Below are 48,603 nucleotides of genomic sequence, written 5' to 3' on the forward strand. Positions count from 1 at the left end.
CTCAACATCCCGGCCGGCCCGCAGGTGGGCAAGGCATGGACGTTCCTCAAGGAACTACGTCTGGATCGCGGCCCGCTCGAGCGTGACGAGGCCGAAGCTGAACTGCTGAAATGGTGGGCTACCCAGCAGGGCTAGTTTCTCGTTTCTTGCGGTTGATCAGCACCGCTGACAATCCGGCGGCATAGACACCCGCGCCGGCAAGGGCCAGGCCGACGCTCTTGCCGTCGGGTGCGATCACCGTCGACGCTGCCGCGATCGCACCGATGAACGCGACGTTGAACACGGTGTCCTGCAAGGCGAATACCTGGCCACGACGGTCGTCGTCGATGTCGATCTGCATGGCCGCGTCGCCGCTGAGTTTCACGGACTGCCCGGCGATGCCGAGCAGGAAGGCGGCGATCAGCAGCGATCCCTGCGTCAGGGTGGTTACGAAGACGAGCTGGACGGCCACCGCGCACACCAGGGCGTACGTGATCGTCCGTGAGCGACCGATCCGCGGGATGAGGAACGGTGTGATCAATGCCGCGATCAGCATTCCGATGGCCGTTGCACCGACGGCGACGCCGAATCCGGCCATCCCTCCAGGTAATTGGGAGCCGTTCGAGGTGTCGCGTAGGACCAGCACCATGATGAGGGTGTTGATGCCGAAGCAGATGCGGTGCGCTCCGATCCCGATCATTGTCGTGGTGACGCCAGGCGCCTCCCAGACAGCGGTTGCCCCGGTGCGCAGTCCGGCCGTTACCGAACGGACGGCGCTGGCACGAATCACTTCGTCGGCCACTGGACCAAGTGAGCGGGCGGTGAACCTGGCCGCGGCGAGGGCTGCGATCACCGATCCCAGTGCTGCGATGGCCACGGCGGCGCCTGACGCTCGATCCCCCGCGCCGATCACGCCGATGATCGCCACCGCTGCCGAAGCACCAAGAGCGGCTACCACCGAACCAGCCGTTGTGAGAACGGAATTGGTTGCCACCAGCCACGATTGTCGAACGACCTTCGGCAGGGCTGCGGATACGCCTGCCCCGACAAAGCGGCTGACCCCGATCGCAGCAAGCGCACACGTCAACAACAGAGTGTCACCGCCGCCGGCGACCAGCAGCACCGCGGTGGTCAGGATGAAGAGCCCGCGGAGCACGCTCGCCCACAGGAGCACCAGGCGGCGGTCCCAACGATCCAGCAGAGCGCCGGCAAAGGGGCCGATCACCGAATAGGGAAGGAGCAGTACGGCAAAGCCGGCCGCTATCGCCACCGGATCGGTTTCACGTTCCGGGTTGAAGAGGATTGCGCCGCCGAGCGCGGCCTGGAACATTCCGTCGCCGAACTGGCTGGAAAAGCGGACGAGCGCCAGCCTTCCCAGGCCGGGTGATTCACGCAGGGTGTGCAGTACGCGCTGCCAGGCCTCGCGGCGGTTCGAGGCTCGGTTCATAAGCGGAAACTGTAGTGGGTGGGTCAGGCGCCGATCTTGACGGTGGCCCGCTCGAGGATCGGCGCGATGTCGATCCCCCTCGGCAGGGTCCCGAACACGCTCCCCCAGCTATCTCCGAGCCGACTCGCGCAGAATGCGTCCGCCACCGCGGGGTGCCCGTAGCGGAGCAGCAGCGAGGCTTGCAGTGCGAGTGCCATGTCACCGACGATCTTTCGCGCCCGGTATTCGATGTCGTCGAAATCGCCGAATGCCGCCTCGAGATCCCGCACTTCCTGATCGAAGCGGGCGTCCACGCCACTCGCTTGTTTCAGTTCGTCGAAGAACACCTGCAGCGTTTCGGGTTGCTTCGCCATCGCCCGCAGAGTGTCGAGAGCCGCGACGTTGCCCGACCCTTCCCACACCGAGAGCAGCGGAGCCTCGCGATAGAGGCGCGGCATCCGGGATTCCTCCACGTATCCGTTTCCGCCCAGACACTCGAGTGCCTCGGCAGCGTGGATCGGTCCGCGCTTGCAGACGAAGTACTTGCTCACGGCCAATGAAATGCGTCGTAGTGCGCTCGCGTGGGCATCGCCCGACGTTGCGCGGTCGGTCAGCGCGGCCAGCCACATCGCGACGGTAGTCGACGCTTCCGATTCCACAGCCAGATCTGCGAGAACATTGCGCATCAAAGGTTGGTCGATCAGGTTGGCGCCGAACGCACTTCGATGATTCGCATGGTGAACTGCCTGCAGCGTGCCGACGCGCATGCCAGTGGCCGTTCCGATCGTGCAGTCCAACCTGGTCATGTTGACCATCTCGATGATGGTGCGCACGCCCCGGCCTTCCTCGCCCACCATCCACGCGAGAGCGTCGCGGTACTCGACCTCGCTGCTCGCGTTGGAATGATTTCCCAACTTGTCCTTCAGACGCTGCAGGTACATGTTGTTGAGCGAGCCGTCCGGCAGGACCCGAGGAAGGAAGAAGCACGACAGACCGCCCGGCGCCTGGGCGAGGACGAGGAACACGTCCGACATCGGTGCGGAGGTGAACCACTTGTGGCCTGTCAGGAGATAGCTACCGTCGGATTGTGGCACTGCCCTTGTGGTTCCGGCACGCACGTCCGAACCGCCCTGTTTTTCCGTCATCGACATTCCGGCGATCAATCCGGGTTTGGTGAGGGGAGCTTTCAGCGCCGAATCGTAGTGGCGGGTGGTCAGGAGGGGTTCGTACTGAGCGGCAAGATCCGCGTTGTGCCGCAGCGCTGGGATCACGGCGTACGTCATGGAGATGGGGCAGCCGTGGCCGGCGTCGGTTTGACCCCACACGGCCATCTTCGCGGCGCGGACGAGGTGTGCGTGTGGATTCGGGTCAACCCACGGAGCGCCGTGCAGTCCCAATTCCACTGCGGTGCTCATGAGTTGGTGATAGGCAGGGTCGTAGCGGACCTCGTCGATGCGGTTGCCGTAGCGGTCGTGGGTTCTCAGGACAGGTGGGTGCTCCTCGGCCAGGTCGCCCCACTCCTGAGCTTGCGCGCTGCCGGCGCGGACCCCGACGCGATGAACCTCTTCGGCTGCGTCCGAAGCTCCCTCGCGGTGTAGTGCCTCGAGGATCGGCGCGTATTCGGCTGCGTCGTAATCGATCAGGGGCGGTACCTGATTGGTGACTTCATGCGTGGGTGTCATCGAAACTCCCTAACGATCGAAGGGTGAAGGCGAGGATGGCATCGATCGCAGCGGGATCCATGGTGCCGCCGCGCAACGGAAGGATCAGGGCCTCGCCGATTGCCCCGACGATGCACGCTGCCGTCAGAGTGGCGTCCTGCGAAGGTATCTCACCGGTGTCGACTGCCGAGCGAATTGCGGTGGCCAGGCAATCGCGGAACGATTCGCGAAACATGAGTCGCTGTTCGTCGACGAGTGGATCCACCGGCTCCACCAGCAGTGCATAGGCGAGAACCGGTGCACACATGGCACGTTCGGCGAAGGTGCGAACCGACGCCGATACCGCGGAGCGGTGGTTGCCTTCCAGACTTCGGGCATTGTCTCCGGCGTCCCGGGCCGCGGATACCTCACGGCTGCAGACTGATTGGAACACCTCGGCGAACAATTCACCCTTGCCGTCGAAATGTCGATACAGCGTCCCGGTGGCGACGCCGGCGTTCTTGGCCACCGCGGCGATGGAACACCCCGCATAACCGTGGGTTGCCACTGCCGTCGTGGCCGCGTCGAGCAGTCGGGCGCGTTGGGCGTCCAGTCTTTCTTGTACTGCCGGAGTGCGGCGATAGGCCATGTGAAGAAGTGAACACCCGTTCCGTTCTTGGGTCAAGAGTTGACTGCTGGAGAATGACGACATGGCTACCACGGCGAAAGTCGATTTCGAAGTTCCGGTTCTGGTTCTCGGTCCGCGACCTCGTGAGCCGTATGTCCACACTTACGGCAAGGTCATCGGTTTGAGTCCCGTTGTCGCTCGCTTGGCGTTGAGTTCGACCGAAGGCCCGGTCCGGATCACCGTCGACACGCTGGATGTGGACCCGGGAATTCCCGCTCTCGATGATTGGGAGACGATCGAAGAAGGCACGCTCGAGAGCGTTGTTGCTGGTCTGCCACCACTTCGATTGACAGGCGAACGGGTCCACGAGTTCGGATTCCTCGAGCGCCTACCGATTGGCCTCTACCGCATCCGAGCCTCGGTGCGCGGCCGGGACTTTGATCAAGCCGACCCTGAAGCTTTCATCCAGATCTGGCCCGTCGCGGAATTCGAGCCGATTCATCTCTTCAAGTCAGGCGACAAGGTCGAAGTACGGGACGTCTACAGCGATGACAGGCACCTCACGATCCCCCCACGACCAGGAGGCGTGCAACAGAAAGCGACTGAGGGTATCCACGCTCACAGCGTGACCGAACCAACATCAGTGCGCCGGCAATGGGAACGGATCGCCGCCTGGTTTTCCGAGAACGGATTTCCGCAAGCACTGGATGCGTTCGCGCCCGGCGCCGCGCAATCGGAAATCGACCGGGTCGAGGCACTGAGCGGAATCGCGTGGCCAACCGAATTGAAAGACCTCTACTCGGTCCAGAACGGCTTCGCCCCCGGCGCCTGGATGCAGTTCCTTCCCCAACACGACATGCTCAATCTGGACGAGCTGTTGGCCAATCACCGCAGAGCCCCGGCGGTGTACGAGCTGCCAGATGTCCCGGAGAGTGTTCCCTCATTGTCGGACCGTACTCAGCCGGCAGGAACCTCGATCGGAAAGTTTCTTCCGGACTACATAACCTTCGCCTGCCGCGACGGATACGAATTATTCTGCGACACAAGGCAAGGGGAGCTGACAGGCTGTGTGACCGAGTATGCCCGTGAGAACGCGGACGCCGCCGAACCTCAGTGGACTTCGATCAGCGCGTTGCTCGCCGATCTCGTAGATTCCCTGGAAACGGGTCGGCCTTTCGGTGGTGGCTGGGTAGCGGGACTCGGTGATGGCGGACTTTCCTGGCGGTACGCACCCGCGTAGCGTGTGCGGCCACTTCAGGCAGCAGCGGTGCGAGCCTGTTCCGCGCGCCACCACGCTACGGTCTCTTCGGCGGCCTGATCGAGCGGCGTCGGCGAGAGTCCGAGCAGCACTTCGCTGGCGCTCGAGTCCATGACAAACGGCTTGGTGAACTGGTAGTTCATCTCCGCGAGTTCGCGGCTGTCGGTGTTGATCTTGCCGACGGCGTCGAGCACCCAGGCGGGCAGGACACCCACCTTGGCGGGGGACGCCCCGGCGGCTCGAGCGAAGGCCTCGGCGATCTTGCGCTGAGTGAGCGCGGGGCCGGTGGGTGCGTGGATGACGGAGTTCCAGAGTTCGGGGTTGTGTGCTGCTGCGATCATCGCCGCCGCGAGATCGGGGATGTAGGTGAAGGAGTGCGGCTGGTCTGCGGAACCGATGACACGAATCTTCTTACCTGCCATGACCTTCGGAACCATGCGCTCGCCGGCGTGGGCGGTGCGGACGCGGGGACCGAAGAAGTCCGAGGCCACGACGCTGACGGTGGGTGTTGCGGAGGCCTCGCGGGCACGCAGCAGCGCGGTGCGCACTCCGCGCTTGCCGCCGGTGGCGTTGCGTCGATCGGATTCGGTCATCAGGGTGTCGGAGTTGTAGGCGTAGAGGCTTTCGGGGAAGACCACGACGGCTCCGATGGATGCGGCTGCGTCGAGCACAACCTTCTCGGCCGCCGGGAGTTCCCGCTCCCAATCGGCTGCGTTGTAGGCGGCGTGGATGCAGTGGTAGATGGCCGTGGCGCCCGCGCTGACCGAGCGCAGGGCCTCGGAATCCGAGACGTCGACGCGTCGGCGGTCGATCAGCGGGTGCTCGGGCCCGCTGCCGGACCTGGTCAGGAGCCGGACGTTGATTCCCTGCTCGGCGAGCTGTAGCGCGACGGCGGATCCGACGGGTCCTGCTCCGGTGACGATTTCGAGGTTCGACATGGTGTGCTCCTTCTCGTTTCGGGTGAACTGAGAGCACTGCTCTCGTTTTCAAGAATGCACCCGCGCCTCAGTGCTGTCAAGAGCGGTGCTCTCTTTTGTTGATAGTGCTCTCGGTCATGGGGCAAGATGGACTCATGGTTGGGACTCCCCGAGAGCGGGCGCGCGAACAGACGCTGCAGGACATCACCCGGATCGGGCGCGAGCATCTTGCTGCCGTCGGCGCCGCCGCGTTGTCCTTGAGGGCCGTCGCGCGTGATCTGGGAGTCGTGTCCTCAGCGGTGTACCGCTACGTCGCCAGTCGTGACGAACTGCTGACCTTGCTGGTGGTGGACGGGTACACGGAACTGGGCGCGGAAGTGGACTCCGCCGTGAATGCCGTTGCAGCAGAAGATTTTCGCGGACAGTTCATTGCTCTCGGACGTGCCGTCCGGAGTTGGGCGATCCGGGAGCCGGCTCGATACGGTCTGCTGTTCGGCAGCCCCGTCCCCGGTTACGACGCTCCGGGCGAGCAGACCACCGGCCCTGGCACCCTCGTCGTGACCCGGCTGATCAGGATCATCGACGCCGCCCATCGCGCAGGTGCACTCACGGTGCGAGAGGGCCCGGACCTGAGTGACACGCTGGCAACGGACCTCGAGGGGGTGCGGAAAGAACTGGGCACCGACCTGCCGCCGGATGCTGCGGTGCGCGCAACTCTCGTCTGGGTATCGCTGTTCGGTTCGGTGAACTTCGAGGTGTTCGGGCAGTACGGAAGCGATACCTTCACCGATGCGAGTGAGATTTTCGAGCGGCATCTGGCACTACTTGCCGATGTGGCGGGTCTGACCTGAACACGCCTGTGTCTCGTTCCCCCGCACGCAGTTGTCGGTGAGATGATGTCTTTGTGGCGCACGCAGAAGAACCCGAGGATCGAATGGCCTGGATAGAACCGGAGGTTCGTCCGGGCAGTTTGTTGGTGTCGTCGACCGACCTCACGGAACCTGCATTTCGCCGCACCGTCATCTACATGATCGAGCACAACGACGCCGGGAGCCTGGGCGTCATCGTCAATCGGCCGAGTGAGACGGCCGTGCAGAACGTGTTGCCGCAGTGGTCGCCGCTGACCGCGCATCCTTCGGCCCTGTACATCGGTGGACCCGTCAAGCGTGACTCGGCGCTCTGCCTGGGTATCGCTCGCAACGGTGCACGAATCGACGGCGTCGCCGGCCTGCGGCGGGTGGACGGCAAAGTTGTCATGGTGGATCTGGACTCGGACCCGGAGGTCATCGCTCCTCTGGTCGAAGGGATCCGCATTTTTGCCGGTTACTCGGGTTGGACTCTGGGGCAGCTGGATTCGGAACTCGAGCGTGAAGACTGGATGGTGATCAGCTCACTGCCGTCCGATGTGCTGACGCCGCCCCGAGTCGATGTCTGGGCACGGGTGCTACGACGCCAACCGCTCCCCGTGGCAATGCTGGCCAGCCATCCCATCGAGGTTGAACGGAACTGAGAGGTCGAACGAACTGATCTGTCGGAGGTCGATGATATTCCTGTGTCATCGTTTTCGAGAGAGGTGGCAGTAATGATCGCTGAGCGTCAGATCCAGTGCGCGGATTGTGTTTCGGATGTCGATCACTGCCACGATTCTTTGCTGCGACATGCCGACGGATCGCTCGAATGCACCGGGGTGAACTGCGTCGACCTGGCATCGAGTCGCCATGCGTTGTCCATCGATTGTGCTGAACTGCAGGGCGGTTGTGGCTGCGTCGAGGCGACCCGAGGCGAGTTGCTCGCTAGCTGACGCTCACCGGATCCCGATTCGCGAAGCGTTGCGCCATCGCAGCACAGACGATCAGTTGGATCTGATGGAAGATCATCAGCGGCAACACGATCAGGCCGACGGGCTGGCCCGCGAACAGTACAGCCGCCATCGGTAGGCCTGTCGCCAAGGACTTCTTCGACCCGCAGAAGATGATGACGATCTGATCGGGAAGGTCGAACCCGAGCTTGCGCCCCGCGAGAGTGGTCACGCCGAGAACCAGCGCGAGGATCAGGCAGCACACGATTGTGAGGATCACGATCTGCCAGATCGTGATGGTGCTCCAGATCCCCTCTTTCATGCTCTCGCTGAAGGCGGCGAAGACAACGAGGAGGATCGATCCGCGATCGACGTACTTGGTGGGCTCGGCATACTTCTGCAGCCATCCGATCACCAGCGGGCGGATCAGCTGGCCCACGATGAACGGGATCAGCAGCTGCACGACGATGTCGAGGATCGACGAGAAGTCGACCGTCGCCTGGCCCGTTGTATTCATCAGCAGAACCACCAGCAACGGGGTGACGAAGACGCCGATCAGGTTGGAGAACGACGCACTGACAATCGCGCCGGCGACGTTTCCCTTTGCGATCGAAGTGAACGCGATCGACGACTGAACCGTCGACGGAACGAGGCACATGTAGAGGATGCCGGTGTAGAGCTCGTCGCTGATCAGGGTCGGCGACAGGAATCGCAGCGCAAGGCCGATGAGCGGGAAGAGCACAAACGTCGCGGCAAGGACGACAGTGTGCAGTCGCCAGTGCTTGACGCCCTTCCAGGCTTCCTGCGGCGAGAGCCGTGCACCGTAGAGCAGGAACAGGAAGCCGATGGCGATCTTGGTGGCCCAGTTCAGAATGCTCTCCGCGGTACCCGATACCGGGAACACACTTCCGAGCACGCCGGCGATGATGATGCCGAGGATGAACCCGTCGATGTAGAACCTACTGAGAAACTTCACCTGGCTAAGGATAACGGCGTGCGTCGACGGGCTCTCGAGCCCCACGAAGGTTGAAGCCCATCACGGCCAGGCACAGCAGCGTCCCGACGATCGACAGTTCGATGATGGCCGTCTGCATTCCCTGGATGGTGATGGCGATACCCGCGATGATCGACGGGATCGCCAGTCCCGCGTAGCTGACGGTGAAGAATGCCGCCAGGACTCCGCCGTGGCTCTCGCGGGCGTGGATTCGGGCGGCGGCGTTGACGCGTTTCATGCCGCCGGCAAACGCCAGACCGTGCCCGGCGCCGACCACCACGGTGATGACGCCCAGCAGCGCAAGGCTGGGGACGAGGTCGACCACGAGTAGGCCGATCATTCCTAGAGCGAGGATTCCCAGGCCGGCGGTGACGGACGTCCGCGGGTCCATACGACTCCCGCCGAGCTGCGCGATCACCGAGCAGATCATGACCAGTGCAGCTGCTCCGCCGCCGAGTAGGAGGTTGTCGATGTTCAGCAGGCTGGTCATCCACGACGGGACCACCGACTGGAAGAGTCCGACTGCGCCCCACGACAGCGCGACGGCGAGCGAGCTGAGCCAGAACGTCTCTCGAATGGTGGCGGGAACATGTGGCATCTGGAAGAACCGCTTCGGGCGTGTGATGTCCCCGATCCGCGGCAGTAGTAGCAACACGATCAGTGCCGGGATGAACGCGACGAGGAAGATCAGATACGGCAACCGCAGCGGTTGCGGAAGGTACTGGGCGATCGCACCGGACACGAGTGGTCCGAGTGCACCGCCCAACGCGCCCGTCACCGTCGATACGAGCGCTGCCCGTCGATGATCGAACTTCGGTTCCTGCTCCACCAACGCGGCGCTGCCCGCCGCACTGGCCGCGCCCACCGCGATTCCCTGAGCAACGCGTCCGACGAACAACCACACCGTCGCGTCGGCGAATGCCAGAACGAGCGTGCCGACGACGCTCAGCGCGAGTGCAGTCAGAAGCACGGTGCGTCGGCCGAGGGCGTCGGACAGCGGTCCGAAGAACAGCAACGCCGGAACGAGGCCGGCGACGTAGACGCCGTAGATGAGCGTCTGGATGGTTGGCGTGAATCCGAACTCGGTCCGGTACAGCCCGTAGACGGAGGTGGGCATGTTCGCGCCCAGAAGGATCACGGTGAGGACGTAGCCCACGCCGTAGAAGTGTCGATTGGTGCGGCGTGTGCGTTCTTCGGTGGCGACAGCTGTGGCGGACGTGGGAAGCCCCTCCTGATGACAGAGTTCGAAAATACATGGGTCGTCCTACGTATCGTAGGTGAGTGGAATGATCGTCGCGAATGCTGTGAGGATGAGTAGATGACCGTTGTTCGCAAGGAGTCCGCGTACGAGCAATCCCTCGATTGGATGCGCGCGCAGATCTCCGACGGCGCCTGGACCGTCGGGAACCGTGTTCCCACCGAGCCGGAACTGATGAGTGTTCTCGGCGTGGGCCGGAACACCGTGCGCGAAGCGATCAAGACATTGACCTCGACGGGAGTCCTGGAGATCCGTCGCGGATCAGGGACCTTCGTGCGCGCTCGGACCGACATCGGCGGACTGCTCGGCAAACACGCGTCCGTGGACGAGATGAAATACGTCTTCGAAGTGCGTCGTGCGCTCGAGATGGAAGCGGTCCGGTTGGCGTGTGAGCGTCGTAGCGACGACGACGTTCGGATACTTCGTGAGCTGGCCGCCAAGCGTGACGTCCCGGCTGAGAACTTCGTCGACGTCGATCTGGCGTTTCACATTGCCGTCGTCGATGCCGCTCACAATCCGGTTCTGACCGATCTGTTTGCCGGAATCCTCGAAACGGTCCGCGCCACCTACGAGGTGACCGAAGGCGTTCATCCGCCGTCGCTGACGTCTTCGCATCATCAGGGAGTTGCCGAAGCCATCGCCGAGCGCGATGTCACCAAAGCCAGGGCGGCGGCATGCGGGTATCTCGAGAAGACTCAGGAAGCGATCGGTTCAGGTTCGGCGGTTACCGAGTCCGGGCGTCTGCCAATCGGTTGAGGGACCCGGCGATGTCTTCGGCCTTCGGTGTCGTGATCGTGAGGCGGTCGCCACCGGCGAACGTGATGACCACCGCTGGCCCGGTGCGGGTGACGACGCCGTAGTTTCGACGACCCTTGGTCTTGAGTCCCCAGCCGCCGAAATCCGCGAACGGTTTGATCTCCGCGACGTCGGCTCCGACAACTTCGTCGATGCCGTAGGTCATCGCAGCCATCCCCATGTTGATGACCCGAATTTCCCGTTCGTCGACGATCACCCGGAAGCGAACCAGGCTGACGACGAGCAGTCCGAGTGCCCCGAAGATGAACAGCGGCCAGAGTGACCGGGTCGCCAACGCCATGATGACTCCGGGCGCCAGAGTGATCGCAGTGAGTATCACCGAGCCTTTGGTGCTGAATCCGACGTCGTCGGAGATGGGGAGAGGGCAGCTGCTTCGTGGCAACCCGGCCGAGGGTTCGATCGTGGCAAGAGTGCGGACGCGGTAGTCACGCAGGAACGAGGCGCCGATCCACCCCAGCACCCCGCCGACTGCAAAGCCGACACCGATAGACCACAACGGGAGTGACGTCGTGGACGGATCGGCGACATCGAGTTGGGTGTAGAGCAAAGCGAAGTTCACTGTCGTGATGAGCCCGACCACGCTCAGCCCGACAACCAACATGAAGCGACGCATCATCAACATCGCGGGAGCAAGAGCAGCAATCGCGCTGAGACCGCCACCGAAGAGCAGTGTCAAAAGTGCAATGGTCCACGCGTTGGAAGACGGGGTGGAGAAACCATCCGGCGAGGTGGTGGTCCAGTGAGTCGCGATCTGTTCCGGGAGGCGAGGCTCCCAAATTTTTGTCAGGACGAAGCCGAAGACCGCACACAACAGCGGAACCACTAGTCCGAATACGACCCCGGCCGGGTCGACCACGCGATGTTTCACGTGAATCAATGAGCCGGCTGGCAAGCATCCTTGAGCGCGCAGGCACCGCAGGAAGCGGTGCCGCAAGCGGCAGCGTTCGCCTTGGCCTCGGGGGTCTCTGCCACCGGCTCGTCTGCGGCAGGCTCGGAGTGGCCGCCGCAGTTGCAGTCGTTACCGCATCCGCTCTGCTGTGGGAGCGCGGCGGCCGCGCGGGTGCCGATGCCTCCACCGAAACCGGCAGTGAGGACGGCGACGACGACGGCGATGATCGCGACGGCAATGCCGAAGACTCCGCCGATGGTCAGTGCTGCGACTCCGCCGATGACCAACATTCCAGCGGCCGCGAGCATGGTCGGACCGGCCACCTTGTTGGCGAGGGCGAACGACTCCTCGCTCCGCAGGGAATCCTCGGTGCGGACACCGGCCCAGCGGTTGCGCGGGAGTTTGCCGATCAGCCCGGCGACACCAACTCCACCGACGGCGACAGCGAGCACGAATAGCACCACAGCGACAACGATCACCCATACAGGATAGGCGCGAGTGGAGTTGATGGTATGCCCGGGTCGCACAGGCTCTACCCTGGTTATCGGTATTTCCGTCAGCCAAGTAGATAGCGACCACAGTGACCGAGTCTCCGCAGTCCCCCGATTCACCAGCCGACGCAACTCCGCAGCACCGCTACACCGCGGAGCTCGCCGGCCAGATCGAGCAGCACTGGCAGGACCGCTGGAGTGAGGACGGCACGTTCAACGCGCCCAATCCGGTCGGTCCGCTCTCCTCGCCCGACGGTGTTCCCGCCGACAAGCTCTTCGTTCAGGACATGTTCCCGTACCCCTCGGGTTCGGGCCTGCACGTCGGTCACCCGCTCGGATACATCGCTACGGACGTCTTCGCACGCTTCCATCGCATGCAGGGGCGCAATGTCCTGCACACCCTCGGCTACGACGCGTTCGGTCTCCCGGCCGAGCAGTACGCCGTGCAGACGGGTACCCACCCGCGGACGACCACCGAGTCCAACATCGCCAACATGAAGCGCCAGCTGCGACGCCTGGGTCTGGGGCACGACGAGCGTCGTAGCCTCGCGACGACGGACGTCGACTTCTACCACTGGACGCAGTGGATCTTCCTGCAGATCCACGGCGCGTGGTACGACAAGGCGGCCGGCAAGGCCCGTCGTATCTCCGAGCTGGAAGCCGAGTTCGATTCCGGTGAGCGCGCTCTGGAAGACGGACGCGAGTGGGCGTCGCTGACAGTCGCCGAGAAGGCAAAGGTCGTCGACTCGTACCGCCTTGTCTACCAGTCGGATTCGATGGTCAACTGGTGCCCCGGTTTGGGTACCGTGCTGGCCAACGAGGAAGTCACCGCCGACGGTCGTAGTGACCGCGGAAACTTCCCCGTGTTCCGTAAGCACCTCCAGCAGTGGATGATGCGCATCACCGCGTACTCCGATCGCCTGGTCGACGATCTCGAGTACCTGGATTGGCCGGACAAGGTCAAGGCCATGCAGCGCAACTGGATCGGACGCTCCTATGGCGCCGAAGTTACCTTTGCCGCAGGCCAGTACGGCGTCGATGTGTTCACGACGCGCCCCGACACGCTGTTCGGCGCCACCTATGTGACGCTGGCTCCTGAGCACGACTTGGTGGACAAGCTCGTCGCGGACGAGTGGCCCGAAGGTGTCGACGCACGCTGGACTGGCGGTGCCACGACGCCGGCGGAAGCTGTTGCTGCATACCGTAAGTCGATTGCCGCCAAGACCGACTTGGAGCGTCAGGAAAACAAGGAGAAGACGGGCGTCTTCCTCGGTTCCTACGCCGTCAATCCGGTCAACGGCCACAAGGTCCCGATCTTCATCGCCGACTACGTGCTGACGGGCTACGGCACCGGCGCGATCATGGCAGTTCCGGGACACGATCACCGTGACTGGGAGTTCGCGAACGCGTTCGGACTGGAAATTCTCGAAGTTATTGCCGGTGGCGATGTTTCGGAGGCTGCGTACTCCGGTGACGGCCCGCTGGTGAACTCCGACTACCTCGACGGTTTGGACGTGGCCGAGGCCAAGGCGACCGTCATCAGCCGCCTCGAGGAGAGCGGCCAGGGCAAGGGCACTATCCAGTACAAGCTGCGCGACTGGCTCTTCGCGCGTCAGCGTTACTGGGGCGAGCCTTTCCCGATCGTCTACGACGCGGACGGCAACGCACACGCCCTGCCGGATTCGGCTCTGCCCGTTGTGCTTCCGGAGGTCGAGGACTACGCACCGGTGTCCTTCGATCCGGACGACGCCAACTCCGAGCCCTCTCCCCCGCTGAACAAGGCGACCGACTGGGTCAACGTCGAGCTCGATCTCGGCGACGGTCTGCAGACCTACCACCGCGACACCAACGTCATGCCGCAGTGGGCAGGTAGCTCGTGGTACCAGCTGCGCTACATCGATCCCACCAACCAGGACGCCTTCTGCGACCCGCAGAACGAGGCGTACTGGACGGGTCCGCGTCCGGAACTGCACGGCCCCAACGATCCCGGTGGAGTCGACCTGTACGTCGGCGGCGTCGAGCATGCGGTGCTGCACCTGCTGTACTCGCGCTTCTGGCACAAGGTTCTGTTCGACCTGGGCTACGTGTCCTCGAGCGAGCCGTACCGTCGCCTCTACAACCAGGGCTACATCCAGGCATTCGCGTACACCGATGCCCGCGGCGTCTACGTGCCGGCAGAAGAGGTCGTCGAGCGTGACGGCAAGTTCTTCTACGAGGGCGCCGAGGTCAACCGCGAGTACGGCAAGATGGGCAAGAGCCTCAAGAATGCCGTTGCGCCGGACGAGATCTGCGCCGAGTTCGGTGCAGACACCTTGCGTGTGTACGAGATGTCGATGGGTCCGCTGGACACCTCGCGTCCGTGGGCGACCAAGGATGTCGTCGGCGCTGCGCGATTCCTGCAGCGAGTGTGGCGCGTCGTCATCGACGAGGAGACCGGCAAGCCCCGTGTCACCGACGAAGCGCCCGGTGAGGAAACGCTGCGTGCGCTCAACAAGGCGATTTCCGGTGTCATCGAGGATTACACCGCGCTGCGCGACAACACGGCCGCTGCGAAGCTGATCGAGTACAACAACCACCTCACCAAGGCGTTCCCGGGTGGCGCGCCCCGTGCTGCCGTCGAGCCGTTGGTGTTGATGCTCGCTCCCCTGGCGCCGCACCTCGCGGAAGAGCTGTGGTCGCGTCTTGGACACACGGAATCTCTTGCACACGGCCCCTTCCCCGCTGTCGAGGAGAAGTGGCTTGTCGAGGACACCGTCGAGTACCCGATCCAGGTCAACGGCAAGGTTCGTAGCCGCATCAGCGTGCCGGCGGATGCCGATCGCAAGGCTGTCGAGGAGATCGCCCTTGCCGACGAGAAGATCGTCGCTCTGCTCGAGGGCAACGCACCGCGCAAGGTGATCGTTGTGCCGGGCAAGATGGTGAACATAGTTCTGTAGGCGCTTCGCGCACGTGCGCCGTTTTGGTAGTTACCGCTACCGAAACGGCGCACAGTCGTATCTGGGGCTGTATCCGGGGTGCCAATCAGTCGTTGTCCTGATTGTCCCGCTCCGCGGAACATTCTGTAGCGCGCGTTCGACGCGAGGGCTGTGATGCAGGTAACACGTTGCCGTGAGTGGTAGCTGTCGTTCCACTGCACTTCCCCACAAGGCCCCGGCCGACGGTATTCGGCAGGGGGTCAATCGAATTCGCAGGTGTCCCGAAAGGATTCTTCAGCCATGGCGTCTCATGTCCACAGCGACGGTTCGTCTCCCAGTCTGCCCGAATCGACGTCGATACCGGAGCGGTGGACTCCGCGACTGGTGTTCTCGCTGGCGTCGATCGTTCTTCTTCTCGAAATGCTCGCGGTGAGCTACATGATGATTTCCACGGCACTGCCCGCCATCTCGGTGCATTATCAAACAACGCAGGGCGCTTGGCTGCTCACGTCGTTCCTGCTGCTGGGGGCGGTCGCGTCTCCGCTGCTCGGCAAGCTCGCGGACATGTACGGCAAACGAAAAGTCCTGCTCTTTGCGGTCGCCGGCGCAGCGGTCGGTTCCTTCATTTCGGCGATTGCGCCGAGCTATGCCGTCTTGATTCTGGGCCGGTCCCTGACTGGTCTGCTCGTTCCCTGCCTCTTCCTGAGCTACTCCCTCATTCGAGATGTCTTTCCGCCGAAAACCGTTGCGCTGGCTGTCAGTATTGCAACCTCCGGGATGGGCCTGATCGCTATTCCGGCGCCGTTCCTCACCGGTTGGTTGATCGACAACCACGGGTTTCGGAGCATCTTCTGGTTCTTCGTCATCGGTTTGGTTCTGCTCGGCGTCATGATCTTCGCTTCGACGTCGGAATCAGCTGTGCGACTGCGTTCTTCGCTGGATCTGATCGGTGCAGTACTGCTCGGATCGGGCATCGCCGGAATTCTGATCGGCGTCAGCTTCGGACCGACCTGGGGCTGGAAGAACGGCTCGACACTGGCCTATCTGATCGGTGGCGTCGCACTGCTGGCGGCTTGGGTTGCCTCTGCCCGAGCCATCCGTGAGCCCTTGATCGACCTGCGCTACTTCGGCAAGCGTTCGGTGATGCTCACCGCCGTCGGTGCCGGGTTCTGCTACGGCGCGTCGGGAGTCTTCACGATTTTGCTGCCGATGATGGTGATGACGCCAGCAGTTCTCGGCCTGGGATACGGATTCGGCGTGACAGCAGAGGGATTCGCGATCTTCCAGGCGCCCCTTGGCGGCATGGTGGTGGTCGGCGGCTTGATCGTGGGCTTCCTGGTCGGCCGCAACATTCGACCCCGTCTGCTGATGATCATCGGAATGATACTCATGGCAGTCGGATTCACCTTGACGGCCACCATTCACGACAACAAGCCGCTGCTCATCATCTTTGCCGGAATCTTCGGTGTCGGTATGGGTATGGGTTACGCCTCCATTCCGAACCTGCTCATCGAGGCAGTGCCGCCGCAGTTGCAGGCAACCACGGCGAGCATGGTTGCGGTCTTCCAGAGCATCTTCCCCGCAGTGCTTCCCGTCATCGCCTTCACGGTCTTGAACTCGCACATCGCGATGGCGATGGAGGGCGCTGTGTTCTACACCGACGAGGGCATGCGTATCGCGTTCCTGATCGGTGCTGCTGCAGCAGTTCTCGGTGCGATCGCAGCCGTGTTCCTGCCGCGAAACATCGTCCAGATCGGCGCAGAAGACGGCGCGGCGCAGGAGACGTCCCTCCTACCGGCTCACTGATCGGAAATGCTGCGCGTGTAGATCCGGGCTGACAGGATTGGGTGTACTGAGGAAAGGACGCCCATGACATTCGCGGATCTGGACGGCGATGAACTGTGGAGTTATCTGCAGGAGCGTTCAGGATTGCCCGGCCCGCGCGCGAACCTCGCGCTCATGCTCGAGTTCGCGCGCGGCGCCGATAACGAGGACATCCTGCAGGCGGTGGAGTCCGAAGACGAATACATCCGCTGTTGTGGGATCGTCGGGCTCGGATTCATTCTCGTTCGTTCGCGCGACGAGGCTGTTCTGGACAGTCTGACGGAGGCAACCACCAGTGCGACGTGGCGTGCACGTGAAGCTGCCGCGATGGCCGTTCAAGCGATAGGCGACACGGATCCGGAATTGTTCCGGGCGATCATCGAGCAGTGGGCACGCTCGGCCCATCCTTTGACGCTGCGCGCAGCGGCTGCCGGGATCTGCGAGCCACGGTTGCTGAAGGACAGGACCAACGCTGCGCTGGCCGTCCAGGTGTGCCGAGACGCTACCGAGTGGATCGTCTCGCAACCAGCTGATGCCCGTCGTGACGCCGACACACGTACTCTCCGGCAGGCGCTCGGATACTGCTGGAGCGTCGCGGTCGCGGCTGATCCGGAGAATGCCCTGCCGGCATTCGTCTCCCTGGAGGCGTCGGACGACGCCGATGTCGTCTGGATCGTCCGGGAGAACCGGAAGAAGGCTCGCCTGCGCAAGGTGCTCGAAACCTGACTCGCGGACGGGAGACGTAGGTTATCCTCAGAATTAGAACCTGTTCTAACTACGAGGGGTAGACCATGGCACCGTCCGCAGAGGTAATCCGCAAGACCGTCGACGCCTACATCGAGACAGTTGCCACGGGCACTGCCGCCCAGGTTGTGGCCCTGTATGCCGAGGGTGCAACCGTTGAAGACCCGGTTGGTACCGACGTTCGCACCACCCGCGAGTCCATTCTCGAGTTCTACTCCGTGATCGAGAATTTCGACCAGGAAGCTCACCTTCAGACCCTCCGCATCGCCGGAAACGAAGCGGCATTCCACTTCTCGCTGATCACCAAGCTCGGCGAGCAGACTCTGACCATCGCACCCATCGACGTCATGACCTTCGACGACGACGGCAAGATCCTGTCGATGCGTGCATTCTGGAACCAGGAAGACATGATCACCGCCTGACATGACGGTCAAGACGAGCGATGTCGACGGATTCCGTTGGCAGATTGACGATTCCGGTTCGGGGACAGCTGTGGTTATGTGCCACGGCTTTCCCGGCCTCGGGTACAGCTATCGGCATCAGTCGACAGCGTTGACGGAAGCGGGTTTTCGGGCGATCGCACTCGACATGCCCGGTTACGGCGGCACTACCCGCCCCGAAGCGGTCGAGGACTACACCAACGATGCCGTCGCGAACCGGCTGATCGACCTACTCGACGCTCTCGGAATCGACAAAGCGGTGTTCGTCGGCCACGATTTCGGCGCGCCCGTCGCGTGGACCACCGCTCTGCGCCATCCCGATCGTGTTGCGGGGCTTGTCTCGTTGGCGGTCCCCTACGCGCCCGACAGGTTCCCCGCAAAACCCTCGACCATCTACGCCGCGATGGCGCGCAAGCATTTTCTGCACATTCACTATTTCCAGGAACCGGGTGCCGCGGAGCGCGAACTCGACGCCCGTCCACGTGAGTTTCTTCAGCGGCTCTTCCATTCCCTCTCCGGGGCTTACCGGTACCTCGACGTCTGGAAGAACCCGTCCGAAGGAAACGGCTACCTCGACGTACTGCCCGAGGCGCCTGCATTGCCGTGGTCGTGGCTCACCGAGGACGATCTGGGTGTTTATGTAAAGGCCTTTACTGCAACAGGTTTCACAGGCGGCTTGAACTGGTACCGTGCGTACGACGCCAATTGGGAACGCAGTGCGGATTTGGACGGCGCGCACGTGAACGTCCCGACGCTCTTCGTCGCGGGCGCCGAGGATCCGGTCATCGCGATGAGCGGCCCCAAGGCATTGGACCGCATGAAGGACACCGTCCCCGACCTGCGGGGTGTGCACCTTCTCGGCGGCGCGGGGCACTTCGTACAGCAGGAACGTGCTTCCGAGGTCAATGAACTTTTGATCTCTTTCCTTCGGTCGCTCTAGGCGAAATCGGGCCGAAGGTCTAGCGTTGCGCAGATGCGCACCAGGATCTTCGATCGCGGTATTCGGGTAGGTATCACCGGTGCTCTTGTTGCCGGTTCGCTTCTGGCTCTGGGTGTGTCCGGTGCCGCGGCCGCGCCGCCCTGCCCTGGATCGTCCCCCGCAATCCTCAGCGCCCAGATTCCGGGCGCGGCCCTCGAGGGTGTCACCGTGGACGGGCAGGGTCGCCTGTACACGACAGACCTGGTGAGTGGTCGAATCTTCCGCGTCGACGCGCCTGGTCAGGCCGCAGTTCCGATCGCGACGGTTCCCGGCGGTGCGGGCGCACTCGCGTGGAGCCCGGACGGTTCACTGCTGGTGGGAACCGGAGCAAACGCCGGCGTGCTGATCGGCGATCTGACGCGTGCTGCGTCGGTCGCGCGGGTGGACGTGAACTCGGGTGCCGTGACGCCGATCGCCGGTGGTCTGAGCGCTGCAAACGGCCTCGCCGTCGCGCACGACGGAACGATCTATGCCACCAACGATTTCGGTTCGTTGATCGGTAAGGTCAGTCCAGGCGGTGCCGTCGACCCGGCGTGGGCGACTTTCCCGAGTGCAAACGGCGCAGCCCTGAGCGCCGATAATCGCTGGCTCTACGTCTCGCGCACGTTCGCAAACCCGGGTGTCAGCCGCATCTCCGTCGACAATCCAGGGTATTCGGAATCGTTGGTCGATCTCGGCGGTCTCGAAACCTTCTCTGCTCCAGATGGTTTGACCCTGGACTCGCGAGATCGCGCAATCGTTCCCACGGACATCAGTGGTGAGGTGTGGCGGATCGACGGACCCGGCCAGTACTGCTCGCTCACCAGCGGACTGCAGGCGTCGAGTGTGTTGACCTACGGGCGTGGCAATTCCGGTTTCGCGAGCGGGCATCTCTACCGCGCTGGGTTCGACGGAAAGATCTTCGAGATTCCGGCGGGCTTCGATGCGGGTGCCCAGGCCGCGACACCGTAACGCGACACCGTAACGCGACACCTTCACTCGTCTTACCCACTACTGATGCCGGGACTGCCGGAATCGTCCATACTGGTCTGCATGGCGGAAACGAGTGAGATCGACGAGGCCGAAGTGGCCCTTCCCGCGATACCGCAGCCGTTGCTGACCCCGCTCACCGAAGCTGCGATCTTCCTGGTTTTCACCATCGAAGAGGGTGGTGAGCAGGCAGTTCACGACGTTCTGGCCGATATTTCCGGACTGCAACGCTCGATCGGTTTCCGGGTTCCCGCCGGTGGCTTGGCCGCCGTCGTCGGCATCGGTTCGGATGCGTGGGACCGTCTGTTCGAGGGTCCACGGCCGGCAGAATTGCATCCTTTTGTCGAGTTGACCGGTGACAAACACCACGCTCCCCGCACACCGGGCGATCTGTTGTTCCACATCCGGGCCCGTCAGATGGACCTGTGCTTCGAGTTCGCCACGGTTGTGACCAACAGGTTGGCCGGCGCCGCGTCGGTGATCGACGAGGTCCACGGGTTCAAGTATTTCGAGCAACGCGACCTCATGGGTTTTGTCGACGGCACCGAGAACCCGTCCGGGCAGGCCGCCTACGTCGCGGTCACCGTCGGTGACGAGGATCCGGACTTCGCAGGCAGCAGTTACGTCATCGTCCAGAAGTACCTCCACGACATGTCGGAGTGGAACTCACTGCCCGTCGAGGAGCAGGAGAACGTCATCGGACGCTCCAAGCTCGAAGATCTCGAGATGGACGACGACACCAAACCGGCCAACTCGCACACCGCACTCACCGTCATCGAAGACGAATCCGGTGAGCAGATCCAGATTCTGCGCGACAACATGCCGTTCGGCCACGTCGGCTCCGCTGAGATGGGTACCTATTTCATCGGTTACTCGGCGTCGCCGACGGTCACCGAGCAGATGCTGACCAACATGTTCATCGGGAATCCCGTCGGCAATTACGACCGCATTCTCGATTTCTCCACCGCCGTCACGGGAATCAATTTCTTCGTTCCGACGGCGGACTTTCTCGACGACCCCCCGGACGCGCCGACCAGGCTCGTTCCCGAAGCGACGTTCACAGCGCCCATCTCTGACGGTTCTCTCGGAATCGGCAGCCTCAAAAGGAGTGCCCAGCAATGACAAACCTGCACCGCGACCTAGCACCCATTTCGGCAGCAGCCTGGGCCGAGATCGAAGAAGAGGCGAGCCGTACCTTCAAGCGCCACGTCGCCGGTCGTCGTGTGGTGGACGTGGAGGGCCCGTCGGGTGACGATCTCGCGGCCATCCCGCTCGGACATCAGGTGCCGATCAATCCCTTGGCCGACGGCGTCATCGCACACGCTCGTCAGTCGCAGCCGGTCATCGAACTGCGGGTCCCGTTCACCGTCAGCCGTCAGGCCATCGACGACGTCGAACGCGGCGCCAAGGACTCCGACTGGCAGCCGGTCAAAGATGCCGCCAAGCAGATCGCGTTCGCCGAGGACCGCGCCATCTTCGAGGGATACCCCGCAGCCAGCATCACCGGCGTGCGGGCGAGCGGTTCCAACCCGGAATTGAAGCTCCCCATCGACGCCAAGGACTACCCGGAAGCCATCAGCCAGGCGATCACGTCGCTGCGCCTGGCCGGTGTCAACGGACCGTACTCATTGCTCCTGAACGCCGACGCGTTCACCGCGATCAACGAGACCTCCGATCACGGCTACCCCATCCGCGAGCACCTGCGACGCGTTCTCGACGGCGAGATCATCTGGGCCCCGGCCATCGACGGCGCTTTCCTGCTGTCGACGCGTGGTGGTGACTACGAACTGCATCTGGGCCAGGACCTGTCCATCGGTTACCTCTCGCACGATGCGAACTCCGTCGAGCTGTACTTCCAGGAATCGATGACGTTCCTCATGTACACCAGCGAAGCCGTTGTCTCACTTGCGTAAGAGCCTTCGAAACCTCTGATGCCAGGGCGAGCGAGGCAGTTCGCCGATGTCCTGGAGGTGGGCGACAAAAGCCTGGGCGTCCGCGTGCGAAGACGTCTTCGGCCGTCCGTCCGCCCACGCTGTGAACAACCGAAGATAGCGATCGCCGAGAGTGTGGCGCACGACCGGAAGGTGGTGCGCCACTTCTCCGGCGCGCTTTCGGAGCAGTGCCGTCGAGACAACGGCAGCATCGTCTTTGTCGAAGCCTTCGGGTAGTTCGCCGCCTGCCACCAGTGCGCGAATCAGTGCCTCTTGACGCTCACCGAGCGCGCTCATGTGCGTGACCAATCGGTGCCCGCGGTGATGCGATCGAGCCCCGATGCGTCGGCGATGGCATCGAGTTCGTCGAGCAATTCCAGTGCCGGCGGATAGTTTCCGTCACGCTCGAGCATTATCGCGGGATGGTGACCGGCGGCGGTGAACTGCGCAAGGAGTTCCAGCACGGCTTCGGGCACAGGATCGGTATGCGTGTCGTGGTATTTGCCGTCGCTGATGCTGCCACCGGCGATGTGGCAGTATGCGATTCGCTCGAGTGGTAGCCGGATCAGCTCGGCCCAGGGATCACGCCCTCGGTTGAGGGCATTGGCATAGACGTTCGCGATGTCGAGAACCAGCAGAGCCCCGGTGCGTTCGACGATCTCCGAGAGAAACTCCCCTTCGGTCAACTCGTCGTCGGGCCAGTCGAAAAGGGCGGCAACGTTTTCGACGGCAAACGGCACCGGTAGACCGTCCTGAGTCCGGGTGATGTTGCGTACCAAGGCGTCGACGGCTTCGTAGGTGCGTGGTAGTGGGAGCAGGTGCCCGGCCTCGATGCCGCCCGCCCGCACGAATGCGATGTGCTCGCTCGCCAAGGGGGCGTCCAGTAGCTGGGCTGTATGCGCAAGGTGATCGACCCGAGCCTGATCTACCGCCTCGGCCCCGCCAAGGGAGAGCGAGATTCCGTGCGGGATCACCGGAACTCCCAGCGAACCGAGGTGCGGCGGTATCTCGGTTCCGATGGATTCGGCAATGACTTCGCAGAATGCCAGGCCGTCTAGCTGCGCGATGATTCCGGATACCTCGGGACGCCAACCGATTCCCAGGCCGTACAGAGTCATTCGAGTCACCTCCCATGTGCAACTGCTAACGGCGACTATAGACGGATCAGCCGGGCAACCAGTTGGGTCCCGGACCGTTGCCTTCTTCGAAGATCAGCCACGTTTTGGTCGAGAGAACCCCGTCGAGTCCCTGGAGTTCTTCGAGAACGGTGTGGCGTAGTTCCTGGTTGTCCGGGGCTCGAACCAGCACCAGAACGTCGAAGTCGCCGCCGAGGAGGGAGAAGTGCTCGACAAACGGCAGTGCCTTCAACGACGCAGCCAGACCTCGCCACGAGTGCTGCCTGATCGAGAGCGCCACGTACGCCGAGGAGCCGAGTCCGGCCTTCTCATGGGCGATCCGCGTCGTGAATCCGGTGATGATTCCGGCGTCCTCGAGCCTTTCGATGCGGACGTAGGCGTGAGCGCGAGATATGTGCGCCTTCTCGGCCAGTGCACGCATGGAGATGCGACTGTCTGCGACCAGTTCGGCGATGATGCGGCGGTCGATCGCATCGAGAGCGTGCGGTTCGGTGGCCATCTGTCCATTCCTGCTTCGGTAGTCGAGTCGGTTGATGGACATATTGCTGCCCGAATTCTCATGATAGGCCGTTTGTCTTGAATCTTCGACGCCTTCTGCCATTACGTCGCCGAAGTGCGAATACTGATGGACACAACGTCTTCTGGAGGTAGAAGTGACTCTTGTCGAGCCCTTGGGGGAACTGCGGTACCAAAAGTTCCTGCCGGCCGATTCCGCAGTGCAGTACCTCGACCCTGCTGGAGAACTGACGCGCAGCGAGGCCCGCTACGCAAAACCGAGCGACGATCACCTGATCGAGATGTATCGAAAGATGTTCCTGGGCAGACGCTTCGACCAGCAGGCGACGGCGCTGACCAAACAGGGGCGCCTGGCCGTGTATCCGTCCTCGCGAGGGCAGGAGGCATGCCAGATCGCGGCAGCGATGAGTCTGGAGCCGAGTGACTGGCTCTTCCCCACCTATCGGGATTCGATGGCGTTGGCTGCTCGGGGTGTCGATCCGGTGCAGATTCTGAGCATGCTTGCCGGCGACTGGCACTGCGGGTACGACCCGGTAGCGCTGCGCAGTGCGCCGCAGTGCACCCCGCTGGCAACGCAATTGCTGCATGCAGCGGGGGTGGCCTACGGGGAGTCCCGACGGGGCCTGAACACCGTCGCGCTGGCGCTCTGCGGCGACGGGGCCACCAGTGAGGGTGATTTCCACGAAGCGCTGAACTTCGCCGCCGTCTTCAAGGCGCCGGTCGTCTTTCTGGTGCAGAACAACGGATTTGCGATCAGCGTGCCGTTGTCACGTCAAAGCGCAGCACCGACGTTAGCGCACAAGGGTGTCGGCTACGGGATCGGCAGCGAGCAGGTCGACGGCAACGATCCTGTTGCGATGATGGCCGTCATGGACGAGGCGGCGCGCTTCGTCCGCAGCGGAAACGGGCCGGTGATCGTCGAGGCACACACCTATCGCATCGACGCACACACCAACGCCGACGACGCCACCCGCTACCGCGACAGCGCCGAGGTGGAAAGCTGGCTAGGGCGAGACCCGTTGCCGCGTCTCGAAAAGTATCTGCGCGCACACGATCTGATCGACGACGCGTTCGTGGAATCACTGACCGCAGAGGCAGAAACCGAGGCCGCCACACTTCGCGCCGGCATGAACGTCGACCGCCCGCACGATCCGCTCGATCTGTTCCGGTACGTCTTCGCCGAGCAGACACCGCAATTGCGTGAGCAACAAGCCCAACTCGAAACCGAACTTGCCGCCGAAGCCGCTGACACAGGGGGACACTGACCATGCCCATGCTCACGATGGCTCAGGCCCTCAACACCGCGCTACGGGACTCTCTGGCTGCGGACGACAACGTTGTCGTCTTCGGTGAGGACGTCGGCACCCTGGGCGGCGTTTTCCGCGTCACCGACGGCCTCACCCGCGACTTCGGCGACGACCGATGCTTCGACACTCCCCTCGCCGAGTCCGGCATCATCGGATTCGCAATCGGCATGGCCATGGCCGGTTTTCGTCCGGTCGTGGAAATGCAGTTCGACGCGTTTGCCTATCCGGCATTCGAGCAGATCGCCTCCCACGTCGCAAAGTTCCGCAACCGTACCAAGGGTGCACTGTCGATTCCGATAGTCATCCGTGTTCCTTTTGCCGGCGGTATCGGCGGGGTGGAGCATCACTGTGATTCCAGCGAGGGCTACTACGCACACACGCCCGGCCTGAAGGTCGTGGCGCCATCCACGGTGGAAGATGCGTACTCACTGCTACGTTCGGCGATCGAGGACCCCGACCCGGTGATCTTCCTCGAACCCAAGAAGCTGTACTTCTCGCGAGCCGATGTCGAACTGACCGCACGGGAGCCGATCGGGCGCGCCGTCGTCCGGCGCCCCGGTCGTGACGCGACGCTCATTGCCTACGGTCCGTCCGTGGAGGTTGCACTGAAGTCCGCCGAGGCTGCTGCGGCCGAGGGCCGCGACATCGAGGTGATCGACATCCGGTCGATAGTGCCGTTCGACGACGAGACGGTCACCGCGTCGGTGCGAAAGACCGGACGCTGCATCGTCATCCAGGAAGCGCAGGGCTTTGCCGGTGTTGGTGCGGAAATTGCTGCTCGCGTGCAGGAGCGATGCTTCCACCATCTCCACGCTCCGGTGCTCAGGGTCAGCGGATTCGACATCCCCTACCCCGCGCCGAAGCTCGAGCGTCACCACCTGCCCAGCGTCGACCGGGTCCTGGACGCCGTCGACCGTCTGCAGTGGAACGACGCCCCGGACACCCGTTGGGCGGTGACGGCATGAGCAATCAGGTATTCATGCTCCCCGACCTGGGTGAAGGTCTGGCCGAGGCCGATATCGCGGAGTGGCACGTCAAGGTCGGCGACGTGGTCACCATCGATCAGATCGTCGTCGAGGTCGAGACCGCGAAAGCTGCTGTGGACGTGCCTATCCCGTTCGCCGGGACCGTCGTCGAATTACATGGCAAGGACGGCGACACCTTGAAGGTGGGCACGCCGTTGATCACTGTGAGTGGTGGCGAGAGTGTCGACGCGGTCGTTTCGGCCAACCACGAGCGTTACCGTGAAGAGGAACGCGCGGGTTCGGGCAATGTCCTGATCGGCTACGGCACCAGCGAGGATGCACCGAGACGCCGACGTCGGACTCCTTCGGCGGTACGCGTGATCTCACCAATCGTTCGTAAACTGGCCTTTGACAACGATATCGACCTCTCCTTGCTCTCCGGATCCGGTGCCGGCGGGGTGATAACGCGCGCTGACGTCGAGGCCGGGTCGAACACCGGCCCGGAGACGGAAACGTCGCACGTGAGCGACCAACGCATCCCGATCAAGGGGCTTCGCAAGGTGGTGGCCGACAAGCTGTCCACCAGCCGCCGTGAGATCCCTGACGCGACAACCTGGGTCGACGTCGACGCCACCGAACTGTTGGCGGCGCGAGCCGAGATCAACAAGTCACTGCCCGATTCCGACAAGATCAGCCTGATGGCGCTCCTGGCTCGGCTGACCATCGCGGCGTTGGCGCAGTACCCCGAACTGAACTCGTCGGTCGATACTGCTCGAGGCGAGATCGTTCGACACGCCCGCATCCACCTGGGAATTGCCGCACAGACACCGAAGGGATTGATGGTACCGGTCATTCGAAATGCGGACGCCCTGAGCACCGTCGAACTCGCACAAGCACTTCGGGTGACCACCGACCTTGCGCGCGACGGCAAACTCGAACCCGCCCGCCTGACCGGCGGCACGTTCACGCTCAACAACTACGGGGTATTCGGGGTTGACGGATCGACTCCGATCATCAATCACCCCGAGGCGGCAATTCTGGGGATCGGGCGCATCATCGACAAGCCGTGGGTGGTGAACGGCGAGTTGACCGTCCGTAAGGTCACTCAGATCTCGTTGAGCTTCGACCACCGCGTCTGTGACGGAGGCGAAGCCGGTGGATTCCTGAGGCTGTTCGGTGACTACATCGAGAACCCGATCCGCGTCCTGGGAAGGCTCTGATGACCAAGCCTCCGATGACCAAGGCTCCGATGACAACTGCAGAACAGCACATTGATGTCGTGATCCTCGGTGGAGGATCGGGCGGCTATGCCTGCGCCATCCGCGCCGCCCAACTCGGATTGTCGGTCACGCTGATCGAGGCGGACAAGGTCGGCGGAACGTGCCTGCACCGCGGATGCATCCCGACCAAGGCGCTGCTGCATTCCGCCGAGGTCGCCGACTCGGCACGCACCAGTGAGCAATTCGGAGTCCGAGCATCTTTTGACGGCATCGACATCGCGCAGGTGCACGACTACAAAAACGGGACAGTCGAGCGGCTGTACAGCGGTCTGCAAGGTTTGTTGGCGCAACACAAGATCACTATCGTCAACGGATACGGAACGTACGTCGGTGGGCGAAGCATCGACGTCGACGGAACCCGCTATACCGGAACATCACTCGTACTGGCCACCGGATCGTATCCGCGGGAACTGCCCGGCATCGAACTCGGCCGCCGGATCCTCACCAGTGACCAGGCGCTCGAACTCGACCGGGTGCCCACCAGCGCGACAGTGCTCGGTGGCGGTGTCATCGGCGTCGAGTTCGCGAGCCTCTGGCGCTCGTTCGGCGCCGAAGTCACGATCGTCGAGGCACTCCCGCGACTGATCGCCGCGGAGGACCCGTGGTCGTCGAAGCAGCTGGAGCGGGCTTACCGGAAACGCGGAATCGTCTGTAAGACAGACACAAAGATCGTTTCCGCGAAAGAAGCAGCCGATTCGGTCCGCGTCGAACTAGGCGACGGAACGATATCCGATACCGAACTACTGTTGGTCGCCGTCGGCCGCGGACCCCGCACGGGCGGTAACGGTTTCGAAGAAAACGGAATCAGCCTCGACAAGGGTTTTGTCGTTACCGACGAACGCCTCCGTACGTCCGTGGACGGTGTGTACGCGGTCGGCGACATCGTGCCCGGTCTTGCGTTGGCGCACCGAGGTTTCCAACAAGGTATCTTTGTGGCTGAACAGATCGCCGGGAAGGATCCGCTACCGGTCGCCGAACACTTGATTCCTCGCGTGACGTACTCACATCCCGAAGTTGCATCAGTCGGACTCGGCGAAGAGGCGGCGCGCACGCAGTACGGCGACATCTCCACCGTCGTCTACGACCTGGCGGGTAACGGCAAGAGTCAGATCCTGCGAACCACCGGGGGAATCAAAGTGATTCGCAGCGGAACCAGAGGTCCCGTCGTCGGCGTCCACCTGGTAGGCGACCGGGTTGGTGAACTGATCGGTGAGGCGCAGTTGGCCGTCGCCTGGGAAGCACTTCCCGATGAAGTGGGGCGTTTCATCCACGCGCACCCCAGCCAGAACGAGGCGTTGGGCGAGGCCATGCTCGCACTCGCGGGAACACCACTGCACGCGCACCGCTGAACCATGACCAGAAGAGGATCTGCAATGAGCATCGACGACGAACTGCGCTGGGACGGTGAACTGACCGTCACCCGACATGATCGGGAGACCGACACGACCTTTGTGATCCGAATCGACTCCACCCGTCTGGGACCGGCGTCGGGTGGCACGCGGGCGGCGCATTACCCCTCGATCGGTCACGCGCTGGCGGACGCCGGGAAGCTGGCCGGCGCAATGACTTTGAAGATGGCTGTCTCCGACCTGCCGATGGGTGGCGGGAAGTCGGTGATAGCACTGCCCGCACCGCGCAATCGGATCGACTCGGCGACTTGGTCTCGTATCCTCGACATTCACGCGGAGAACATCGACAAGCTCGAGGGAAACTACTGGACCGGTCCTGACGTCAACACCAACTCTTCCGACATGGATCAGCTCAGTCGCACCACCAAGTACGTCTTCGGGCGTTCGGTCGACAATGGTGGCGCCGGTTCCAGCGCGCACGCCACGGCTCTGGGCGTGTTCGAAGCGATGAAGGCCACGGCGCGTCGTCGTGGACTCGGAACACTCGACGGCCGAAAGGTGCTGGTTCAGGGGCTCGGCGCCGTCGGCGGAGATGTTGTGCGTCTCGCGGCGCAGGCTGGGGCACGCCTGCTTGTTGCCGATACGGACCCGCAGCGCCTCGAGGCGGCTTCTCTTGCGGGGCACACGATCGTTCCGGCGGACGAGGTACTTCGAACGTCGTGTGACCTCTTTGCTCCCTGTGCGATGGGAGGCATCATCGATTCCGCTGCTGCTGCGTCGATTCCGACTCTGGCCGTGGCGGGCGCAGCAAACAACATCTTGACCGATGCCGCTGCGGGCGAGGTTCTGCGGAGCCGCGGGGTTCTCTGTGCCCCTGATTTCGTCGCGAACGCAGGCGGAGCCTTTCACCTGGTGGGGCGAGAAGTCCTGGGGTGGAACGAAGACGACGTCGTCGAACGAACCCGAGGGATCGGTCGAACTCTGGACGAGGTGTATTCGTTGAGCGAGGAACGTGGCATCACTACCGAGGCCGCAGCGCTTCTGCTCGCCCGGACGCGGCTATCCCCCGCATCCACCACCACCGCCGCCGCCACATCCGCCACCCCCGCTGCAGCTGCCGCCTCCCCCGTCTGAACCGCCACCGTCCGAACCCCCGCTACTTCCGCTGCCGTCGGCACCGATTCCGGCGGCGGAGGCCAAGGCGGGATTGATCATCAGCATCGCCGAACCGGCGAAGAGAGCGGCGGACATCCCCGCCAAGCGTGGTCCGTAGGCAGAGAAGGCAGGCTTGTTGCGCGGGGACAGGTAGGCGTGTGCCGTGGTCAGTTCCGAACGTGCCGCACTGCCCGAGGTGGTGCGATCGAAGTTGAGCCCGAGCAGCGGGATGCTGAACCCGGTGACGAGTACGGCGAGAATCAGAAACTCGACGGGCTTGTCGTTGTGCAGTCCGAAAGCAACGCGGACGATACCCGCGGCCACCAGGATCTTCAACGGAACTGTGGAGAGAAAGATTGAACGCCTGGTGCTGTCGGAGGTCAGGTATCCCCGGTCCGCCAAAGAGTTTCGTAGGCGAGCTGTTTCCACCGTCATGCGCTCGGCGAGTTGCCGCCGACGATGGGGTAGAGCCTGCTGGGCCAGGCGCTGGTACACGGTGAGGGTGTACCAGTCCAGGGTTTCGTCGCCAGGGCCCAACGGGCGCAGGACAGCGCCGTCGGTGGTGATCAGATCAGCGCTACGCAGGATTGCCAACGATGCTGCGATGGCGCGTGACTCGCCGGTGAGCATTCCGACTTCCGGAGGTGTCAGTTGCTCGGCGGAATACCCGTGCCCGGCGGAATACCTGCCCCGGCGTGCCCGGATCATCAGACGCCACCCCAGAGTGAGAACCATGAGCGTGGCCGAAACGGCTATGTAGCCGTAGAGGAAATCCTCGCTGGGGATCCCCCACGTGTCGGCTGCATGAGTGCTCATCCCCCACACCCCCCGCCGCCGCAACTGCTACCGCTGCCGCCACCGCCGTCCGAGCCGGACGATCCGGATGAGGAGCCACAACTGTAGTAGCTCGAACCCCCGCCGCCCGGGCTGTACGCGGCGCCCGCAGCCACCGCTCCCGCCAGCGCGGGATCGATCAGAACCAGAGCGCCCGAACCGAAGAGCGCCGCCGAGAGCCCGGCGAGCGAGGGACCGTAGCTCGAGTACGCGGGCCGCAGTTTCGGTGAGAGGTACGAGTTTTCGTGCTTGAGGCGTCGAAGCTCGCTGTCGCCCAAAGCTGTCCGACGACGCTTGATGCGGAGAAGTGGAATCATCAGCGCGAGAACGATGATGGTGAGGAGCAGAAACCCGACCGGCTTACCGCCGGCGATGCCGGCGACGAGACGGACTACGCCGAGACCAATTACCGCCAGGATCGGAACGGTCCGAAAGGCAGCAGTCAGCCCGTTCTGCGGGCGTTGCAAGTATCCCTCGTCGATCAGCGTCGTACGTAGTTGTGCGAGTGCGACGTTCAGCCGTCCCATCAGACGTACCTGCCGCAGCGGGACCTTTCCGTTGCCGAGTCGCTTGTGCACGGTACGGGTGAACCAGTCGAGACGACTCTTGTCCTCCGCAGTGAGTGCCAGCTTGGTCTTTCCTTCGGTGCTGATCAGTTCGGCGCTGCGCAGAATAGCCATCGACGCCAGAACGGCCTGGTAGTCACTGGTCAAGGCACCGATCTCGGGAGGAGTGAGCGGCCGACGGACAGCGTCGACGACCACGGGCGACCGGCGCGCAGTCATTCGGCTGTACAGCGAGAGTCCGATCGCGACGGCAGCCGCCACCAGGTACCACTGAAGGAAAGTCTGGCTGGGGATCCCCCACGTGTCGGCTGAGTAGTAGTTGTTCACCGCACTCACCCCCCACAGCTCACGGTGCTCGAGAAGGTCGAGCAACTGGACGGTGAAGACCCGCCGCCGCATCCGGGTGCCCAACCGCCGTCGCGACCCGGACCGAAGAGTGCCGCGGCAATACCCGCCGACGTCGCCCCGTAGGTAGCAAACGACGGTTGGAAATTCGGTGTGAGGTAGGAGTATTCGTCCTTCAAGCGACTCAATTCGACCTGGCCGAAACGAGTGCGTCGGCTCAGGCGGAGAAGGGTTACGACAATCAGGGCGAGGCAGACGACAACGAGCGGAAGGTATCCCACCGGGTTCTCGTTCACGACAGTGAATCCGGTCCTGATCGTGCCGACCACGGCGACGATAACGACAGGTACCACGGACAATCGCGTCAAAGTGTGTTCACGATTGCCGTTCAGGTAGCCGGCCTGCACCAGGTCACTACGAAGCTCCAACAGGGGCAGCGGAAGTGTCGGCACGAGCCGGGAGGGCACGGCAGTTCCACCGGCGTCGTCGATCCGCTGGCGGACGATGCGGGTGAAGCGGTCATGCTGACCCTGGCCGGCAGAATATGCAGCACTCTCGAGTTCTGCCACGGCAGCGCGTACCGCACGCTCGTCGCTGGTCAGTACACCCATCTCCGGTGGTGTGAGTGTGCGCAATGCAGGTGTGGGCTTGCGCATGGCGACGCCTCTGATCACAAGTGCGATCACCACCGCTCCGGTGGCAGCGGCGACGTACCACCCGAGGAAAGCCTCGGTGGAAATTCCCCACGTATTCGTATGATCATGCATCGCACACCACCTCTCGATGAACTCCTGAGAACCAGTCCAGTCTCTTTGTCCGACAACTGATGTCAGTATCGGGCCAGTACCGGGAAAAGCGATATCCGGGTGGCCATCGTCATCATTCCGTTACCGGCGAACTGGGGATTTACCGGCCGGTAGGTCGAAGCACGATCTCCGTGGGGTGTGCGTCGGACGGTGTTTCGACGGCAGTGAGTACGGCACGCGCCACAGTGGAGGCCTTCAGGAAGCGTTCCGGGTCGTACTCGTCGCCCTCGCCGGCGACGATGTTGCGCTGCATGTCGGTGTCGATTCGACCGGGGTGAATGGAGGTGACCCGCAGTGCCGGCTCTTCCAGACGTAGGGCGTCTCCGAAGGCGCGCAGGGCGAACTTGCTGGCCGCGTACGAGCCCCAGCCGGCGTTGGCGCGCAGTCCGGCACCGGAATTGATCAGTACGACGTGGCCACCGGCTGCCCTGAGGGCAGGAAGGAGGACACGAGTGAGTTCGGCGACGGCGATGACGTTCGCCTCGAGGGTGCGTCGCCACTGATCGACCGAGGATTCCTCGATGGTTCCGATGTCGGCCACGCCGGCGTTGTGTACCAGCACGTCTAGCGTCGTGATGGAGGAGGCAGCGACCGCGACGGCGGCGTAGTCCGTGAGGTCGAGGGGTAGAGGCGTCGATCTGGGCAGTTCGGCGCAGATCGGCTCGAGGGCCTGCGCGGATCGTGCACCGAGCAGCAGGTCGTGTGTCGGCGCCAGTTCGCGTGCGATGGCAGCTCCGAGGCCGCGACTGGAACCGGTGATCAAGGCAGTGGGACGCATGGTCCGAGCCTATCGAGTGTGAATTGTTCGGCTATACGAACTTGTGTATTTGTTTACCCACATATTAGAGTTCGACCATGACGACTCGCGACGCGAAGAACTTCCGCCGCCTGGGAATTGCCGCCCTCGCCGCCCTGCTTCTCTCCAGCTGTTCTGCGGTGAATTCCGGCTCCGACGACGACCGCCCGGTGGTGCTCACCACGTTCACCGTGCTGTCGGACATCGCCCAGAACGTTGCCGGCGATCACCTTCGCGTCGAGTCGATCACCAAGGCGGGGGCGGAAATCCACGGCTACGAGCCGACGCCCGGAGACATTCGGCGGGCGAGCGAAGCCGATCTGATCCTCGACAACGGCATGAACCTCGAGGCGTGGTTCGCGAAATTCGTCAACGGTCTGGACGTGCCACACGTCGTGGTCAGCGACGGCGTCGAAGGCATTCCGATCGCCGGTGACGCGTATGCGGGCAAGCCCAATCCGCATGCATGGATGTCTCCGTTGAATACGCAGATTTACGTCGACAACATGGTGACTGCTTTCAGTGACCTCGACCCGGACAACGCCTCGGCATTTGCGGGGAACGGCGCGAAGTACAAGGCGGAACTGCAAGCAGTTCAGGACGGCCTGGTCAGTGGGCTGGCGGTATTGCCCGCAGGTCAGCGCGCACTCGTCAGTTGCGAGGGTGCGTTCTCCTATCTGGCCAGGGACGCGGGACTCAGCGAGGCCTACATCTGGCCGGTCAATGCCGAGCAGCAGGCGACGCCGCAGCAGATCATCGCCGCGATCGACTTCGTCCGGGCCAATTCCGTTCCCGCCGTCTTCTGTGAGTCGACGGTCTCGGATGCCCCCATGCAGCAGGTTGTCGGGGCGACCGGTGCGAAATTCGGAGGGACGCTGTACGTCGACTCGCTGTCCGAAGCCGACGGTCCCGTGCCCACCTACCTGGACATGATTCGCCACGACACCGACGTCATCCTCGGCGGTCTGACCGGCGGTAAATCATGAACGAAGCCATTCGCGTCGAAAACGTCAGCGTTCACTACGGCGAGGTCCACGCACTGGACCATGTCGATCTGACGTTGAATTCCGGAAGCGTCTGCGGACTGATCGGTATGAACGGTTCAGGAAAGTCGACCTTGTTCAAGGTGATCATGGGAATGATCAAGCCGGACAACGGCTCTGTGAGAATCGCCGGTCTCGACGCAGCCGCTGCGCGCAAGAGCGGGCGCGTCGGATACGTGCCGCAGAGTGAAGACGTCGACTGGACCTTCCCGATCAGTGTCCGTGACGTCGTGATGATGGGTAGGTACGGCCACCTCGGGTTCTTGCGACGTCCGCGGCGTGCAGATCGCGAGGCGGTGGCAGAGGCCCTCGAGCGGGTAGAGCTCACAGAATTTGCGGATCGTCAGATCGGTCAGCTCTCGGGTGGTCAGAAGAAGCGCGCCTTCGTCGCACGCGGTATCGCACAGGACGCGTCGATACTCTTGCTGGACGAGCCTTTTGCCGGCGTCGACAAGCGTTCCGAGGCAACGATTTCGACGCTGCTACGAGAGTTGGCTTCCGACGGCCGATCGATCTTGGTCTCGACTCACGACCTCCACGCCGTGCCGAAACTCTGCGACGAGGCGGTACTGCTCATGCGCAAGGTTCTGGTGCACGCCGACCCGGACACCGTGCTTCAACCGGAAAACCTCGCCCTGGCTTTCGGTCTCGACGTGATGGACAGGACCTGATCGATGAACCTCGTAGAACTGCTACTTGATCCTCTCCAGTACGGATTCATGGTGCGCGCGTTGGCCGTTGCGGTTGTGGCGGCGGTTGTCTGCGCGGTGCTCAGTTGTTGGTTGGTGCTCATCGGGTGGTCACTGATGGGCGATGCCGTCTCGCACGCTGTCCTGCCCGGTGTTGTCCTCGCCTACGTCGTCGGCGCTCCATTTGCCATCGGGGCCTTGATCTTCGGGCTGATCGCCGTCGCACTGATCGGACTGATCCGTAACACCAGCGGCGTCAAGGAAGACGCCGCGATCGGTATCGTCTTCACGACTCTCTTTGCGTTCGGTTTGGTTCTCATCTCGGTGACCCCCAGCCAGACCGATCTCAACCACATCATTTTCGGCAACCTGCTGGGGGTGAGCTCGTCCGATCTTCTGCAGGTCGCGATACTCGGCGCGTTGGCGTTGAGCATTCTGTTGATCAAGCGTCGCGATCTGACGTTGTTTGCCTTCGACCCGATCCATGCCAACGCGATAGGTCTTTCGCCTAAGCGTCTCGGAGCGCTGCTACTCGGCGTCCTCGCACTCACGTCCGTTGTGGCGCTGCAAGCTGTCGGAGTCGTGCTGGTGGTGGCGATGCTGATCATCCCCGGCGCGACGGCCTACCTTCTCACTGACAAGTTCTCGCGGATGCTGGTGATAGCTCCGGTGGTTTCCGCGATCTGCGCGATTACGGGTATCTACGTCAGCTACTACCTCGACACAGCTTCCGGGGGCATGGTTGTGATGACGCAGGGCATCGTATTCGCCCTGGTGTACCTGTTCAGCCCGTCGCAGGGGGTCATCGCGAAATGGACTTCGCAGCGGCGTAGGACCCGAGCGGAATACAGCGCCGTGGCTTGACGGGCGGTCTTGATCGTTCGTCCAGTTAACAATCCGCTACCAAATCGGGTAGGTTCGTACGGGCATTCGTCACCACAAACATTCCGGCCGCAACGATGCCGGCTGCTAGACAATCGGTGGTGACGCCTTGAACACCGATGGGCCCTTCGATGACGCAGTTCCGAGCACGACGCACGTGGCTGGTTCTCGGCGTCGTTGTTGCGGTCATCGTCCTCGCCGGATCCGGGCTGCTCAGCCCACGAACCGCGGTTCTGGTGGACGATGTCGCACAGCTCGTCGGCGGCGCCACTGCGACTGCGGTCTGTTGGTGGACGTCGCGGCGCCATCACGGAGTCGAGCGTCGTTGGCGAACTCTGATGGCTCTCGGTATGGCCGGCTGGACCCTCGGAATGTTCTTCTGGGCGTTTTACCGCTCAGTTCTCCACGTACCACTTCCGTCGCCGTCGATCGCGGACATCGGTTTCTTCATGTTCCCGGTGTTTGCCGTACCGGCGCTTCTGTCGCTGGTACGTGAGTCTCCCCGGCGTGAGGCGATCGGCCCGATCCATCTCTGGCTCGTGCTGACGCTCGACGGTCTTGTCGTTGTCGGTGGATTGTTCATCCTCACGTGGACGACCGCCCTGGGCGCCGTCGTTCACACCGGTCCGACGGGATCTCTCGGGTTTCTTGTCGCGGTGATGTATCCGATCACCGACTTCGTTCTGATCGCGATGGTCTTGCTGATGGTCATCGGGCCGAAGGCCGTTGCCGAGATCCGCGAACCGCTGACGTTCCTCGGGTGCGGGTTGGTGATGCTCTCCCTTTCGGACAGTTTGTACGCGTACTTGGTGGCGATCGGCGCCGAGAGTATGCCGACCATCGCCGATGCCGGGTTCATCGCGGGGCCGCCGTTGATCGCCTTGGCGGCGCTGACGAAGCGAACCGAGCCTCGGAACCGCGACGCGCCACAGCAGTGGCGAAGTGATCGGACTCAGTTGCTGCTGCCGTATCTGTTGATCGCGGTGATCGCGACGATCGTGACTGTTCAGGCACTGATCGTCGGCAACCTCGATGCCGTGGTCGTGATACTCGGCGTCGGCGTGCTGGTTCTCGCGCTGGTGCGCCAGATACTCACGCTCCTCGAGAACGACGCGCTCCTCCAACAGATCTCCGCTGCGCAGGACGAGCTCCGGTACCGAGCGCATCACGACCCACTCACCGAGCTCGCCAACCGGGCCGCGTTCGACGAACACTTCGCGAGCGCCATCGAGAACTACCGCCTCACGAACTCCGATTGGGTGCTGATGCTTGTCGATCTGGACGACTTCAAACAGGTCAACGATCGTTACGGGCACCCGGCTGGTGACCGGTTGCTGGTTGCCCTCACGGCGCGTCTGCGCGAAGCGGTTCCCGAGAGTGCATTTGTCGCTCGATTCGGCGGCGACGAATTCACGGTACTTCTGCAGGGCCCGATCGACGACGCCGTCGTCGTAGCCCGCCGGATCGTCGACGCGCTCAGTTCTGATCAGACTGCAGACACATCGGTGTCGGTGGGTGCGAGCGTTGGTGTCGCGCAGTTCGAGTTAGCCGACGAGCCGCTGAGTGCACACGCTCTTCTCCGCCGAGCCGATGCGGCGATGTACGAGGCGAAGAGAAGCGGAAAGGGCGCTGTTGTCGTCTACTGCGATCGCCGCGAAGACTAGCGCCGTAAGAGTGCGAAGATCGTTGCCGGTGAACCCGATCCGGCCTTGTTGATCGCGCCACCGACAAGGATGCTCGCCCCGGTGGTTGGCAGGGCGGCAAGATTGTTCAAGTTCTCCAGGCTGATTCGATGCTTGTCGTACAGGAGTGTCGAGACGGGGTAGGTCTCGTCGTTTCCGAGGTCGGGACCGAAGGTGTCGGTTCCCAATGCTCCGCGGGTGCCCAAGCGTCCGGTGTCTATCAGCCACTGCGCCGCGTCCACCGAGAATCCGGGTTGGTGGGTGACACCCTCGGCATCGGCATTGGCATATTCTTCGCTACCCCAGCGCGATTCCCAACCGGTCCAGAGAACCACGGCCGCTCCATCGGGGATCTTGCCGTTGCGCGTCTCCCACTCCTGAATGTCCGCGACCGTGAGCGCATAGTCCGAATCGGCGGCAGCCTTGTCCCGGATGTCGATCTTCACTGCGGGAAGGAAGAGGTCGGCCGGATCGAGTTGGTCGGCTGTGAGTCCACCTTCCTGAAAGTGCGCGGGTGCGCCCCAATGTGTGCCCGTGTGTTCACCCTCCTTGACGTACTGGAGGTAGTAGCCGTCGTCTGCGATGGTTGCCGCTGTGTCGAGAGTGAACGCGGGATCGCCGGGAAAAATCGGCGTGGTCGCGGGGTCGTTCACGTGGGAGAGCGAAACGACTTGCAACAGCTCATCCAACGGGGTTGTTGCGTCTTGGCTGCTTCCGGAACTGCTACCCATGTCGATCACCTGAGGTCCCGCTACCAGCGCCAGGCCTGTGGCTGCGCGCTGAAGTAACTGTCGTCGTTTCATCGATCCCCCGCCAATTTGCCCGAATTGAGAGTGTTGCAATCACTTTCGCTCCTTGAACACTAGGACAGAACCTTAGGCTGCTGCCGACCATGACGACCACTCCACATCGCGGACGGCTATCACCTGTCCGTGCGGTCGGTGATCTACGTACTGCGGATACTTTGCGGCCAAAGCGTCGATTGCGCTCTCGGACTCCTTGGTACCGGGGCCGAGGACCTCCGCGCGTCCGTCGACGCGGACCCACCAGAGTGCGGACCAGTTGTCGTCGTAATGATCGACGAGCAGGCTCGCACGCCCCGTCTCGGTGATGTTCCGGAGCCTGCGAAGAGCGGTGGTGGTCTTCGGTTTGTGGTCGACGCAGGAATAGACGGTGTCGCCGACCAAAACGAATACCAGCGGCACGATGTGCGGAACGCCGGCCGCATCTGCCGTTGCCAGGTGAGCCACCCGCGCGGCTTCAAATCGTGCTCTCGGGTCGTCCATATTCACAGCGTAAGGGGATCAAGGCTTGCCGCGAGCCGCTGCTGACGGAACAGTGGTCTCATGGAACCGGATGAAGCGCTTCGGGAGATCGCCTACTGGCTCGAACGATCACGCGCTGAAACGCACCGCGTCAAGGCCTATCGCCGAGCTGCGGAGGTCTTTGCTGGATTGTCCGACGAGCAGAAGGAGTCTCGCCGGAAGGCCGACAGTTGGAAGGCTCTCACCGGCATCGGGCCCAAGACGGCAATGATCATCGCCCAGTCGTACGACGGCGTCCCCGAGTATCTCGAGGAACTGCGGGGGCAGGCGGAGCCCATCGGCGACGGCCCATTGCGCCAAGCGCTGCGCGGCGATCTCCACACACACTCCGACTGGTCCGACGGCGGAAGCCCCATCGAAGAGATGATGCGACGCGCAGCAGCACTCGGCCACGACTACTGCGCCCTCACCGATCATTCGCCTCGCCTCACTGTTGCCAACGGGCTGTCCGCGGAGCGTCTACGTTCGCAACTCGACGTGATAGCCGGGTTGAATGCCGAACTGGCTCCCTTCCGCATCCTCACGGGAATCGAGGTGGACATCCTCGAGGACGGTTCACTCGATCAGGATCCCGATCTACTCGACGAACTCGACATCGTGGTGGCGAGCGTGCACTCGAAGCTGCGGTCCGAACGCGAGGCGATGACCCGCAGAATGCTTGCTGCAGTGCGAAATCCGCGTGTCGATATTCTCGGGCATTGCACTGGGCGTCTTGTCGAGGGCGCTCGCGGAACCCGGCCCGAGTCGCAGTTCGACGCGGAGAAAGTGTTCGAGGCTTGCCGAGAATCAGGGACCGCCGTCGAGATCAACTCCCGACCGGAGCGTCGTGACCCGCCTTCGCGTTTGATCGAGTTGGCCCGCGATCTCGATTGTCTCTTCTCCATCGATACAGACGCCCATGCCCCCGGTCAGCTGGCTTGGCAGGGCTACGGCTGTGACCGGGCCGAAAAGTGCGGCGTCGAAGCGGATCGGGTGATCAATACCTGGACCGCCGAAAATCTTCTGGAGTGGGCGGGCAATTGAGAGCATGCCGGAATGGGTCACCGAGGCGTTTGCTCGGTGACCTCCGGGTTCAGATCCGTGTGGTGGAGCGACGGGGTTTCTGGTCGGGGTCGATGCCTGGCGGTGGGATGAACCAGGGCAGGTGATCAGCGCCTACCTGGATTTCCCATTGTCCGGTGAATCCGGGTTTTCGGTGCATCAGGGTGTGGTGGGTTCGGCAGAGCAGGACCAGGTTGTCCATGACGGTTGGTCCTCCTTTGGCCCAGTGTTTGATGTGGTGGGCGTCGGTCCAGGCGGGGACGCAGTCGCAGCCGGGGAAGGCGCATCCTTTGTCGCGGGCGATCAGGGCGGTGCGTTGTGCTGCGGTGACAAGCCTTTTGAGTGGGGTGACGTCGAGTGGGGCACCGTTTTCGTCGAGGAGGACGGCGCCGAGCATGCAGTCGCAGGCGATCATGCGGGTGCGGCCGACGCTCAGTGGTCCCATCCAGGGCATGTGGCCGACATCGAGATCTTGTTTGTCGAGATCCGGCATGCCAAGGTCCAGGGTGTCGAGGTCGTCACGGTCGGACGGGTCGGTAGTCGTGGTGCGGCCTGTTGAGTCGCCTGCGGTGGAGGCGCATTCACGGTGGTAGGCCAGGTCTTTGGCGTTGATGTGCACGTTCAGGTGTGGGCGTTGGCCGCCGTCGATACCGGTGGCAGCGTTGTCGAGGTAGCGCCGGATCAGCTCTGCCATGGCGTCTGCGTTGCGTGTGGCGGCGGGTCGTTTGTCGGGTGTGCCGTCCTTGGCGGGGGTGGGCATGGAGAGGCTGGAGAGGGCGGAGAGAAGCATCTCGCCGGTCACTCCGTCGAAATCGCCTCGCACGGAGACTCTTCCGTTGAGGGTCGGGGAGATGCGCAGTTCGTTGCGATCGGTGTCTTCGCTTGGTGGTATGTCGTCGGATTCGAACATGTGCTCGAGGACGCTGATGGCGTAGCGCAGTTTGACGGTGGTTGCTTCGACGCCGGATGCTGCCGCGAGGAGTGTGTCGCGGCAGTACGGTAGCGCGGCGTCGGGCATTGTTTTGGGTGGGGATTCGCAGAACGCCACGATCAGTGCTGCGTGCTCGAAAGTGAGTTCGCCGGAGTCGAATTGGTCTTCGATCTCGGGGAATGACCGTAGGGCTTTGCCTAGGGTTGCGATTCTTCTGCCGGTGGAGATTTGCAGCATGGTGTGGTTCGCGAGCCATTGTCCGGTGCCGCGGTAGCAGAGTACTTGTTCGTCCGGGTTCAACGTCAGGGTGTCGACGGCGGCCACTCGAATGGCTTCCAGGCGAAGGATTTCCGCTGATGCGGTGATGGCGATCTCGCGGACGTCGCTGGGGTGCAGCCGCCACAATCGTCCGCGCACACCCACAGCGGAGCTGTTGACCACGGCAGTGACAGCGTCGTCGATGGTGTCGATCGTCATGAGAACCCCCCGTTCCACCTTCCATCATACTCGAACATACTTTCGAGTCAAGGGTTTTTTGGGGGAAGGTGAGGCTGAGCCTGCCGTCGCGATTCTGTTGTTCGAGAGCAGATTCCGTCGCTAGAGCATCAGCGCCGGATCTGTAGTCAGTTCGATGTTCAGCCACGGTTCGTAGGGGAGATCGGCGAGGCTGGTGGCGAACGAGCGTCGTACTGCGTCTTCACCGTCGATGTCCCAGCTGTGTGGCGCGACCATGAACGTCGCTTCGATATACAGCTTGCGACCCACCTTGCTCATGGTGAGAGTCGGTTCGTCCAAACCGAATTCGTCGCGGACGGCGGTGATGGCTTCGTGCACGCGGGCCTGAACGTTTTCGCCGGGAGCACCTTCGAGGAGTTCGATCAGTGCGGTTCGCAGAAGTGCGTACGGTTGCGGGACCAACATCGCGCAGCCGAGGAGGACCAAGACGGAGTCGACATATCGGTCGGCGTCGGAGAAATCTGTGCGGCCCAGGATCATTGCGACGACAGCACCGACTGCGACCAGCGCGCTGAAGGCAGCCGACGCTCCCCATTGCCTGGCTTCGGCGACGAGCAGATCAGATGTGCGGTCGACTTGTCCGACGTATCGCCAGATGATGATCGACACCACTGCGCTGACAGCGCCGTATGCCACCAGAGACCCCGCGGTGACGTCGGCTCCGCCCGCGAGGATGACACGAACTGCCTCGACTGCGGCGTAGGCGAGCGTCGCCAGTAGTGCCATGCCCTGGACAGCGATGACTACCGGGATCAATGCCTCCTTACCGAAGGGGAAGCGTGCGGTGGGGCCCGAGTCGGCTATCCGCGAGACCCGCAGCGACAGCGCCGTCAACACCATTCCGATGAGGGCGTACACACCGTCGAGCAGGATCACCTGGGACTGAGAGATCCAGCCCCAGAATGCGGCGAGCACAGCCAACGCCGTTGCGACCACGAGCGAGTACCGCAGAGCCTTGCGTTCGCGGGTAGCGCTGTCTTCCTTGGTGCCCATGAAATCCAAACCGCCTGTCCGTTTCGATATTCCTTCACGTAGGAATACCAGCAACGACGCGCAGGCACGGCATCAGTGGACCAATTGCGCTGCCAGATCGAGAAAGTCCTCGGCGTTGATGTCGAACTCGTCGGAGAATGACACATCGGGATTGCCCCTGGCTCCGAATTCGACTGGTCGGGCTATGAAGGCTGTGCGGAACCCGAGAGCTTTGGCCGCCCGGATGTCATATTTGTGGCTGGCAACCATCATGATCTCGGCCGTGTCGAACCCGAGGTATCGAGCAGCCAGGTGGTAGATCTTCGGATCTGGTTTGAAGACACCGGCCATTTCGGCGGTGAAGACGGCATGCCATGGCAGATTTCCGTGCCGGGAGATGCTGACTGCGGCATTCACATCGGCGTTGGACAAGGCAGCGATTGTGTACTGCTGGCGCAGGGTTGTCAGGCCTGCGACGGTGTCCGGCCACGGGTCCAGGAATTTCCAGGCGGTGGTGAGTTCTTCCTGTTCGGCATCGGAAAGTTCGATGCTCTCGCGGGCCAACAGCTTGCGCAGAGCCTCGCGGTACACCGAATGTACTGTCACCCATTCGCCTGTGGAGTCGTCGGCCTCGGAGGTGTTCGCGAAGTACTCAGCGCGCCAGAGATTGACGAATCTTGGCCAGTCGACGTCGGCGTCGGTGATCCGACGGGCCTCGCGGCACAGGGTGCTGTGAAAATCGGTCGCTGTGCCCTGGACGTCGAACAGCAGTGCTTTGATCTTCTCGCGCACAAGCCCTCCACTTCGAGATCGCCTGACGGTGTTGCCACATTATCGCGGTTACGGCGCCCGATTCGTGCTCGATGAGCGCAAAGGCGCCGCGCGTCGCAAAATAGACATCTATGGCCGACCGCGGATTTACCCCGACTCAGCTCGCCGCCCGAGCTGCCTACCTGCTGCGCGGAAACGACCTGGGCACGATGACGAGCGCTGCCCCGAAGCTGTATCCCCACATGTGGAGCTGGGACGCCGCGTTCGTCGCGGTAGGTTTGGCGCCGCTCAGCGTCGAACGGGCGGTAGTAGAGCTCGATACCTTGCTTTCGGCTCAGTGGAAGAACGGAATGATTCCGCACATCGTGTTCGCGAACGGTGTCGACGGCTACTTCCCCGGCCCGACGCGTTGGGATGTCAATGCGTTGGCAGCGCATGCTCCTTTGGGTACCGCTACGTCGGGAATCACCCAACCCCCCGTTCACGCGATTGCGGTGCAGCGGATTCTCGATCATTCGCGTCGGCACGGACGTACGACGCGTGCGGTCGCGGAAGAGTTCCTCGACCGGCGCTGGAGTGATCTGGTTCGGTGGCACCGCTGGTTGGCGGAGGCCCGCGATCTCGACGGCAACGGCCGCATCGCGCTCTATCACGGGTGGGAATCGGGGATGGACAATTCTCCGCGATGGGATCTGGCGTACGCGAATGTTGTTGCGGGACAAGTGCCTGCGTATCAGCGCGCTGATCTCGCTGTGGTGACCGACTTGTCTCAGCGACCCACGGATCACGAATACGACCGCTACCTTTGGCTTCTCGAAGAGATGAAGGCCGTGAGGTACGAGGATTCTCAACTCGCCACTGCCATGAGTTTTGCCGTGGAGGACGTGTTTGTCAGTGCGGTTTTCTCGATGGCATGTGACGTTTTGGCAACTATCGGTGAGGAGCATTCGCGACCAAACTCCGACGTCCGTGATCTGCGCGGTTGGGCAGATCGATTCCGGCAGGGCGTAATTGCCACCACCGATGAACGATCGGGTGCAGCAAAGGATTTCGATCTTCGCACCGGACGATGGGTTCATACCGAGACCATCGCGATGTTTGCGCCGTTGCTGTGCGGCGGCCTGAGCCGTGATGCCGAGCGCGCGCTGTTGCGCACTTTCGAGGGGCCCAAATTCTGTGGTCACCCGGACATGCGATTTGCCGTCCCACCGTCGACGTCGCCGGTTTCCGGCGATTTCCGTCCTCGGGAGTATTGGCGTGGCCCGGTGTGGCCGGTGATCACGTGGTTGTTCTCGTGGGCGTTCGCGCGTCGGGGGTGGGCCGAGCGATCGCACGTCTTGCGTTCGGAGGGGTTGCGGCAGGCCAGTGATGGCAGCTTTGCCGAATACTACGAGCCTTTCACCGGTGAGCCGCTGGGCAGCATGCAACAGTCGTGGACCGCGGCGGCTGTTCTCGATTGGCTCGGTTGAGTGAACATTCCCTGAATTAGCGGACAAAACGGACTAGTCGACCTTACTCTCGGGAAATGGTCGAGCGACGGATCGTCAGGACACTGGGCAAGCTCACCCCGATCGCGATGGCAGCTGCCATCGCGATCACGGCACCTGGCCTCGCCGCTGCCGACGCTCCCCGCGGCCCGGACGTCTCGTCGTGGCAGCACGTGGACGGAACCGGAATCGACTGGTTCCAGGTCAAGGCGTCAGGGCACGAGTTCGCGATGGTCAAGGCCACCGAGTCGCTCAACTACGTCAATCCGTACTTCATCCAGGATTGCCTGGTCATGCGCGCCGCCGGCGTCTCGCGCGGGGCCTACCACTACGCAGATGTTCGCCAGTCCCCCGAAGCCCAGGCCGCCTTCTATTCGGCGATCGTCCTGGGTATCAACGGACCTGGTGACCTGCCGCCCGTCCTGGATCTCGAGGACGCGAAGGGACTGCCCGCCGGTCAGGTCATCGACTGGACTCATCGCTACCTGAATACAGTCCAGGCACTTACCGGGCGGCAGCCCATCATTTACACGTATCCCAACTTCTGGCGCACTCAGATGGCCAACACCACCGAGTTCAACCACTACCCGCTGTGGATCGCCGATTACAACGGGCAGAACGCTCCGGGCCCGCTGCCCGGCGGTTGGTCCAACTGGACCTTCTGGCAGTACACCAGCACCGGACGCATCCCCGGGATCACCGGAAACACTGATATCAACGTTTACAGCGGGGCGCAGGGCGATTTCGATCGCTACGCCAACAGTGTGGGGTTCGGCAGCAGCTAGTTTGCGGCGGGGGCCCTTGGCTCCGTGGTGCCCGGTTCGGGCCCTTTCGCCCTCGATGCATTTGCCTCGAGGCACGCGGAAGGGCCCTTTTTGGCACTCTTGTGACGCTTGGCTGGTTAGTCCGGTTGTTGCTCGTCAGTTACGAGAATTCTGCCGAGTGGTAGCCACGGTCGCTGAACTTTCGACTAGCTGAGCAGGATCAGAAAATAGCTATGGCAGAAAATGAGCAGGACTGCTCCAACCGAAAAGCTACAAAACGGACTTGAAGTTGGGTCTGGATCGAAGGCGCCGACCCGGTTTCGGTCGAAGATGGCGCCTCGCAACCCAATTATCGGAGCGCCGGAGTGCTTCGTTACCGGCAGCCGTCGCCGGGTGCGGTCTGGACCAATTCGATAAATTTCTACGTGCTTGCACGGGCGATTGGACTCCATTCAGTACGGAGTTTCCGTTCATGGTTCGAGGGGCTGTGGCGCATCCAACAGGCCTTATCCATATTGGGCATTCGTCCAGATTCCTGGTCGCCTCGAAGTTGGTCGTCACCCGATCTGGTCAGCGGAAACGCTGAATGCCATCGCGTCCGGCGCAGTGCCGTGCGCCGAGGGCTGAATTGTTCGCTTGAACAACGCTGCTCCTCGAAGCTTGTCCGATCTACGAACAAAAACGTCGATCGGTCTGCTTTGTCTGACTTTCGATGGGCAAGCTCCCGGTTATCTGTTATCTTGAACCAGATAACTGGAAGGTTGCTCTCGATTTGCACGGATTTCGAGGGCCAAGGTCCTGTTCAGGGCGGCTCTTCCAACACGCAGGTGTTTCCGAAGAGGAGCTCGAATGACAGGACCGGCAACAGCGTCCGGTGTGAGGTCGATCAGCCGAAAACAGGCGGATCGACCCGAACCAACCGATCAATCGGGAGTTCGCGCCAGCGCTCTCGCATCTCCGTCCACCGAACATCGATCAGGCACATCCTGGGGAGTAAGAAATGCCTAACGACATACCGCCGACAAGGTCGGCCTTATTCACCGCAGGGCTCCCGCCCTGGGTGCGAGCGTGGACGGTGGTGTGGACCGCCATCGCGATGATTCTCGGCCTCTCCGGCGCGACGGCAGTAGCTGCATCAGCGCAGCCGGCCGCGACGCTCGGCGGTCCCGTTCAGGCTCAGACGCCGGCTCGTGCTGCTGTCCTGCCGGACGAGCAACCGCCCACGGGCTGTGCGTTCAGTGCGCCCAACACCGGCAATCTCTCGCAGAACATCTGCTGGATCGATATGTCGACGTTCAACCAGGCTGCCGCAACCTCAGCAGCTGGACAGCCGATGACGGTCAAGCTGACGGATATCTACTCCATCAGCTTCAATGCCAAGCTGGTCAACTCGATCGACGGATCCACGACAAAGCCGCATACGGGCGTCACTGCGCGTCCCTTGCCTGCCGAGGCGAAATTCTCGTCGCTCGGCACTGTCGCGTATACGGGTGTTCCCAACACAGTCAAGCCTGCTTTGTACCAAACGGTTCCGGACATGAACGGGTCGACGAGGGTCCAGTCCGGCGGAACAGTCAAGCTCGACAATATCGTGATGAATGGGCCCAACGGAGCCGTCAACAACTACGGGCTTGTCGTGGCGGATGCCGAATCGACGGACCCTGTTGCCGCAAACAACAAGGAATTCCTGTCGTTCCAGTCGGACAAGAGCTTCCGTCAGATCGATCGCACCATGGGTATACCCGGAACTGCCGGATGGCCGCCGATTCGGGCCTGCAACGGCACGGTCGGGGGTGCCGATGGACTGACCGGGTTGGGAACGAACTCGGTTCGGTGCGACTCGTGGTGGGACAACGATTTCAGCAAGAATTACTCACCTGGAGCGGTAGTACTGGCTGCGACAGCGCCGACTTCCTTCGCGGGCACTTTCGGAAACACCACGGATTCAACGTCCCGACAGGGTGTTGCGTTCGGCATCTTGTTGCCGAGGGTCAAGATCGACAAGGAACTTACGCGAGTCAGTCCTGGCGACGACTTCACCATCGGAACAAGCACCGGTACTTTCGCCGATGCAAATGCCGCGAGCGGACAGGTGCTCAAGACCACCGATACCGGAGCTACGGATACCACCGCGTCCACCGGTTGGCGGATGCTCCTCGCTGACACGACGCCTACCCCCGTCACGTTCTGGGAGAAGCCCACTACTTCGGCGACCAAGACCGCGAACTACGCGACGAAGTGGGACTGCCAGGTCAATGGTGTGGCCAAGAATCTTCAAGCTGGTGGAGTTGCGCAGACAGCATTAGCACCTGGTGACAACGCGTACTGCAAGATCATCAATACCCCGGTTCTCGTGAAGAAGTCGTCGTCACCACCTACCGGTGAGACGGTCAATATCGGCCAAACAATCACCTACACTCTGAATTTCGAGAATCCCGGCACTGCGCCGGCAACGATCGACTACACGGACTTCCTTGCCGACGTCATTGATGACGGAACGGTTGCGGTCGGTGCTGCTACAGGCGGACTCACCGCTGCATTGAATGGCACCGACAAGATCAAAGTCGGGGGCACATTGCCAGCCGGCGGCAAAGGGACTGTCACCTACACCGTCACGGTCAAAGACGGTGGTAACAAAGTCCTGAACAACTACCTCGTTCCGGGGACAACAACTCCTCCCACAACATGTGATCCTGCAACCAATCTCTGCACGACGCATCCCATGCCCGGGTTCACGGTCGCGAAGACCGCTGTGCCCGCGACAGGTTCGACGGTTCAGGCCGGCGATACCATTACGTACACGGTCACCGGTGCTAACACCGGCAAGACCGCCCTAACTCCCGCGACGATCAAAGACGATCTGAGTGCGGTTCTCAACAATGCTGCTGTCGTTCCGGGCTCGCTGAAGGCGACCGTCGACGGTGCTGCTGTCGCTGCTCCGACCCTGTCGGGCAGCATTTTGTCGTGGTCCGCCAATCTCCAGGCTGGTAAGTCTGTTGTTCTGACCTACCAGGTGAAGGTCAATGCCGGCGTTGCCGCGGGCACGGTTCTGAACAACAAGGTCACCGGTACTGCGAAGCCACCCACCGGTCCGGACATCACTCCTCCTACGGTGGAGACGAATCACTCGGTTCCCGGCTTCAAACTGGAGAAGACTGCTGATCCGATTTCCGGTTCAACGGTTCAGGCCGGCGAGTCGATCAAGTACACCGTCACCGGAACCAACACCGGTAAGACGAAGCTCGATCCGGTAAAGATCAACGATGATCTGGGTGCGGTTCTCAATAACGCCGCTGTCGTTCCCGGTTCGCTGAAGGCGACCGTCGACGGTGCTCCTGCTGCTGATCCGACTCTGTCGGGCACCACCCTTTCGTGGACTGGTTTTCTCGAAGCCGGTAAGTCCGTCGTTCTCACCTATGAGGTGAAGGTCAACGACGGCGTTGCCGCGGGCACAGTCTTGAACAACGAGGTCACCGGTACTGCGAAGCCGCCGACCGGTCCGGAGATCACTCCTCCTTCTGTGGAGACGAATCACTTGGTTCCGGGTTT

Annotated in this window: 46 protein-coding genes (1 of these 46 running past the window's edge); 26 read left to right on the plus strand and 20 right to left on the minus strand. The window is 62.6% G+C overall.

Annotated elements, in window-relative coordinates; all coding sequences use genetic code 11:
- Nucleotides 1-135, plus strand: the end of a protein-coding gene (locus RE4_RS13935; protein ID WP_019746191.1) for a CCA tRNA nucleotidyltransferase. Its footprint begins 1,317 nt before the window's first position; only the last 135 of its 1,452 coding nucleotides appear in the window; the start codon falls outside the window, past its left edge; it ends in the stop codon at nt 133-135.
- Here RE4_RS13935 and RE4_RS13940 read toward each other — a convergent pair.
- The 3 genes from RE4_RS13940 to RE4_RS13950 are packed head-to-tail and all read right to left on the minus strand — an operon-like array spanning nt 119 to nt 3,694.
- Complete coding sequence (locus RE4_RS13940; RefSeq protein WP_060938757.1) at nt 119-1,426, minus strand: MFS transporter; 1,308 nt, start codon at nt 1,424-1,426, stop codon at nt 119-121. The genes RE4_RS13935 and RE4_RS13940 overlap by 17 nt on opposite strands.
- 23 nt (nt 1,427-1,449) lie before the next feature.
- The gene (locus RE4_RS13945) at nt 1,450-3,087 is read right to left on the minus strand and encodes an acyl-CoA dehydrogenase family protein (protein WP_060938758.1); all 1,638 of its coding nucleotides are present in this window, start codon (nt 3,085-3,087) and stop codon (nt 1,450-1,452) included.
- Nucleotides 3,071-3,694 (minus strand): TetR/AcrR family transcriptional regulator, encoded by a 624-nt coding sequence (locus tag RE4_RS13950; RefSeq protein ID WP_060938789.1) that lies wholly within the window; start codon nt 3,692-3,694, stop codon nt 3,071-3,073. Before RE4_RS13950 ends, RE4_RS13945 begins: the two co-directional genes overlap by 17 nt.
- 61 nt (nt 3,695-3,755) lie before the next feature.
- On the opposite strand from RE4_RS13950, the gene RE4_RS13955 reads away from it, so the two are divergent.
- Nucleotides 3,756-4,913, plus strand: coding sequence for an SMI1/KNR4 family protein (locus RE4_RS13955; protein ID WP_060938759.1), 1,158 nt, complete (start codon nt 3,756-3,758; stop codon nt 4,911-4,913).
- A 14-nt stretch (nt 4,914-4,927) separates the two neighbouring features.
- Here RE4_RS13955 and RE4_RS13960 read toward each other — a convergent pair whose 3' ends face one another.
- A complete protein-coding gene (locus tag RE4_RS13960) occupies nt 4,928-5,869 on the minus strand; it encodes an NAD-dependent epimerase/dehydratase family protein (RefSeq protein WP_060938760.1) in 942 nt (313 codons plus the stop codon).
- Nucleotides 5,870-6,003: 134 nt separating this feature from the next.
- Between RE4_RS13960 and RE4_RS13965 the strand changes: the two genes are divergently transcribed.
- Nucleotides 6,004-6,699, plus strand: a complete 696-nt coding sequence (locus tag RE4_RS13965) for a TetR/AcrR family transcriptional regulator (protein ID WP_060938761.1) — start codon at nt 6,004-6,006, stop codon at nt 6,697-6,699.
- A 53-nt stretch (nt 6,700-6,752) separates the two neighbouring features.
- Nucleotides 6,753-7,358 carry a YqgE/AlgH family protein gene (locus RE4_RS13970; protein ID WP_020909845.1) on the plus strand — a complete coding sequence of 202 codons (606 nt, stop codon included), beginning with the start codon at nt 6,753-6,755 and terminating at the stop codon, nt 7,356-7,358.
- A gap of 283 nt (nt 7,359-7,641) precedes the next feature.
- Here the strand turns inward: RE4_RS13970 and RE4_RS13975 are convergent, their stop codons facing one another.
- Together RE4_RS13975 and RE4_RS13980 are read right to left on the minus strand one after the other, a co-directional pair.
- Entirely contained in the window at nt 7,642-8,622 is a 981-nt protein-coding gene (locus tag RE4_RS13975; RefSeq protein WP_003942582.1) for a bile acid:sodium symporter family protein, read from the minus strand.
- Between the two features lie 4 nt (nt 8,623-8,626).
- Nucleotides 8,627-9,796, minus strand: a complete 1,170-nt coding sequence (locus RE4_RS13980) for an MFS transporter (protein ID WP_029256802.1) — start codon at nt 9,794-9,796, stop codon at nt 8,627-8,629.
- Between the two features lie 162 nt (nt 9,797-9,958).
- Between RE4_RS13980 and RE4_RS13985 the strand changes: the two genes are divergently transcribed.
- Entirely contained in the window at nt 9,959-10,654 is a 696-nt protein-coding gene (locus RE4_RS13985) for a FadR/GntR family transcriptional regulator (protein WP_060938762.1), read from the plus strand.
- Here the strand turns inward: RE4_RS13985 and RE4_RS13990 are convergent.
- Both RE4_RS13990 and RE4_RS13995 read right to left on the minus strand, forming a co-directional pair.
- On the minus strand, nt 10,623-11,582 hold the full coding sequence (locus RE4_RS13990; RefSeq protein WP_238076880.1) for a DUF1648 domain-containing protein: 960 nt from the start codon (nt 11,580-11,582) through the stop codon (nt 10,623-10,625). The two genes, RE4_RS13985 and RE4_RS13990, sit on opposite strands and share 32 nt — an antisense overlap.
- A 5-nt stretch (nt 11,583-11,587) precedes the next feature.
- Complete coding sequence (locus RE4_RS13995) at nt 11,588-12,082, minus strand: SdpI family protein (protein ID WP_029537295.1); 495 nt, start codon at nt 12,080-12,082, stop codon at nt 11,588-11,590.
- Nucleotides 12,083-12,183: 101 nt separating this feature from the next.
- Here RE4_RS13995 and leuS point away from each other — a divergent pair, with 101 nt between their 5' ends.
- From leuS to RE4_RS14035, 8 genes are all read left to right on the plus strand, one after another.
- The gene (gene leuS, locus RE4_RS14000; protein ID WP_060938764.1) at nt 12,184-15,030 is read left to right on the plus strand and encodes a leucine--tRNA ligase; all 2,847 of its coding nucleotides are present in this window, start codon (nt 12,184-12,186) and stop codon (nt 15,028-15,030) included.
- 279 nt (nt 15,031-15,309) lie between these two features.
- Entirely contained in the window at nt 15,310-16,815 is a 1,506-nt protein-coding gene (locus tag RE4_RS14005; protein WP_020909838.1) for an MFS transporter, read from the plus strand.
- Between the two features lie 63 nt (nt 16,816-16,878).
- Entirely contained in the window at nt 16,879-17,559 is a 681-nt protein-coding gene (locus RE4_RS14010; RefSeq protein WP_060938765.1) for a hypothetical protein, read from the plus strand.
- 65 nt (nt 17,560-17,624) lie between these two features.
- Nucleotides 17,625-17,999, plus strand: a complete 375-nt coding sequence (locus RE4_RS14015) for a nuclear transport factor 2 family protein (protein ID WP_003942502.1) — start codon at nt 17,625-17,627, stop codon at nt 17,997-17,999.
- A gap of 1 nt (nt 18,000) precedes the next feature.
- A complete protein-coding gene (locus RE4_RS14020) occupies nt 18,001-18,957 on the plus strand; it encodes an alpha/beta fold hydrolase (protein WP_060938766.1) in 957 nt (318 codons plus the stop codon).
- A gap of 33 nt (nt 18,958-18,990) precedes the next feature.
- Nucleotides 18,991-19,947 carry an SMP-30/gluconolactonase/LRE family protein gene (locus RE4_RS14025; protein ID WP_020971457.1) on the plus strand — a complete coding sequence of 319 codons (957 nt, stop codon included), beginning with the start codon at nt 18,991-18,993 and terminating at the stop codon, nt 19,945-19,947.
- Between the two features lie 81 nt (nt 19,948-20,028).
- Nucleotides 20,029-21,087 (plus strand): Dyp-type peroxidase, encoded by a 1,059-nt coding sequence (locus tag RE4_RS14030; protein WP_060938790.1) that lies wholly within the window; start codon nt 20,029-20,031, stop codon nt 21,085-21,087.
- Entirely contained in the window at nt 21,084-21,878 is a 795-nt protein-coding gene (locus RE4_RS14035; protein WP_020909834.1) for a family 1 encapsulin nanocompartment shell protein, read from the plus strand. Before RE4_RS14030 ends, RE4_RS14035 begins: the two co-directional genes overlap by 4 nt.
- On the opposite strand, the gene RE4_RS14040 is transcribed toward RE4_RS14035, so the two are convergent.
- From RE4_RS14040 to RE4_RS14050, 3 genes are read right to left on the minus strand one after another with little or no spacing between them, the layout of a single operon-like run.
- The gene (locus tag RE4_RS14040; RefSeq protein ID WP_020971456.1) at nt 21,867-22,193 is read right to left on the minus strand and encodes an SCO6045 C-terminal-like domain-containing protein; all 327 of its coding nucleotides are present in this window, start codon (nt 22,191-22,193) and stop codon (nt 21,867-21,869) included. The two genes, RE4_RS14035 and RE4_RS14040, sit on opposite strands and share 12 nt — an antisense overlap.
- Entirely contained in the window at nt 22,190-23,014 is an 825-nt protein-coding gene (locus tag RE4_RS14045; protein ID WP_060938767.1) for an MbnB/TglH/ChrH family RiPP precursor modification enzyme, read from the minus strand. The genes RE4_RS14040 and RE4_RS14045 overlap by 4 nt, the downstream gene beginning before the upstream one ends.
- A 46-nt stretch (nt 23,015-23,060) precedes the next feature.
- Nucleotides 23,061-23,531, minus strand: a complete 471-nt coding sequence (locus tag RE4_RS14050; protein WP_020971454.1) for an Lrp/AsnC family transcriptional regulator — start codon at nt 23,529-23,531, stop codon at nt 23,061-23,063.
- A 154-nt stretch (nt 23,532-23,685) separates the two neighbouring features.
- Here RE4_RS14050 and pdhA point away from each other — a divergent pair, with 154 nt between their 5' ends.
- Genes pdhA through RE4_RS14075 form a run of 5 tightly spaced genes read left to right on the plus strand, consistent with a single transcriptional unit; the run spans nt 23,686 to nt 29,583 of the window.
- Nucleotides 23,686-24,813, plus strand: a complete 1,128-nt coding sequence (gene pdhA, locus RE4_RS14055; RefSeq protein ID WP_060938768.1) for a pyruvate dehydrogenase (acetyl-transferring) E1 component subunit alpha — start codon at nt 23,686-23,688, stop codon at nt 24,811-24,813.
- A gap of 2 nt (nt 24,814-24,815) precedes the next feature.
- Entirely contained in the window at nt 24,816-25,820 is a 1,005-nt protein-coding gene (locus tag RE4_RS14060) for an alpha-ketoacid dehydrogenase subunit beta (protein WP_060938769.1), read from the plus strand.
- On the plus strand, nt 25,817-27,040 hold the full coding sequence (locus tag RE4_RS14065; RefSeq protein ID WP_060938770.1) for a dihydrolipoamide acetyltransferase family protein: 1,224 nt from the start codon (nt 25,817-25,819) through the stop codon (nt 27,038-27,040). Before RE4_RS14060 ends, RE4_RS14065 begins: the two co-directional genes overlap by 4 nt.
- Nucleotides 27,040-28,449 carry a dihydrolipoyl dehydrogenase gene (lpdA, locus tag RE4_RS14070; RefSeq protein ID WP_174531767.1) on the plus strand — a complete coding sequence of 470 codons (1,410 nt, stop codon included), beginning with the start codon at nt 27,040-27,042 and terminating at the stop codon, nt 28,447-28,449. Before RE4_RS14065 ends, lpdA begins: the two co-directional genes overlap by 1 nt.
- Before the next feature lie 24 nt (nt 28,450-28,473).
- Complete coding sequence (locus tag RE4_RS14075; protein ID WP_060938771.1) at nt 28,474-29,583, plus strand: Glu/Leu/Phe/Val dehydrogenase family protein; 1,110 nt, start codon at nt 28,474-28,476, stop codon at nt 29,581-29,583.
- Here the strand turns inward: RE4_RS14075 and RE4_RS14080 are convergent.
- The 4 genes from RE4_RS14080 to RE4_RS14095 all read right to left on the minus strand — a co-directional run bounded on the left by RE4_RS14080 (nt 29,509) and on the right by RE4_RS14095 (nt 32,933).
- Nucleotides 29,509-30,420, minus strand: coding sequence for a TIGR04222 domain-containing membrane protein (locus tag RE4_RS14080; RefSeq protein WP_060938772.1), 912 nt, complete (start codon nt 30,418-30,420; stop codon nt 29,509-29,511). The two genes, RE4_RS14075 and RE4_RS14080, sit on opposite strands and share 75 nt — an antisense overlap.
- A complete protein-coding gene (locus RE4_RS14085; protein WP_238076888.1) occupies nt 30,417-31,403 on the minus strand; it encodes a TIGR04222 domain-containing membrane protein in 987 nt (328 codons plus the stop codon). The genes RE4_RS14080 and RE4_RS14085 overlap by 4 nt, the downstream gene beginning before the upstream one ends.
- A complete protein-coding gene (locus tag RE4_RS14090) occupies nt 31,337-32,116 on the minus strand; it encodes a TIGR04222 domain-containing membrane protein (protein ID WP_060938774.1) in 780 nt (259 codons plus the stop codon). The genes RE4_RS14085 and RE4_RS14090 overlap by 67 nt, the downstream gene beginning before the upstream one ends.
- Before the next feature lie 139 nt (nt 32,117-32,255).
- Nucleotides 32,256-32,933 (minus strand): SDR family oxidoreductase, encoded by a 678-nt coding sequence (locus RE4_RS14095; protein WP_021332580.1) that lies wholly within the window; start codon nt 32,931-32,933, stop codon nt 32,256-32,258.
- A 77-nt stretch (nt 32,934-33,010) separates the two neighbouring features.
- Here RE4_RS14095 and RE4_RS14100 point away from each other — a divergent pair, with 77 nt between their 5' ends.
- The 4 genes from RE4_RS14100 to RE4_RS14115 all read left to right on the plus strand — a co-directional run bounded on the left by RE4_RS14100 (nt 33,011) and on the right by RE4_RS14115 (nt 37,229).
- Complete coding sequence (locus RE4_RS14100) at nt 33,011-33,937, plus strand: metal ABC transporter substrate-binding protein (protein WP_020971445.1); 927 nt, start codon at nt 33,011-33,013, stop codon at nt 33,935-33,937.
- On the plus strand, nt 33,934-34,665 hold the full coding sequence (locus RE4_RS14105; RefSeq protein WP_019746157.1) for a metal ABC transporter ATP-binding protein: 732 nt from the start codon (nt 33,934-33,936) through the stop codon (nt 34,663-34,665). Before RE4_RS14100 ends, RE4_RS14105 begins: the two co-directional genes overlap by 4 nt.
- Nucleotides 34,666-34,668: 3 nt before the next feature.
- Nucleotides 34,669-35,547 (plus strand): metal ABC transporter permease, encoded by an 879-nt coding sequence (locus RE4_RS14110; protein ID WP_060938775.1) that lies wholly within the window; start codon nt 34,669-34,671, stop codon nt 35,545-35,547.
- A gap of 149 nt (nt 35,548-35,696) precedes the next feature.
- On the plus strand, nt 35,697-37,229 hold the full coding sequence (locus RE4_RS14115; protein WP_060938792.1) for a GGDEF domain-containing protein: 1,533 nt from the start codon (nt 35,697-35,699) through the stop codon (nt 37,227-37,229).
- Here RE4_RS14115 and RE4_RS14120 read toward each other — a convergent pair.
- Both RE4_RS14120 and RE4_RS14125 read right to left on the minus strand, forming a co-directional pair.
- Nucleotides 37,226-37,978, minus strand: a complete 753-nt coding sequence (locus RE4_RS14120; protein WP_020909818.1) for a cyclase family protein — start codon at nt 37,976-37,978, stop codon at nt 37,226-37,228. The genes RE4_RS14115 and RE4_RS14120 overlap by 4 nt on opposite strands.
- Before the next feature lie 144 nt (nt 37,979-38,122).
- On the minus strand, nt 38,123-38,533 hold the full coding sequence (locus RE4_RS14125) for a TIGR03668 family PPOX class F420-dependent oxidoreductase (RefSeq protein WP_031330968.1): 411 nt from the start codon (nt 38,531-38,533) through the stop codon (nt 38,123-38,125).
- Between the two features lie 60 nt (nt 38,534-38,593).
- On the opposite strand from RE4_RS14125, the gene RE4_RS14130 reads away from it, so the two are divergent.
- A complete protein-coding gene (locus RE4_RS14130; RefSeq protein WP_019746152.1) occupies nt 38,594-39,595 on the plus strand; it encodes a PHP domain-containing protein in 1,002 nt (333 codons plus the stop codon).
- A 49-nt stretch (nt 39,596-39,644) separates the two neighbouring features.
- Here the strand turns inward: RE4_RS14130 and RE4_RS14135 are convergent, their stop codons facing one another.
- From RE4_RS14135 to RE4_RS14145, 3 genes are all read right to left on the minus strand, one after another.
- A complete protein-coding gene (locus RE4_RS14135; protein WP_060938776.1) occupies nt 39,645-41,021 on the minus strand; it encodes an HNH endonuclease signature motif containing protein in 1,377 nt (458 codons plus the stop codon).
- 120 nt (nt 41,022-41,141) lie between these two features.
- Complete coding sequence (locus tag RE4_RS14140; RefSeq protein WP_060938777.1) at nt 41,142-42,053, minus strand: cation efflux transmembrane domain-containing protein; 912 nt, start codon at nt 42,051-42,053, stop codon at nt 41,142-41,144.
- 72 nt (nt 42,054-42,125) lie between these two features.
- Nucleotides 42,126-42,824 (minus strand): haloacid dehalogenase type II, encoded by a 699-nt coding sequence (locus tag RE4_RS14145; RefSeq protein WP_060938778.1) that lies wholly within the window; start codon nt 42,822-42,824, stop codon nt 42,126-42,128.
- 110 nt (nt 42,825-42,934) lie between these two features.
- Between RE4_RS14145 and ggh the strand changes: the two genes are divergently transcribed.
- The 3 genes from ggh to RE4_RS14160 form a co-directional block, all read left to right on the plus strand.
- Nucleotides 42,935-44,272 carry a glucosylglycerate hydrolase gene (ggh, locus tag RE4_RS14150; protein ID WP_019746148.1) on the plus strand — a complete coding sequence of 446 codons (1,338 nt, stop codon included), beginning with the start codon at nt 42,935-42,937 and terminating at the stop codon, nt 44,270-44,272.
- 107 nt (nt 44,273-44,379) lie between these two features.
- Nucleotides 44,380-45,075: a glycoside hydrolase family 25 protein gene (locus RE4_RS14155; RefSeq protein WP_370334015.1), complete on the plus strand. Its 696-nt coding sequence runs from the start codon at nt 44,380-44,382 to the stop codon at nt 45,073-45,075.
- A 979-nt stretch (nt 45,076-46,054) separates the two neighbouring features.
- The coding region (locus RE4_RS14160) for a DUF7927 domain-containing protein (protein ID WP_255246880.1) at nt 46,055-48,603 on the plus strand (2,549 nt) is incomplete at its 3' end.

Origin of the sequence: Rhodococcus erythropolis NBRC 15567, from assembly GCF_001552595.1 — a bacterium.
GTDB classification, from domain to species: domain Bacteria; phylum Actinomycetota; class Actinomycetes; order Mycobacteriales; family Mycobacteriaceae; genus Rhodococcus_F; species Rhodococcus_F erythropolis.

Coding starts and splice junctions, on each gene's coding strand:
- RE4_RS13940 (WP_060938757.1), bottom strand. CDS start 1,426: ATGAACCGAGCCTCGAACCGCCGCGAGGCCTGGCAGCGCGTACTGCAC.
- RE4_RS13945 (WP_060938758.1), bottom strand. CDS start 3,087: ATGACACCCACGCATGAAGTCACCAATCAGGTACCGCCCCTGATCGAT.
- RE4_RS13950 (WP_060938789.1), bottom strand. CDS start 3,694: ATGGCCTATCGCCGCACTCCGGCAGTACAAGAAAGACTGGACGCCCAA.
- RE4_RS13955 (WP_060938759.1), top strand. CDS start 3,756: ATGGCTACCACGGCGAAAGTCGATTTCGAAGTTCCGGTTCTGGTTCTC.
- RE4_RS13960 (WP_060938760.1), bottom strand. CDS start 5,869: ATGTCGAACCTCGAAATCGTCACCGGAGCAGGACCCGTCGGATCCGCC.
- RE4_RS13965 (WP_060938761.1), top strand. CDS start 6,004: ATGGTTGGGACTCCCCGAGAGCGGGCGCGCGAACAGACGCTGCAGGAC.
- RE4_RS13985 (WP_060938762.1), top strand. CDS start 9,959: ATGACCGTTGTTCGCAAGGAGTCCGCGTACGAGCAATCCCTCGATTGG.
- RE4_RS14005 (WP_020909838.1), top strand. CDS start 15,310: ATGGCGTCTCATGTCCACAGCGACGGTTCGTCTCCCAGTCTGCCCGAA.
- RE4_RS14010 (WP_060938765.1), top strand. CDS start 16,879: ATGACATTCGCGGATCTGGACGGCGATGAACTGTGGAGTTATCTGCAG.
- RE4_RS14015 (WP_003942502.1), top strand. CDS start 17,625: ATGGCACCGTCCGCAGAGGTAATCCGCAAGACCGTCGACGCCTACATC.
- RE4_RS14020 (WP_060938766.1), top strand. CDS start 18,001: ATGACGGTCAAGACGAGCGATGTCGACGGATTCCGTTGGCAGATTGAC.
- RE4_RS14025 (WP_020971457.1), top strand. CDS start 18,991: ATGCGCACCAGGATCTTCGATCGCGGTATTCGGGTAGGTATCACCGGT.
- RE4_RS14030 (WP_060938790.1), top strand. CDS start 20,029: ATGGCGGAAACGAGTGAGATCGACGAGGCCGAAGTGGCCCTTCCCGCG.
- RE4_RS14035 (WP_020909834.1), top strand. CDS start 21,084: ATGACAAACCTGCACCGCGACCTAGCACCCATTTCGGCAGCAGCCTGG.
- RE4_RS14040 (WP_020971456.1), bottom strand. CDS start 22,193: ATGAGCGCGCTCGGTGAGCGTCAAGAGGCACTGATTCGCGCACTGGTG.
- RE4_RS14045 (WP_060938767.1), bottom strand. CDS start 23,014: ATGACTCTGTACGGCCTGGGAATCGGTTGGCGTCCCGAGGTATCCGGA.
- RE4_RS14050 (WP_020971454.1), bottom strand. CDS start 23,531: ATGGCCACCGAACCGCACGCTCTCGATGCGATCGACCGCCGCATCATC.
- RE4_RS14060 (WP_060938769.1), top strand. CDS start 24,816: ATGCCCATGCTCACGATGGCTCAGGCCCTCAACACCGCGCTACGGGAC.
- RE4_RS14065 (WP_060938770.1), top strand. CDS start 25,817: ATGAGCAATCAGGTATTCATGCTCCCCGACCTGGGTGAAGGTCTGGCC.
- lpdA (WP_174531767.1), top strand. CDS start 27,040: ATGACCAAGCCTCCGATGACCAAGGCTCCGATGACAACTGCAGAACAG.
- RE4_RS14075 (WP_060938771.1), top strand. CDS start 28,474: ATGAGCATCGACGACGAACTGCGCTGGGACGGTGAACTGACCGTCACC.
- RE4_RS14080 (WP_060938772.1), bottom strand. CDS start 30,420: ATGAGCACTCATGCAGCCGACACGTGGGGGATCCCCAGCGAGGATTTC.
- RE4_RS14085 (WP_238076888.1), bottom strand. CDS start 31,403: ATGCGGCGGCGGGTCTTCACCGTCCAGTTGCTCGACCTTCTCGAGCAC.
- RE4_RS14090 (WP_060938774.1), bottom strand. CDS start 32,116: ATGCATGATCATACGAATACGTGGGGAATTTCCACCGAGGCTTTCCTC.
- RE4_RS14095 (WP_021332580.1), bottom strand. CDS start 32,933: ATGCGTCCCACTGCCTTGATCACCGGTTCCAGTCGCGGCCTCGGAGCT.
- RE4_RS14100 (WP_020971445.1), top strand. CDS start 33,011: ATGACGACTCGCGACGCGAAGAACTTCCGCCGCCTGGGAATTGCCGCC.
- RE4_RS14105 (WP_019746157.1), top strand. CDS start 33,934: ATGAACGAAGCCATTCGCGTCGAAAACGTCAGCGTTCACTACGGCGAG.
- RE4_RS14110 (WP_060938775.1), top strand. CDS start 34,669: ATGAACCTCGTAGAACTGCTACTTGATCCTCTCCAGTACGGATTCATG.
- RE4_RS14115 (WP_060938792.1), top strand. CDS start 35,697: ATGACGCAGTTCCGAGCACGACGCACGTGGCTGGTTCTCGGCGTCGTT.
- RE4_RS14120 (WP_020909818.1), bottom strand. CDS start 37,978: ATGGGTAGCAGTTCCGGAAGCAGCCAAGACGCAACAACCCCGTTGGAT.
- RE4_RS14125 (WP_031330968.1), bottom strand. CDS start 38,533: ATGGACGACCCGAGAGCACGATTTGAAGCCGCGCGGGTGGCTCACCTG.
- RE4_RS14130 (WP_019746152.1), top strand. CDS start 38,594: ATGGAACCGGATGAAGCGCTTCGGGAGATCGCCTACTGGCTCGAACGA.
- RE4_RS14135 (WP_060938776.1), bottom strand. CDS start 41,021: ATGACGATCGACACCATCGACGACGCTGTCACTGCCGTGGTCAACAGC.
- RE4_RS14140 (WP_060938777.1), bottom strand. CDS start 42,053: ATGGGCACCAAGGAAGACAGCGCTACCCGCGAACGCAAGGCTCTGCGG.
- ggh (WP_019746148.1), top strand. CDS start 42,935: ATGGCCGACCGCGGATTTACCCCGACTCAGCTCGCCGCCCGAGCTGCC.
- RE4_RS14155 (WP_370334015.1), top strand. CDS start 44,380: ATGGCAGCTGCCATCGCGATCACGGCACCTGGCCTCGCCGCTGCCGAC.